This window comes from Nitrospirillum amazonense (assembly GCF_007828045.1).
GTDB lineage: Bacteria > Pseudomonadota > Alphaproteobacteria > Azospirillales > Azospirillaceae > Nitrospirillum > Nitrospirillum amazonense_C.
Map to the genome: position 1 here is coordinate 1 of NZ_VITN01000012.1, position 57,671 is coordinate 57,671.

Here is a 57,671-nt window from a genome sequence, read left to right on the forward strand (position 1 = left end):
TCGACGGAAACCAACCTCAGTCGGCACCTCAAACCCAAGTCCGTTCCTGTTCCCCTCATCGCTGAAGGGACATTTTCAGAGCATGTTCTTAAGATACGTGGACGAGGCTGATTGCCTTTGTTGCGATCCAGATCGCAATGTCGGCACCGCCGCCCGCGTATCCCTTCTCGAATTCCGTTCACTTGTCCAAGAGCCTGGCGCCGCTCGCGGCGCCGGACGACCGAGCCGGCATCAGCCGGCGCTTCGTCGTCGCTTCATCGTGCGGCGTTCACCGCGTCGATGGCCAAACATCTAATCGCTCATCGCGTCGCCGTCAAGTATCTTTTTTCGTCATCGTTCGTTTTTTCAAATCAACGTCGGCGCTTCGGATATGACATGGGCCATTCTATGGCTATTTGCGGTGAAACCACGAGCTATATGTGATCTATTCAGATCGCCGTTAACCCACGATACCCGCAACAAAGCCCACATTACTGGCCGATGCAGCGTTAGATGTTTTCACTTTTCAGAGAGCCATGTCGCCTTTACTTGCGACACCCAACCCGCTGTTCGATTGCTGGGCAACCGTCCCTGGGGTCAGGGCGGCGGGTTATAGGGGAAGGCCCGGGGGCTGTAAAGCGCTTTCTTCACCCTTTTCGCTTCCCCGCCGCTGAAGGCTGCCCTGAGCGAATTCGGCATGTCGCCGGCTTGAATTAGCTGGGCGACCGCCAGGGGCGGATGCTGATCCCGCGTCGGCGCGCGACTATGGCCCGCCTCACGCGCTCTGCTTCTTGGCGCCGAAGGTCGGGTTTTCCGACAGGTCGCCTTCATGCGGCACCACGTCCAGGATTTCATAGCCCTGGGCGGCGGGGAAACGCAGCTGTGCCTTGCGCCGGGCGCGCGTGAGGTCGCTGGCGAAGAAGAAGTAGTAGCGCCCCTCCTCCCACAGCTTCACCACCCGGGTGGGCTCCATGGGCAGGCCCTCGGTGCGGCGGATCAGGACGATCCAGCCGGTTTCCTGCAGGCCGCGCCGCTCATCCGTCACCAGGATGCGGCGGTCCACCGATTCCAGGCTGTTGACCTGGTCGGTCAGCCCTTTCACATGACTGGTCAGTTCGGCCGATTCCACACCGTCAGCGGCGCTGGTCAGGCGTTGGGACAGGCTTTCCCGTGCCAGGGTACGCACCTGCTGACTCAGCACGAAGCGCCGGCGCTGCAGATCCTTGATGTTGCGGCGGGTGCGCTTGATCTGGCGCTGCGCCTTCTGGAAGGCGGGCTTCACGCCGATCAGGACGATCATCACGCCCAGAACGATGCCGAACCAGTTCACGGCGCCGCCTCCAGCGTCATGGTGGCCGGGTCGGTCAGCGCCACGTCGGTGGGCAAGGATTGGGCATGGGTGATCTTGAAGCCCAAGGTCCGGGGAAAGGCACGCTCAAACTCCGCCCGCGCCTCCTCCATATTGGTGGCCCAGACATGAACCGGCACCGGCCGCGCCCAGCTGCTGTCGAAAAAGGCGTGCCGTTCCCCCCGTTTGACCTGGTGGGAAACGGAGCTGTTCATGACCAGGAATTCGAAGGGGCGGTTGGGCAGCAGCTCATGCCCCAGGATGCGCACGAAACGGTGGGGCGACGCCTCCAGCTCCCGCACCTTTTTCTTGAGCTGGGCTTCCTGGCGCTGGGTGGAAAACAGGACGGTGGCGGCCCCGGCCGCCGTGGACTTGCGCGCCTCCACCCGGTCCGACAGCCCGCTGGCGATCCGGGCGTAGCGGGCCAGGCGCTGGCGCAGGCCGCTGACATCGGCCGTATGCTCCAGCACCATGCTATAGACATGGGCGACCAGGGACACGACCACGCTTATTCCGGCGGTGGCCAGAAAAACGAAAAGCCCGAACTCCAATATGGCGATAACGCCCTCGCCCACCCCAACGCCCCCTGGCGATGTTCTCAACGCCCAATACTGTAAATTATCCGGTGGCGGCGGCAAGCGATTATTTGAACCGGCCACTATAGTTAACGGCCGGTTCACGCGACTACATGAACAACGCTTCCTTTTCCAATCCCTTGTATAGTCCGGCGACCTGGGCACCATAGCCGTTGAATATCTGCGTAGGCACCGACTCGTTGCTGCCCAGCAAACGCTCATGCGCCTGGGACCAGCGGGGGTGGGGCACGGCCGGATTGACGTTGGCCCAGAAGCCGTATTCGTCGGCGTTCAGCAGGGCCCAGAAGGTCTTGGGTTTCTTGTCGGTGAAGCTGATTCGCACGATGGACTTCACCGACTTGAAGCCATACTTCCACGGCAGGGTGAGGCGCAGCGGCGCGCCATTCTGGCCCTGCAAGGGCTTGCCGTAGAGGCCGGTGGAGATGAAGGCCAGGTCGTTCGTCGCCTCGGCCATCGTCAGGCCCTCGACATAGGGCCAGGGATAGAAGGGCTGGCGCAAGCCGGGGGCGGCGTAGGTGTCGCGACCGAAGGTCTGCAGTTCCACATAGGTCGCCGAGGACAGCGGCTTGGCGAAAGCCACCAGCTTGGCCAGCGGGAAGCCCATCCACGGCACGGCCATGGCCCAGGCCTCGACGCAACGGTGCCGGTAAAGGCGCTCCTCCACCGGCATGGCCTTCAGCAGGTCGTCGATGCCCAGGGTCAGGGGCTTTTCCACCATGCCGTCGATCCGCAGGGTCCAGGGACGCAGCGGCATCTTCTGCGCCGCCGTCACCACATCCTTCGACGTGCCGAACTCATAGAAATTGTTGTAGCTGGTGGCGGCGGCCTCCGGCGTCACCGGCCGGTCCAGCGTATAGGCGGGATTGCGTACCGGGGCGTCGGCCGCCCGCGCGACCCCACCGCCCCCCAGGGCCAGGCCGCCGGCAATGGCGCCGGCACCGGCCATGAGCGCACGGCGGTTGATGTAGACCGATTCCGGCGTCGCCGCCGACTCCGGCAATTCCCAGTCACGCTTGGTCCTGATCAGCATGATGCCGTTTCCTCGTTTCCGTCGCGCTGGGCGATGTCCGCCCGTTCCGGCGCACCTTATAAAGAGGGGACGGCCGTGGCCATATCAAGGACCCAGCCGGCTATGGATTCGATAGCCGGGCGCGGCATCGGCCCGGCCCGCCGCCGAATCGGCCCTGGGACTCGCTTTTCACTCGACAGCCGGGCGGGGCGGGTGTGTCATCATGCCTCGGGAGGAAGCGGGTGCCCGGACTGGATCCGGCCGCCGTTCCCCGGGCGCCTACAACGTTCCTGTCAGCAACGTTTCCATCGCCAGCATCTCGTCACCGCCTTCGCGTACCATGGCGCCCCCGGCTCGGCATGACCGCCCAGCACCAGGCCCCGGACAACGAGATCCGGAGGCTAAGGATGAGCAACGGCACAAGAACGGCGCCGCGGTGCGCGGCCTTGGTAGGACCCTACCTCAGCGGCAAGACCACCCTGTTGGAAAGCCTGTTGATGGCCACGGGCCAGATCGCCCGCAAGGGCAGCGTGCAGGACGGCACCTGCGCCGGCGACGCCAGCGCCGAGGCCCGCGCACGCCGCATGAGCACGGAAGTCAGCGTCCACACCTGCGCGTATCTGGGTGACCCCTGGCACATCCTGGACTGTCCGGGTTCCATCGAGCTGGCGGGCGATACCGCCCGCGCCCTGATGGTGGCCGACGTGGCCGTGGTGGTGTGCGAGCCGGTGCCGGACAAGGCCGCCATGCTGGCCCCCCTGCTGCGCTTCCTCGATGAGAACGCCATCCCCCACCTGCTGTTCGTGAACAAAGTGGACCAGTTGGGCAGCGGCGACGTGCGCGTGGCCGATTTGATGACGGCGCTGGAGGGCGTGTCGCAGCGGCCCCTGGTGCTGCGTCAGGTGCCCATCCGCCAGGGGCGGGCCGTCACCGGCTATATCGACCTGGTGAGCGAGCGCGCCTACCGCTATTGCGCCGGCGCCAAGTCCGAAACGGTGCCCATGCCGGACGCCGTACTGTCGCGGGAGCGGGCCGCGCGCCAGGATTTGCTGGAGGCCCTGGCCGATTTCGACGACGCCCTGCTGGAGCAGTTGCTGGACGACGTGTCGCCGCCCCGGGCCGATGTCTACCGCCAGCTCAGCCGCAACCTGGCCGACGATCTGATTGTCCCTGTTTTCCTGGGCTCCGCCCAGAACGACCACGGCGTGCGCCGCTTGCTGAAGGCCCTGCGGCATGAGGCGCCACCGGTGGGCATGACCGCACGGCGGCTGGGATTGGAAGGGCCAGGGGGGACGGGATCCGTGCTGGTGCAGCCCTTCCGCATCCACCATGCCCCGCACAGCGGCCGCCTGGCCTATTGCCGCGTCTGGCAGGGAGAGGTGACGGACGGCCAAGCCCTGGGCCCCGACCGGGTGGGCGGCATCTTCGCCCTGGGCGGCGCCACCCCCACCAAGATCACCGGCGCCGGACCAGGGGCAGTGGTGGCGTTGGCCAAGCTGGAGCATGCCCAGCCCGGCGCGCTGCTGTCCGCCAGGGGTGAGGCGGGCACGCCCCCGTCCTGGCCGGCAGTGGCGGAACCAGTGCACGCCCTGGCTGTGCGGGCCGAACAGCGGGCCGATGAGGTCAAGCTGACCGGTGCCCTGGCCAAGCTGCTGGATGAGGATCCGGATTTGCACCTGGCGATGGAGGACGGGGAGATGGTGTTGTCCGGCCAGGGCACGGTGCATCTGGGCATCGCGCTGGACCGGCTGCGCGGCCGCTTCGGCCTGGCCGTCACCGGGCGGCCGCCGGCCGTGCCCTATCGCGAGAGCATCCGGCGCACGGTGGCAGAGCATGCCCGCTTCAAACGCCAGTCCGGCGGCCATGGGCAGTTCGCCGACGTGCACCTGACCGTGACGCCCCTGGCCCGCGGCGAGGGCTTCCGCTTCGAGGACAAGGTGGTGGGCGGCGCCATCCCCCGCTCCTTCATCCCGGCGGTGGAGGATGGGGCGCGGGAGGCCTTGAGCAGTGGCCCCCTGGGCTTCCCCGTCGTGGACGTGTCCGTCACCCTGACCGGCGGCCAATTCCACGCCGTGGACAGCAGCGAGCAGGCCTTCCGCACCGCCGGCCGCATGGCGGTGCAGGAGGCCTTGGCCAAGGCGGAACCCGTGCTGCTGGAACCCGTGCTGCTGGTCACGGTCCGCACGCCCACCGAGTTCACGGCCAAGGCGCAACGGCTGCTGAGCGGCCGGCGGGGGCAGATCCTAGGCTTCGACGTGCGGCCGGGCTGGACCGGCTGGGATCAGGTGACGGCCTACGTGCCCCAGGCGGACATGGACGACTTCATCGTCGAGCTGCGGTCCCTGACCCTGGGCCTGGGCGGCTATACCGCCCGCTTCCACCACCTGGCGGACCTGATGGGCCGCCTGGCCGACCGCGTGGTGGAAGGGCATCAGGCCGGATATGCCGCGCAATGAGGAAAGAAAGGCGCTATGGTTAGCGATCGATAACTTGAACACAGGGAGGGGCCGATGGCGGACACGGTGTTCGAGCGCCAGATGGCCATGTATACGACCTACCATCGCGACAGCCGCAACAAGGCCACCCACGCCGTAGGCATACCGGTGATCGTCTTCTCCGTGGTGCTGGCCTGTAGCCTGGTGCGCCTGGGTGAGGTGGCAGGCCTGGGGACGGTGACCTTGGGCCTCGCCCTGTCGGCTGTGGTCTGGGCGCTGTGGATCGCCCTGAACCGCCCCGTGGGCTTGGCGCTGGGCCTTCTGGTGGTGCCATCGGTGCTGCTGTCGGCCTGGCTGGTGGCGCGGCTGTCCGTCGGCGCCGTACAGGGGCTGGCCGGCGGCCTGTTCGTTGGCGGCTGGGTGCTGCAGCTGCTGGGCCACGTCTATGAGGGCCGCAAGCCGGCCCTGGTGGACAATCTGTTCCAGGCCCTCATCGGCCCCATGTTCGTCGCGACGGAGGCCCTGGTCGCCCTGAGCCTGGCCCCCGCCGGCCTGCATGAGCGCATCGAACGCCAGGCGGCGCTGAAGTCCTGATCCCTCAACGCAAAAGGCGGCCCCGCGAGGCCGCCTTTCCCATGTATACCGATGAGGGGCCGGTCAGCCTTCCAGCATGGCGCGCAGCATCCAGGCGGTCTTCTCATGCACCTGCAGCCGCTGGGTCAGCAGGTCGCAGGTCGGCTCGTCACTGGCGCTCTCCGCCACGGGGAAGATGGAGCGGGCGGTGCGGGCCACCGCCTCCTGCCCCTCGACCAGTTGCTGGATCATCTCTTCCGCCTTGGGCACGCCCCGCTCTTCCCGGATGACGGTCAGCTCGGCGAACTGGGCATAGGAACCCGGGGCCGGAAAGCCCAGGGCGCGGATGCGTTCCGCGATGTCATCCACCGCCACCGACAGCTCGGTGTACTGGGTCATGAACATGGTGTGCAGGGTGTTGAACATCGGCCCGGTAACGTTCCAATGGAAGTTATGGGTCTTCAGATACAGCGTGTAGGTATCGGCCAGCAGGCGGCTGAGCCCCTCGGCGATGGCCTTGCGGTCCTGTTCGGAGATGCCGATGTCGATAGCCATTCTTGTTTCCTTCCGTTCTCTGGTCTGCCGGTCAAGGTAACCCCTAGGACAGTGGCCGGCAAGAGAATTTAGAATCGTTCTAAATCTGTCGCCACACTGTTCCCTCCCCGCTTCCCCTCCCGGAGGGCCGGGATGCCGAGGCGGTTTGTCACCCCCGATGGACTTTTCCGGCACCTGTGCTTAGGGAAAATGTCCGCGGATCGGCGCGCGGATTGTGGCACACTTGCGCGTCGAAAAAACAACATGCCTTCGAGGGGCGCTTTATGGGTTTCGCCGGCGGCATCGATCACGGTCGCGCGATGATGAAGACCGGCCAGCGGGTCGGCACCGCTCTGGGTTCCTGTCTGGCGGCCTATCTGGCGCTGGCCCCCGTGGTGCGCGCGGACGCCGCCGACCTGACGGTCACAGTGGTCGACGGTGCCGGCCATCCCGTCGCCGACGCAGTGGTCACCGCCACGCCGGACGGCCCCGCCCTGCCACCCGCCACCCCGCCGTCGCCACTGATTGTGGACCAGATCGACGAGGCTTTCGTGCCCTATGTCATGGTGGTGCCCAAGGGCGGCACGGTCACCTTCCGCAACAGCGACCTGACCCGCCACCACGTCTATTCCTATTCCGAGGCCGCGAAGTTCGAGTTCGTGCTGTCGCCCGGGCAGACCGGCCAGCGCAAGTTCGACCAGGCCGGCATCGTGGCGCTGGGCTGCAACATCCATGACCATATGATCGCCCACCTGTATGTGACGGCCGCCCCCTTCGCCGCCGTCACGGGCAAGGACGGCAAGGCCGTGCTGGGCGGGCTGCCCGCCGCGGGCGTCACCGTGGCCGCCTGGCAGCCGCGCCTGAAGCCCGGCGGCACGCCGCCGCAGCAGACCATGGCCGCCGCGGCGCTGGGCACCCCCGTCACCCTGACACTGCCCGCCCTGTTGCCCGACACCCGGCAGGGCATCGACCCTGAACGCGGCGGCTACTAAAAAACGACAGGACGCGCCCCCGTGGCTCTCGGCTTTAGAAATCGACTGGTGTTGTTCCTGGTCGCCAGCCTGGCCGTCGTGCAGCTGGGCACCATGGTTATCCTGTACGGCGTGGCGCGCTCGGCCCTGATCGACACCGGCAAGCAGCAGCTGGTGACCAGCGCCCAGTCCTTCTCGCGCCATCTGGACACCCTGGCCGGCCATCTAGCGGAAGACGCCAAGATCATGTCGCTGGACTACGCACTGCGCCAGTCCATCGCCGCGCATGACAGCGGGACGGCCATCAGCGCCTTGCGCAACTTCGGCCGGCGCGTGGGCGCCAGCCGGATGCTGCTGATCGACCTGGACGGCACCATCGCCGCCGACACCGCCCGCCCGCGCGAACTGACCGGCCTGGGCCGCTTCGCCTTCCCCGACCTGCTGCCGCTGGCGGGCGAGTCCGGCCGGGCGGCGGCGTCCGGCGTGGTGGATGGCGTGCCCTACCGCCTGGTGGTGGTGCCGGTGCTGCTGCCCGATCCCATCGCCTGGATCTGCATCCTGGTGCGGGTGGACGACCGCTTCGCGGAGGAGCTGCGCGCCCTGTCCCCCCTGCGCAAGGACATCGCCCTGGCCGGCCAGACGGCGCCGGACGCGCCCTGGTCCGTGGTGGCCTCAGCCGGCGACCCCATGGACCCGCTGGCCGGCATCGCCGCCCCGGGGCAGCTGGCGGCGGCCGAGCCGCAGCTGCTGACCAAGCACGGCGCCGAATACCTGGTGCTGACCACGCCCATTCCCACCGCGCCGGGCAGCCTGCCCATGATGGCCGTGTTGCAATACCCGCTGGACGAGGCGCTGGCCCCCTATCGCAAGATCATGCTGTACATGGGCGCGCTGATGGCCGGCGGCTTGGTGGCGGCGCTGATCGGCATCGGCCTGATCGCGCGCGGCGTCACCCGCCCGGTGACGGCCCTGGCCGCCGTGGCCCGGCGCATCGCCGACGGCGACTACACCCCCCTGCCGCCCGTGCGCACCAGCGATGAGATCGGGCAGCTGACCACGGCCCTGGACGACATGGCCCAGGCCATCGCCGACCGTGAGGAGCACATTCGCCACCAGTCGCTGCATGACGCCGTCACCGGCCTGCCCAACCGCCTGAATTTGGAGGAACAGGTGGACCAGGCCATCGACCAGGGCCACGGCGTGGCCCTGCTGCTGCTGGGACTGGACCGCCTGCGCGAGGTAACCAACACCCTGGGCCACGACCTGGCGGACCGCGTCGCCCGCGATGCCGGCGACCGCCTGGCCCGCGCCCTGGCCGCCAACGGCGCCGGCGACGCGGTGATCGCCCGGGTATCGGAACACGGCTTCGCCATCCTGCTGGTGGATCGCGCCGCCGCCGCCGCCCAGGCGCTGGCCCCCGCCCTGGTGGCCGCCTTCGACGCGCCCTACACCGAAGCGCCCTATGGCGAAGCGCCCTATGGCGAAGCGGAGGTGACCGTGGACCTGGCGGCCGGCGTGGGCATCGCCGTCTACCCCGACCCCACCCCGGGCGCGCCGCCGTCCGACACCGCCAGCATCCTGCTGCGCCACGCCGACGTGGCGATGCTGAACGCCCGCGCGGCCGAGCCTTACGTCCGCCTCTACGACCATGCCGCTGATCCGCATCGGCCGGAACGGCTGTCGCTGATGGGCGATTTGAAGATCGCCATCGAGCAGGACGCCCTGGAACTGGCCTACCAACCCAAGCTGGAACCGCAGACCGGCCGCGTGGTGGGGGCGGAGGCGCTGGTGCGCTGGACCCATCCCCGCCGCGGCTTCGTCCCGCCAGACAGCTTCATCCCCCTGGCGGAGGAGACGGGCGCCATCCGCCACCTGACTCGCTGGGGCCTGCGCCGCGCCCTGCGCCAATCCGCTACCTGGGCGGCGGCGGGCCATGATTTGCGCATGTCGGTCAACCTGTCGGTCCGCGACCTGGGCGACGCCAGCCTGCCGGACCGCATCGACGCCCTGCTGGCGGAGACCGGCCTGAAGCCGGACCGGCTGATGCTGGAGATCACCGAAAGCGCCATCATGGGCGAGCCGGAGGCGGCCATCGCGATGCTGCGCCGCCTGGCCGACCGGGGGGTGGAACTGTCCATCGATGATTTCGGCGTGGGCCAGTCGTCCTTCGCCTATCTGCGCCGCCTGCCGGTGCGGGAGATCAAGATCGACCGCTCCTTCGTCAAGGCCTTGGATGAGACGGTAGAGGACCAGGCTATCGTCCGCTCCATCATCGAACTGGGTCACAACCTGGGCTACAAGGTCACGGCGGAGGGGGTGGAGAATGCCGGCAGCCTGGCCCTGCTGGCGGAGATGGGGTGCGACTTGGCCCAGGGCTATTACATCGCCCGCCCCCTCATGCCCGGCGCCTTTAACGATTTCCTGGCCAGCCACGCCGCAGGGGAGATTCCCTGGCAGGCCACCCTGCGGGAGGCGCACGCATGAGACACCGCGTCCGCGTGTGGCCTTTCCTTTCGGCCGCCGGCGCGATGCTGCTGGCCGGCGGTTCCGCCTTGGTGCCTTCCGCTCAAGCAGCGGACGGCTTTCCGGATATCGAGTTCCACGGCCTGCTGGACGCGCGGGTGGTGCGGACCCCTGACGACCGCAGCACCTTCGACGGCGGCCTGGGCAAGCTGCGCACCGGCGGGGACCCGGGATCGCGCACCACCACGCTGGAAGAGGCGTCGCTGACGGCGACCGCCCACCTGATCCCTGGCCTGGACATCTACACCCATGTGCGGGCGGAGGGGGAACAGCGCACGGCGGTGGACATCATCGAGGCCTATGTCCGCTGGCGCCCGGCCCCCACCGGACCCCTGTCCTGGCAGGTGAAGGCCGGCGCCTTCTTCCCGCCCATCTCCCTGGAAAACGACGGCATCGCCTGGACCAGCCGCTACACCCTGACGCCCAGCGCCATCAACAGCTGGGTTGGGGAGGAACTGCGCACCGAAGGGTCGGAGGTCACGCTCACCTGGCGGCCGGACGGACCGGGCGGCAGCCGTTTCGACCTGATCGGCGCCGTCTTCGCCGGCAATGACGGCACGGGCGAGATGCTGGACTATCGCGGCTGGGCCTTGATCGAGCGGCCGGCCGGCCTGCTGGACAAGCTGCGCCTGCCGGACGAGGTGCCCAAGCACCAGCACCGCAGCGCGCCCGCCAGCTTCCAGCCCTTCGCGGAGATCGACCACCAGCCGGGCTTCTATGTCGGCGGGCGCTGGACGGACCCGCTGGGGGGCGAGCTGTCCTACCTGCATTGGGACAACCGGGGCGATCCCAGCGTCACCAACGGCAAGGGCTACGCCTGGGACACCGACTTCGACAGCGTCGGCTACAAGATCATGCCGGCACGGGGTCTGACCCTGCTGGCCCAGGCCATGCGCGGGGGCACCAGCATCTACCCCACCGCCGCCAGCGAGAGCGACGGCCGTTTCCAGGCGCTGTACCTGCTGGCCAGCCAGGAATGGGGCCGCTTCCGCCTCAGCGGGCGCTTCGACGCCTTCGGCACGCATGAGGATACGCCCGTCACCACCCGCCCCCATTTCGATGAGCACGGCAAGGCCTATACCGCCGCCCTCTCCTACCGGCCGCTGGCCTGGATGCGCTGGACCCTGGAGGGCGTGCACGTCGACAGCCGGCGGCAGCAGCGCCTGAACGTCGGCCTGCCCATCGAGGCGCACGAGAACCAGGCGCAGTTGGGCGTCCGCCTGTTCTTCTGACGCCCCACCCCCGGCATCAGGCGGTGAAGGCGGGTTCGGCCAGGCGCAACGCGTGGGTACGCACGTCGGAGGGCCAGCCCTGGCTGTGCGTCTCCAGCCCGGCACGGTCGCCGGCGAACAGGGCCCGCGCCGCTTCCTCGAAGCCAGCCAGGTCGCCGGCCATGGTGGACATGAAACGGTAGGCCGCCTCCCGCGCTTGGCGCACGCGGTCCGCCCCCTCATTGGCGTGACGGGCGGCGTCCACCAGCTTGCGTAGGGCGACGGAGGCCCCGCCCGGCTGGTCGTTCAGCCACTCCCAATGGCGGGGCAGCAGCGTGACCTCGCGCGCCACCACGCCCAGCTTGGGCCGGCCGGGACGCGGCGGGGCCGGCGGCGGGGGCACCAGATCGGCCGGGAACGCCGGCGCCAGGCGGCCGCGCACGGCCTTCACAGGCCCGCGCAGGTCCACGTCCACCGCGCGCCCCGTCGCCTCATTGAAGATGAAGATCAAACCCTCGTCGCCCGCGTCCTGCGCCGCCTTGGCCGCCAGCGCCGCCTCCACCAGCGCGCCGGTGGCAAGAAAGCGGGTGCCGGCGAAGGCGGTGCAGCGCATATCCGGGTCCAGGCCCATCGCATCCTCCATAATCAGGAACGACGCGATACCTAGGCCCGAAACCGCCCCAAGTCAATATTACCCGGGTAAATTTAATTACGGCCCCTTGCGCCGCCGTCCCCCGGGCTTGCTGCCAGCCGGGCGGCCGGCGGGGATGGGCGCCTTGATGTTGGACTTCTCGCCCACCGCACCGGCGCGACTTTTTTCTCCCATCGCGCTGGCCCGGAGAGGCGTGGCGCCAGGGTCCAGGCCCAGATCGATGCTCTCCAGCCGGCGGATCTCGTCGCGGATGCGGGCGGCCTCCTCGAACTCCAGGTCGGCGGCGGCGGTGCGCATCTTCTTTTCCAGATCGGCGATGGCGGCCTTGAGGTTGTGGCCCACCAGGCTGCCCTCTTCGGCGAAGCCGGTGTTCACGTTCACCCGGTCGCCCCGCTCATAGACCGAGTTCAGCACGTCGGCGATCTGCTTCTTCACCGATTCAGGGGTGATGCCGTGGGCCTCGTTATAGACCCGCTGCTTCTCCCGGCGGCGGCTGGTTTCCTCCAGCGCCGCCGCCATGCTGTTGGTGATCTTGTCAGCATACAGGATGGCGCGGCCCTCGACGTTGCGCGCCGCGCGGCCGATGGTCTGGATCAGCGAGGTGCGGGAGCGCAGATAGCCTTCCTTGTCCGCGTCCAGGATGGCGACCAGGCCGCACTCCGGAATATCCAGGCCCTCGCGCAGCAGGTTGATGCCGATCAGCACGTCGAAGGCGCCCAGGCGCAGGTCGCGGATGATCTCGATGCGCTCCAACGTTTCGACGTCGGAATGAATGTAGCGGACCTTGATCCCGGCCTCGTGCATGTAGTCGGTCAGGGCCTCCGCCATCTTCTTGGTCAAGGTGGTGACCAGGACGCGCTGGCCCTTGGCGATGCACTCGCGGCACTCCGCCATCACGTCGTCCACCTGGGTCTCGGTGGGGCGGATGATGACCTGGGGATCGATCAGGCCGGTGGGGCGCACCACCTGTTCCACGAAGACGCCGCCGGTCCGTTCCATCTCCCACGGGCCGGGGGTGGCGGAGACGAAGACGGACTGGGGCCGCATGGCGTCCCATTCCTCGAACTTCAGGGGGCGGTTGTCGATACAGGCCGGCAGGCGGAAGCCGTAGTCCGACAGGGTCGATTTGCGCATGTAGTCGCCCTTATACATGCCGCCCACCTGGGGCACCATGACGTGGCTTTCGTCCACGATCAGCAGGGCGTCCTGCGGCAGGTATTCGAACAGGGTGGGCGGCGGCTCGCCCGGGGCGCGGCCCGACAGGTAGCGGGAATAGTTCTCGATACCGGCGCAGGAGCCGGTGGCCACCATCATCTCGATATCGAAGGTCGTGCGCTGCTCCAGCCGCTGGGCCTCCAGCAGCTTGCCCTGGGCGCTGAACTCCTCCAGCCGCAGCTTCAGGTCGCGCTTCATCTGCTCCACCGCCTGCAGCAGGGTGGGCTTGGGCGTGACGTAGTGGCTGTTGGCGTAGATGCGCACCTCTTTCAGGCTGGCGATCTTCTCGCCCGTCAGGGGGTCGATCTCCTGGATCGCCTCCAGTTCATCCCCGAACAGGGAGAAGCGCCAGGCGCGATCCTCCATGTGGGCGGGGAACAGCTCGATGGTGTCGCCGCGCACGCGGAAGGAACCGCGGGCGAAGCCGACGTCGTTGCGCCGGTATTGCAGTTCCACCAGCCGCTGCAGGAAATGGGTGCGGTTCAGCACGTGCCCCACCTTCACCGGCAGGGTCATTTCCGAATAGGTCTCGACCGAGCCGATACCGTAGATGCACGACACCGAGGCGACGATGATGCAGTCGCGCCGTTCCAGCAGCGACCGCGTGGCCGAGTGGCGCATGCGGTCGATCTGCTCGTTGATCGAGCTTTCCTTCTCGATATAGGTGTCGGTGCGCGGGACGTAGGCCTCGGGCTGGTAATAATCGTAATAGCTGACGAAGTACTCCACCGCGTTATCGGGGAAGAAGCTCTTCATCTCGCCATACAGCTGGGCCGCCAGCGTCTTGTTGGGCGCCAGGATCAGGGTGGGGCGCTGCAGCCGTTCGATGACGTGTGCCATGGTGAAGGTCTTGCCGGAGCCGGTCACGCCCAGCAGCACCTGGTCGCGCTCCCCCGCGTGGATCCCCTCCAGCAATTCCTTGATGGCCTGCGGCTGGTCGCCGGCCGGCTGGAATTCAGACTGGATGCGCAGGGGGACGCCGTCCATGGCCGGCGGCAGGGCGCTTCCCCGCGGCATGGTCATGGGCAACGGCAGGTTGGGTTCAATCGTATGGGCATCGTGCGGCATGGCCTCAAGGTAGGCTGCGCCGCGCCACTTTTCCAGGCCGCTTGGCGGCTTTTGCGGGGGGCCGCCCTTTCGCGCCGCCTTCCTCGTCGCGCCCGGCGTTGCTGGCGCTGGCCCCGCTGCGGGCCAGTGCCTTGGACAGGGGCTCCCACGCCGACGCCATGGCCTCGCTCTCCGTCCCGTCCTCGCGCGCCATGGACTTCAGCGTGGCCAGGAAGTCACTGGCCAGGCAGGCGGTGCTGGGCACGCCGCTGGTGAACTCCGTCCCGTCGGGGAACACCACCAGCACGCGCAGGCGCACCATGGGGAAGCGCGCCTTCATGATGTGAATCAGCGGCTGGACCTGGACCACGGGGTTCACGAAGAAGCCGACCCGGCCGCTGGCCGCCAGGTAGCGCCACTGCCCCGCCTTGGTCTGGGCGCTGATGCGCCCGCCCATGTCGGCCGGCGCGCTCATCACCATCAGCACGCTGGCCGGCAGGCGGATCAGGTGATCGACGCGCAGCGCCTTGCCCTTCTTGTCCTGGATATAAATGCCGTGCACCACGGAATAGCCGGCGTCGTCCAGCGCCAGCTTGCGGCGGTAGGCCTCGGCGTTGTAGCGGCGGCGCGACAGGGCCCGGGTCTTGGGCCGCAGGGCCCACATCACCACCAGCATCAGCACGATGATGACGAGCGCCACCGTGCCGATGGTGACCATCTGGCTGACGCCCATGAGCTGGGGAGCCTGATCGCTGATATCTTGCGCCATGCCGGTTGATTACCCCATCCGCGCCCGGGCTGTCACCATGGCCACGCGCGCCGGCGCGCATCTTAATGTCGCGGGGCCCGCGTCGCGGCAGGCGCGGCATGCGCGGGCTGCGGTTGTGCCCATTTTTTGCCGGGCGTAAGGTCCGCCGCGGATTTTCCTTTCCCAACAAGGGTAGCCGTCATGTCGATCGTTGCCGAGCGTCTCGCCCGGATTAAACCGTCCCAGACCATCGCCGTTACCGCCAAGGCCCGCGCACTGAAGGCCGCCGGCCGCGATATCATCGGCCTGGGCGCCGGCGAGCCGGATTTCGACACGCCCGACAATATCAAGCAGGCCGCCATCCGCGCCATCCAGCAGGGGCAGACCAAGTACACCGATGTCGATGGCACGCCGGAACTGAAGCGCGCCGTCTGCCTGAAGTTCAAGCGCGAGAACGAGCTGGAGTACAAGCCGGAGCAGGTCAGCGTCGGCACCGGCGGCAAGCAGGTGATCTTCAACGCCATGATGGCCACCCTGTCGCCCGGCGATGAGGTCATCATCCCCGCCCCCTACTGGGTCAGCTATCCCGACATCGTGCTGATGGCCGAGGGCACCCCGGTGTTCGTGGAGTGCGGGGCCGAGAGCGGCTTCAAGATGCGGGCCGACCAGTTGGAGCGCGCCATCACCCCGCGCACCAAGTGGGTCATGCTGAACAGCCCGTCCAACCCGTCGGGTGCCGCCTACACCTATGAAGAGATGAAGGCCCTGACGGACGTGCTGGTGCGCCACCCGCACGTGTGGGTGTTCACCGACGACATGTATGAGCACCTGGTCTACGACGGCTTCACCTTCGTGACCCCGGCCCAGGTGGAGCCGGCCCTGTATGATCGCACCCTGACCGTCAACGGCGTGTCCAAGGCCTATGCCATGACCGGCTGGCGCATCGGCTACGGCGCCGGGCCTACGCAACTGATCAAGGCCATGGCCAACGTGCAGAGCCAATCCACCAGCAACCCCTCCTCCATCAGCCAGGCGGCGGCGGTGGAGGCCCTGGTGGGTCCGCAGGACTTCATCAAGGAACGCGCCGAGGTCTTCCGCCAGCGCCGCGACCTGGTGGTGTCGATGCTGAACCAGGCCACCGGCATTCATTGCCCGCGGCCCGAGGGCGCCTTCTACGTCTATCCGTCCTGCGCCGGCACCCTGGGCAAGACCACGCCCGCCGGCGCCGTGCTGAAGACGGACGAGGACTTCGTCACCTATCTGCTGGAATCGGAAGGGGTGGCCGTGGTCCAGGGCAGCGCCTTCGGCCTGGCCCCGCACTTCCGCATCAGCTACGCGACCTCGACCGAGGCGCTGGAGGAAGCCTGCCGCCGCATCCAGCGCGCGACCGCCGCGCTGCGCTGAGCTTCGGCTTTACAGTGTCCATGGCAACGGCCGCCCCATCCCCGGGGCGGCCGTTTTCGTTCGGGGCTTACTTGGGACTCCACCGCGGGCTGTCCGGTGATTCCGCCGGGGTGCGCAGGGGCTGGGCCAGGACGACGACCCAGATGTAGGCGTCGTTGGGGCCATTGGGCGCGGGGTTGGCCACGCGGGCCACGCCCACGTCGGTCATGCCCGGGGTGGCCAGGGCGCCGACGGTGGAGCCGGTGTCCTGCCAGATGGCCAGCGGTTGGCCGGGGTCACCCGACGCCCGCGCCTCCAGCGCGATGTCCTGCATGGGCACATAGAGCGAGTGGATCAGGCCCTGGCGCAGGTCCGGCGTCTCCGTCCCGCTGGCCAGCGCCATGGCCCGGGCGGCGGCGGCATCGTCCAGCACCGGCTGGCGGCTGAGCGCCGGCAGCCCGGCCTGGATGCGCGTCTTTTGCAGGAAGTCGACCAGTGTCTCCGCCGCCTGGCGGTCGGCGGCGTTCATCGTGACGGGCGTGCCGGCGGGCACGGCCGCCACCGCCTGGTTGAACAGCCCATCCACCGCACCACCCGACGCCAGTAGGGCGGTCGTGAGCATCAGGGTCTTCAGCACGCGCATGGGGTACTCCATTCTTATTTGTCGTGTTGGGCGAACCGCCGTCGGCGGGAATGGCAGCCATCGCCAATCGCAATCCAAACCCAGCTTAGGATGTGAGTGTGGCAGAAAATCGACCATGGGTGGCAAGGCATACTTGCGTATGAGCTTGGTTCGCCTTGGTGATTCTTTCTCGGCGTTCAAGCCCGCCCCAAGCCCGCCCCAGGAAATCCGTGGAAATAGGCGTACGGGGCGAGTTTTACACAACGGCCGAACGCGGTTGGCGGCCAACCCTGTCAATCCCTTTTTTGCCTATAATGAACTATTTGTTAGATATTGACAGATCCTGTTTCCATAAAAATCAATATGTTAGCGTTTTGTGCCTATTCTGTAGGCAAAATCCGGAAAGCCTTGCGGCGCCTGCGTCGGCGCACGCTATCAAAGGCTTTTCCGCAAACTTATCCACAGCTTCCGTGGACTACGGCGGCGTTTTCCCCACCCCCTCGAACAGGGGATGATTCGTTGCCGTTTACCCCGGAAGCGATAGGGGGTGACCGGACGTTTTCCAGGCAGGCCACCGCACAACCGGGGGAGCGCGAACGCGACGCGATGGCCATTGACCCGGGACCGCCAATGGGCAGAGTGTCCGCCCCATGGCCATGACCGACACCACCCCCGACACACCCGTTGAAACGCCCGAGGCCGCCCCCATAGAGACGGCGCCGGCCGAGGCGATGCCCGCCGAGGCGATGCCCAAGGTGCGCCGCCGCACCGTGGCCGATCTGAACCGGGGGGTGGAAACCATCAAGGCCTACCTGCGCACCCTGCCGGTGACGCCGGGCGTCTACCGCATGATGAACGAGGGCGGCGACGTCCTGTACGTGGGCAAGGCCCGCAACCTGAAGCGCCGGGTGGCCAACTACACCGTGCCGGCCAAGCTGCCCGTGCGGCTGCAGCGCATGGTGGCCGAGACGGTGACCATGGAGTTCGTCACGACCCATACCGAGGTCGAGGCGCTGCTGCTGGAATCCAACCTGATCAAGCGTCTGATGCCGCGGTACAACGTGCTGCTGCGCGACGACAAGACCTTCCCCCACATCATGATCACCCGGGACCATGACTACCCGGCCCTGATCAAGCACCGGGGCGCGCGCGACCGGGCCGGCGACTATTTCGGGCCCTTCGCCTCGGCCGGGGCGGTCAACCGCACCATCACCGCCCTGCAGCGCGCCTTCCTGCTGCGCAACTGCACCGACAGCGTGTTTTCCACCCGTACCCGCCCCTGCCTGCAGTTCCAGATCAAGCGCTGCACCGCCCCCTGCGTCGGCCGCGTCAACCGCGCCCAGTATGGCGAGCAGGTGGACGAGGCCGCCGCCTTCCTGGCGGGCAAGAGCCGCGACATCCAGACCCGCATGGCGAGCGCCATGATGGAGGCGGCGGAGGCGCTGGACTTCGAGACCGCCGCCAAGATGCGCGACCGTATCCGCGCGCTGACCGCCATCCAGGCCCACCAGGACATCAATGTCGAGGGCATGGAGGACGCGGACATCATCGCCGCCTACCAGGACGGCGGCAGCACCTGCATCCAGGTGTTCTTCTTCCGTGGCGGGCGCAACAACGGCAACCGCGCCTATTTCCCCAGCCACGACAAGAACCAGGGCACGGCGGAGGTGCTGTCCGCCTTCATCGCCCAGTTCTACGACAACCGCACCGCCCCCGGCCTGGTGCTGATCAGCGAGGACGCGGAGGAGCAGGAGCTGCTGGCCGAGGCCCTGACCCTGCGGGCGGGCCGCAAGGTGGAGCTGGCCGTGCCCAAGCGCGGCGACAAGAAGCGCCTGATGGACCATGCGCTGACCAACGCGCGCGAGGCCCACGGCCGCCGCCTGTCCGAGACGGGCAGCCAGGCCAAGCTGCTGGCCGGCGTGGCCGAGCTGTTCGGGCTGGAGGCGCCGCCCACCCGCATCGAGATTTACGACAACAGCCACATCCAGGGCGCCCACCCCATCGGCGGCATGGTGGTGGCGGGGCCGGACGGCTTCATCAAGAACGCCTACCGCAAGTTCAACATCCGCGACCCCAAAGCCGCCGGCGACGACTTCGCCATGATGCGCGAGGTGCTGACCCGTCGTTTCGAGCGCGCGCTGAAGGAGGATCCGGAGCGCACGGGCGACACCTGGCCCGACCTGCTGCTGATCGACGGCGGCGAGGGCCAGTTGGGCGTGGTGGTGGAGGTGCTGGCCGAACTGGGCCTGTCCGACATCGCCCTGGTGGGCATCGCCAAGGGCCCCGACCGCGACGCGGGGCGCGAGCGTTTCTTCATGCCGGGCCAGGCGCCCTTCGGCATGGACCCGCGCGACCCCGTGCTGTATTTCCTGCAGCGCCTGCGCGACGAGGCCCACCGCTGGGCCATCGGCAGCCATCGCCAGCGCCGGGAAAAGGCCATCAGCGCCAGCCCGCTGGACGAAGTAACGGGCATTGGACCCAAGCGCAAGAAGGCGCTGCTGCTGCATTTCGGCTCCGCCCAGGCCGTTTCGCGCGCAGGACTGGCTGACTTGCGCGCGGTGGACGGGATATCGGACGCCGTCGCCAAAATCATCTATGACCACTTCCATCCGGACGGCTAAACTCCACCGTCAAGACACCGCGCCAAACCGTGCCGCCTGTGATCGCCCCCGCCTGAAATCGCCGGACCGCTTCATGCTGACCAGCCTGCCCAACCTGTTGACCCTGTCGCGGATCGTGCTGATCCCCGTCATCCTGGCCCTGCTGTGGTTCCCGGCGACCTGGACGGCCTGGACGGCCGCCGGGCTGTTCGCCCTGGCCGCCATCACCGACTATTTCGACGGTTATCTGGCCCGGGCCTGGCACGAGGAATCCATCATCGGCCGCTTCCTGGACCCCATCGCCGACAAGCTTCTGGTGGCGGCGGTGCTGTTCCTGCTGGTGGCCGATCACAAGATCGTGGGCCATGCCGTGCTGCCCGCCGTGATCATCCTGCTGCGCGAGGTGGCGGTGTCAGGCCTGCGGGAGTTCCTGGCCGGCCTGCGCGTCGGCGTCCCCGTCTCGCGCCTGGCCAAGTGGAAGACGGCCATCCAGCTGATGGCCATCGGCTGGCTGATCGTGGGCGACCACGGGCCCGACTGGCTGTATGTTCGCCCCATCGGGGAGATCGGCCTGTGGGCCGCCGCCGTGCTGACCCTGATTACCGGCTGGGATTACCTGCGCGCCGGCCTGCGCCACATGCTGGCCCCGGCGGGCGCCCCCGCCCAGGTGGAGCCGGCGGCCAAGGCGCCGGCGGCCGCCCCCGTGCGCACGGGGGCCTGACCGCCATGCGCATCCTCTATTTCGCCTGGCTGCGCGCCAAGATCGGCACCGCGGAGGAAGAGGTGGCGCCGCCCGCCGGCGTGGCCACCACCGGCGACCTGATCACCTGGCTGCAAACCCGCGGGCCCCATTACGCCGACGCGCTGGCCAACCGCGCGGTGGTCAAGGTGGCGGTGAACCAGGACTACGTCGGCCTGGACCATCCCGTGGCGCCGGGGGACGAGGTCGCGCTGTTCCCACCGGTGACCGGGGGCTGACATGGCCATACGCGTCCAGGCGGAGGATTTCGACGTGGGCGCCGAACTGGCGGCCCTGACCGACGGCAACCCGTCCATCGGCGGCGTGGCCAGCTTCGTCGGGCTGGTGCGCGACATGTCCAAGGGCGATGGGGCGGGCGGCGACTCCGTCAGCGCCATGACCCTGGAGCACTATCCCGGCATGACGGAGCGGCAGTTGGCCGCCATCGAGGCGGAGGCGCGGGCCCGCTGGCCCCTGGACGGCGTGCTGATCATCCACCGCCACGGCCGCCTGCTACCCGGCGACCGCATCGTGCTGGCCGCCTGCGCCAGCGCCCACCGCGCCGCCGCGTTCGAGGCCTGCTGGTTCCTGATGGATTGGCTGAAGACCAAGGCGCCCTTCTGGAAACAGGAGGAGACGCCGGCCGGCGCCCGCTGGGTGGCCGCCAAGGAGGAGGACGACCAGGCGGCGGAGCGTTGGTACAAACGCGCGCCGTGATACCGGTCTCACCACCCCAAGCGCTTATAAAACCCCAAAAAATACCGGGAAATTTTTAGGCAACGAGTCGACCGAATCGTTTATGCCTGGTTCATATGCCGAATCTAATACCTCTTGGCTAGTCTCTGACTCGTTAACTAAACCTTTGGCCAAGACTTTGCTTTTAGTGCCACCGACGCTCACGGACCGGGACAAAGGTACGGGAATCCTGTAAAGTAGGGGATCAGCTCTAGAGACCCCATGCCCGAACTATTCAAGACCCCGGCCAACCTCCTGGCTCAAGACCAACGTAACGCCACCGTCCTGCTGGTCGATGGCAACCAGGGATTGCTGATTTCTCTGGTGGATTTGTTGCGCCAGGGTGGATTCCGTTTCGTGCATTGCCGGCAGGATCTCCAGGATTTGCCGCAGTACTGCCGTGACCTGTCCCCCGACGTTCTGGTGCTGAACCAGCCGGGCGACAGCCCTGCCGCCGTAGCCACGCTGATGGCCGCCCTCGGCACGCTGGCCCAGCTGGCGGCAGGGGAGCGTCCCACCCTGCTGCTGCGCACCGGCGTGCTGGACGCCGCCGCCCGCGAGGAGGCGCGCCGGCGGGGCGTCAGCGATTTCATCGCCCACAATTGCGACCCGATGGAGGTGGTGACCCGCGTGGCCGGCGCCGCCCATCGGCAGTTCCTAAGCCGCCAGGTGGCGCAGCAGCAGCGGCAGGTGGACATCCAGGTCAAGGACCGCACCGCCCGCCTGCTGGAGTCGCTGGAAACGATGCAGGAGAGGGAGCGGACCCTGCTGGCGGCACTGGAGCAGACCCGCACGGAAATCCGCCAGAAAACAGAGTTCCTGGCCCATGCCACGCACGAACTGCGCACGCCCCTGAACGCCATCCTGGGCTTCGCCGACCTGCTGCGGCGGGAGTTCCATGGGCCGCTGGGCGACGCCCGTTATCTGGAATACGTGGAGGATGTGCACGCCGCCGCCAGCCACATGGCCGCCGTCGTCGACGACACGCTGGATCTCAGCCGCGCCGAGTCGGGCCAGGTGACCCTGGACATCCGCGACATCGACATCGGCCGCGCGGTGCAGGACAGCACCCGCATGCTGCGCACCCTGGCCGCCGACTGCGGCGTGGACCTGACGGTAAAGGTGCCGGAGCAGCCGCTGCGCCTGCGCACCGATCCAGAAAAGGTGCGGCAGATCATCCTGAACCTGGGTTCCAACGCCTTGAAGTTCACGCCGCGCGGTGGCCGGGTGACGGTGGAAGTGCAGGCCGACGACAAGGGCGGCGCGCTGATTCTGATCGTGCGCGACACCGGCGTGGGCATGGCCCCGCATGAGCTGCCCATCGCGCTCAAGCCCTTCGGCCAGGTGCGGGGCGCGCAACAACCGGGCGTGCGCGGCACCGGCCTGGGCCTGCCCCTGACCAAGCGCTTCGTGGAGATGCTGGGCGGCAGCCTGGACATCGCCAGCGTTCCCGGCCGGGGCACCATCGTCACCGTGCGCCTGCCCGCGCCGGAGAATGAGGCCGGCAACGCGCGCGCTACCGCCTGACATCACGCGGTCGCGGGGGGCACCTGGGTCATGAGCGCCAGGGGGCGGCCCTCGTTGTCCTTGAAAAAAGCCATCCATTCCTCCGTCCCGTCCCCATGTCGGTGGATGACGTGCGGGGCGTTGATGAATTCCACACCCCGCGCCGTCAGGGTGGCGTGCATGGCCTGGATGTCGCCGACCCGGAAATAGAGGATGGACTCGGCCGGCCCCTCCCCTTCGGACAGGAACAGGCGCAGGCCGCCGCAATCGAAGAAGGCCAGGCCGCCGAAGGAATAGAGGTGCGGTAGCCCCAGCACCTCGCCATACCAGCGGCGGGCCGCCGCGATGTCCGCCACATGGCGGGCGATCTGGCCCACCGGTCCCAGGCTGGCTTGCGGTTCCATGGATGACGCCTCCTTGCGGGCGAGGTTGCTGTCGCGGCGAATACCCTGCCAGCGCCGCAGTTCGGCGCGGCTGGCGAAGCCCAGCTTCTGCAGGACATTGGTGACGTGGTATTTCACCGCGTCGATGCTGACACCCTGCCGCCGGGCGATCTGGGGATTGGTCAGGCCGTGGCGGACGGCCTCGACCACCCGCCATTCCGCCGGCGTCAGCACGTCGGCATGGGGCGGACGACCGCGTTCCCGGTGGCCGCGCCGATGGGACGGGACGGCCCGTGCCGAGAAACGGTCGGTTCTGACGCCGTGGCGGGGAGGATGTGTCATGAGGCGGAGCTTACCGCGCGACGGGGCTATTTTCCCTACCCGACGGCTTTCCCTACCCGACGGCCGGTCAAGATCAAGCCCCGCCTGCCCCTTTACGTTTAGGGAAACTTGACCGGCGCCATTTCCAGCGGTGAAAAAGGAAAAGCCCGCGGGAGGTGCGTCCTTCCTCCCGCGGGCTTTACGCCTCCGGCGGACCTGAACCCGGCCGGATGCGATCCCAGTGGTAGCCAGCCCGTCAGGGCCGGGTATCGGCGGCGGGGGCGCGTCCCCCGCCGCCTGTTCCTTCCAATCCCAGCTTCAAGCCTCAGCGCACGCCGGACCGGCGCAGGCTGTCCGGCGAGAAGTCGGCCGCCGTCAGGTTGACGTTGAAGTTGTAGGGCTTCTCCTGGTTGGTGAAGCCGCTGGCGGTGTAACGGCCCGACTGCAGGTCGTACACGGCGAACAGGCCCGCCCAGAAGGTCTGGACATCATAGAAGTTGATGCCGTGGGCCTCGGTCACGCGCCACAGCTGGTCGCGGCTGTCGTACTGGTCGGCGACCAGGATGCCCCAGCTGTCCTCATCCACATAGAAGGTGCGGCGGGGATAGATGTGGCTGGTGCCAGACTTAAGCTTGCCCTCGACCACCCACACCCGGTGCAGCTCATAGCGGGCGTAGTCCTGGTTGATGTGCTTGGCCTTGACCAACTGGTCGTAGGTCAGTTTGTCGCTCTGCAGCTGATAGGCGTTGTAGGGGACGTACATCTCCTTCTTGCCCACCAGCTTCCACTCGTACCGGTCGGGGGAGCCGTTGAAGACATCCAGCTGGTCGGAGGTGCGCAGGCCGTCCGAGGCCGTGCCCGGGTTGTCGTAGGCGACGTTGGGCGCGCGGCGCACGCGGCGCTGGCCGGGGTTGTAGGTCCAGGCGTTACGCGGCTCCTTGACCTGGTCCATGGTCTCATGCACCAGCAGGATTTCGCCCGCCAGGCGGGCCGGCGCCGTCACTTCCTGCTGGAAGTACAGCGAGGTTTGGCCTTCAGGACCGGTATCGGAGTACAGGAACTTTGACTTCTCGTTGATGTTGATCATCGTGTACGAGCCGTCGGCCTGCGGGTTGGCGGCGCCGTAGCTGCGCTCCAGCTGCTTGCCCTTCCAGCGCAGGATGTGGTTCCACACCACCTCCACGCCCGTCTTGGGAATCGGGAAGGGCACGCCCACCTTGGCGCCCTCGACGCCGTTGCCGTCGTCCACCAGCTTGGCGCGGGTGGCATTGGCCAGCGTCTCGTCATAGACGCTCTTGGGCAGCGAGGCGCTGCGGTGCGTCGGATAGACGTTCATCTTGTAGTCGGGATACTGCTTCAGCAGGGCCTTCAGGCCTTCCGGCAGCTTGTCCGCGTACTGGGCCATGTTCTGGCCGGTGATGGTGAATAACGGCTTGTCGCTGGCATAGGGATCGACGTAGACGCCGCCAGCCTTGTACCCCGCCGGCGGGGCGGTGATGCCGCCCGTCCATTCCGGGATGGTGCCATCCTTGTTGCCTGCCTTTTCGGCGCCGTTCGGCGTCAGGGTCTTGCCCAGATCAGCCGCGGACTGCGCCATGGCGACGCCCGCCATGCCCCCGAGAAAGACGGCGAAGGCGCCGCCAACCAACGCGGTGTTGGTCCACTTCATCCTTTTTCCTCCCTTATGCGGCCGGCCGTCCGCCGACGCGCGCGTCTCATTAGCCGAGTGGGTCTTGGTTCAAACGCACATTCCCAAACGCCCAATTCAAGGATCCCCCCACCTCATGGACAACTGTCCCGGGATTGGCGTTTGATCCTCTCATTTCAATAGTTTGGTCGATGCCGGGACGGCGCGCAATGGCTGTCGAACCGGCATCGACGGAGAAAAAGCACGTGTGGGCCTCAGAACAGGTCGGCTTCCAGGTCCATGACGGTCTTGGCCCCCGACATCAGGGCCTTGAAGCGGAAATCCACCTCCGGCAGCAGGCGCTGGACGAAGAAGCGGGCGGTCTTGATCTTGGCCTCGTAGAAGCCGCTCTTGCCGTTGCTGCCCTCGGCCAGCTTGGCGTTCGCCACCTTGACCATGCGCAGCCACATCCAGCCCAGGGCCACCAGGCCGAAGATGCGCAGGTAGTCGGTAGAGGCGGCACCGGCCTCGTCCGGGTTCTTCATCCCCCTCTGGGCGACGATGGCCGTGGCCTGCTGCAGCTTGCCGAAGGCCTTGGCCAGCGGGCCGGCGAATTCCAGCAGGTCCGTGTCTTCCATCGCCGACTCCAGCTCACCCGCCAGCGGGTGGAAGAAGCGGCGCAGCAGGCGGCCCATGTCCTGGCCCAGCTTGCGGCCCACCAGATCCAGCGCCTGGATGCCGTTGGCACCCTCATAGATCATGGCAATGCGGGCATCGCGCACGAACTGCTCCATGCCCCATTCACGGATGTAGCCGTGGCCGCCGTACATCTGCTGGGCCATGGTGGCGCACTCATAGCCCATGTCGGTGAAGTAAGCCTTCACCACCGGCGTCAGCAGGGCCACGAACTCGTCCGCCTCGGCCCGGGCCTTGGGGTCCGGGTTATGGTCGGCCTGGTCCAGCTGGATGCCCACCCAGTAGCCCAACGCGCGGGCGCCCTCGGTGAAGGCCTTGATGGTCATCAGGTTCTTGCGCACGTCCGGATGGACGATCAGCGGGTCGGCGGCCTTCTCCGGCTCCTTGGCGCCGGTCAGCGACCGGCCCTGCAGGCGTTCCTTGGTGTAGGTCAGCGCGTTCTGGTAGGCGACCGTGGCGATGCCCAGGCCCTGCATGCCCACGCCCAGGCGGGCGGCGTTCATCATGGTGAACATGGCGCGCATGCCCTTGTGCGGCTCACCCACCAGCCAGCCCTTGGCGTCGTCGAAGTTCATGACGCAGGTGGCGTTGGCCATGATGCCCATCTTGTGCTCGATGGAGCCGCACATGACGCCGTTGCGCGGACCGGGCTGATTGTCCGCGGTCGGCAGGAACTTGGGCACCAGGAACAGGCTGATGCCCTTCACGCCCGGGGGGGCGTCCGGCAGCTTGGCCAGCACCAGGTGGATGATGTTGCTGGTCAGGTTATGCTCACCGGCGGAAATGAAGATCTTGGTGCCGGTGATGCTGTAGCTGCCGTCGTCGTTGGGGACGGCCTTGGTCTTGATCAGACCCAGGTCGGTGCCGCAGTGCGGCTCCGTCAGGCACATGGTGCCGGACCACTCGCCCGTGGTCATCTTGGGCAGGTAGGTGTCCTTCAGCTGATCATTACCGTGGGTGTGGATGGCGTTCCACGCCCCCTGGGTCAGGCCCGGGTACATGGCGAAGGCCATGTTGGCGGAGATCAGCAGCTCTTCCAGCACGAAGGTGATGGCGTGGGGCAAGCCCTGGCCACCGTACTTCGGGTCCATGGACAGGCCCTGCCAACCGCCATCGACGTAAGCCTGGTAGGCTTCCTTGAAGCCCTTGGGCGTCCGCACCACGCCGTTCTCGTAGTGGCAGCCTTCCTCATGGCCGGGGCGGTTCAGGGGCTGCAGCTCGTTTTCGCAGAGCTTGGCCGCCTCTTCCAGGATGCTGGAGACGAGGTCGCGGGTGGCGTCCTCGAAGCCCGGCAGCTTGGTCAGGTTCTCTGCATGCAGCAGATCGTTCAGGACGAAATCGATGTCTTCGAGCGGCGCCTTGTAGGTCGGCATCGGAGAATTCCTTGAATTCCAAGGGTTCTGGGGGAAAACGCCGGGGCGGTCGCCCGCCCCGGCCCCCCATGAGAACGTCAGTTGCGCAGCGGCTTGCCGGTGGACAGCATGTGGTCGATGCGGTCGATGGTGCCAGGCGTGCGCACCAGGCGCATAAAGGCCTCGCGCTCCAGATCCAGCAGATCGTCCTCGGTCAGCACCGTGGTGATGTCGGTGTCGCCACCGCTCAGCACCCAGGCCAGTTCACCGGACACCACCACGTCGTGGTCGGTGGCCTTGCCCTGGCCGTGGAAGCCTTCCACCGCCATGTCCAGCGCCGTGCGGGCGCCGGGACCGGGCAAGCGGATTTCCAGCGGCTCCGGCGCCGTGTAGTCCTTGGCCAGTTCCAGGGCCTTGGCCTTGGCGTCGGCCAGCAGCCGGTCGCGGTTCATGGTGATGCCATCGGTCGGACGCAGGATCAGCATCTCCTTCGCCTCGAATGCCGACTTCGCCACCTTGGCCGTGCTGATATACTCGAAGGCCTTGGCGATGGGGGGCATGGGGCCGCCCGGGCGCTTCTTGTTGTAGGTGTGGCGGAACAGCATTTCCTTGCAGCCGCCCCAGCCGGGGACCAAGCCCACACCGACCTCGACCAGGCCGATGTAGCTTTCGGCATGCGCCTGCACCGCGTCGCAGTGCAGCAGGATCTCGCAGCCGCCGCCCAGCGCCATGCCCGACGGCGCGCCCACCACCGGGAAGGGCGCGTACTTCAGCGCCTTGTAGGTCTGCTGGCCCTCGGCGGTCGCCTGCTCGATCTGCGGCCACAGGGCGATGTTCAGCGCGAACAGGGCCAGGCCCAGGTTGGCACCGACGGAGAAGTTGTCGCCCTCGTTGTGGATGACAAGTGCCTTGTAGGCCCCGGACTTGCCGTCGCCGATGATGTCGATGGCCTTGCGGTAGAGCGCCATCACCTGGTCGTCCAGGGCGTTCATCTTGCCGGTGAACTCCAGGCACAGCACGCCGTCGCCGATATCCCACAGGGCCGCCGACGCCGTCTTGGCCACCGGCTTCGACGCCCGCTTGACGTCGGACAGCAGCAGCACGCCCTCGGGCCGTTCCACCACGGCGTACTCGCCCTGGGTGGTCAGGTAGTGCAGGCGGCCGCCCTCGACCTTGTAGAAGGGGCGCCCGGCGGCCAGCGTCACCAGGGCCGGCACCGGCAGGCCGGCCTCGGTCAGCTTCTCGGCGAACCAGGCCGTGCCCAGGGCGTCGATCATCTCGAACGGGCCCTGCTTCCAGTTGTAGCCGAGGCGCATGGCGGCATCGACGTCCAGGATGGTGTCGGCGATCTCCGGCACCAGGCTGGCGGCGTAGGCCAGCGCCTGGCTCAGCACCTTCCAGGCGTACTGGCCGCCCTTGTCGCTGTGGGTCACCAGGCCCTTCAGGCTGCGCTCCTTGGCCGACGCCAGCTCGGCCTTCACGGTCGGGCGGTAGGCGCCGGTCTTCAGGTCGATGGTCTCGCGGATGCGCTTGCCGTCCGGCGTCTTGGTCTGGCGGTAGAAGCCGCCCTTGCCCTTACGGCCGGTGTAGCCCTCGGCGATCATCTTCGCCTGCAGCGGATTCTCGCGGTAGACGCGGCGGTAATCGTCCTGCGCCGGTAGGGTGGACAGCAGGCTTTTGGCGATGTGCGGCCCCAGGTCGATGCCGACCAGGTCCAGCAGGCCGAAGGTGCCGGTCTTGGGCAGGCCCATGGGCTTGCCGGTGATCAGGTCGGTCTCCTCCACCGTCAGGCCCAGATCCTCGGCCGCGTTCACCGCCGCCTGGAACCAGTAGGTGCCGATGCGGTTGGCGATGAAGCCGGGGGTGTCCTTGCAGTGCACGACGCCCTTGCCCAGGCGCACGTCACACACCTGGCGAATGATGTCGACGGCGTCCTTGCGGGTCTTGGGGCCGGCCACGATCTCCAGCAGCCGCATGTAGCGCGGCGGGTTGAAGAAGTGGGTGATCATGAAATCGGCCGCGAACTGCTCGCCAGCGCCTTCCAGCAGGATCTCCAGCGGGATGGTGGAGGTGTTGGAGCTGACGACCGAGCCCGGCTTGCGCACCGCGTCCAGGCGGCGGTACAGCGCGTGCTTGATGTCCTTGTTCTCGATCACCGCCTCGATGATCCAGTCGACGTCCTTCAGCTTCTCCAGATCGTCTTCCGTGTTGCCCGGGGTCACCAGGCGGGCGGCGTCCTTGTGCATGAAGGCGGCGGGCTCGCCCTTCAGCAGCTTTTCCACCGCCGTCTTGGCGACGACGCTGCGGTCACCGCCGTTGTCCTTCACGGCCTGGGGAACGATGTCCAGCAGGAAGACGGGAATGCCCGCGTTGGCGATGTGGGCCGCGATGCCGCTGCCCATCACCCCGGCGCCGATGACGGCGGCGCTTTTGATTTCCATGGGGTCTCTCCTCAACCGGGGGCCGATCAGACCGCTTCCAGGACGGTGGCGATGCCCTGGCCGCCGCCGATGCACTGGGTGGCCAGCGCGAACTGCTTGCCTTCGCGCTTCAGCAGGCTGGCGGCCTTGCCGGTGATGCGGGCGCCGGTGGCGCCCAGCGGGTGGCCCAGGGCGATGGCGCCGCCGTCCAGGTTCACCTTGGCGGGGTCGAAGCCCAGTTCGCGCGCCACGGTCATGGACTGCACGGCGAAGGCCTCGTTGCTCTCCACGATGTCGATGTCCTTGATTGTCAGGCCGGCGCGCTCCAGCGCCTTGCGCGAGGCCGGCACCGGGCCGTAGCCCATGATGGTGGCGTCGCAGCCGGACACGGCGACGGAGCGGATGCGGGCCAGGATGGGCAGGCCGTGGGCCTTGGCGTATTCCTCGCTGGTCACCAGCGTGGCGGAGGCGCCGTCGGTCAGCGGGCTGGAAGTGCCGGCGGTGACGGTGCCCTCCTGGTCGAAGGCCAGCTTCAGGCCGGCCAGGCCCTCGGCGGTGGTCTCCGGACGGATGCAGCCGTCCTTGTCCACCAGCTTGCCCTTCACGTCGATGCCGACGATCTCATCGGCCAGACGGCCGGCGGCCTGCGCGGCGGCGGCCTTCTGGTGCGAAGTGACGGCGTAGGCCTCCTGGTCGGCGCGGCTGAAGCCGAACTTCTTGGCCAGGTTCTCGGCCGTGATGCCCATGGCCATGTAGGCGCCGGGGTTGGCGGCGTGCAGGGCCGCATTGGGCATGGGGTTGAAGCCGCCCATGGGGATGCGGGTCATACTCTCGACACCGGCGGCGATGAAGGCCTTGCCAGCGCCCAGGGCGATGGCGCCCGCCGCCATGTGGATGGCCTGCATGGAGGAGCCGCAGAAGCGGTTGACCGTGGTGCCCGCCACACCCTGGGGCAGGCCGGCGATCATGCCGATCAGCTTGGCGACGTTGAAGCCCTGCTCCCCTTCCGGGAAGGCGCAGCCGACGATCAGGTCTTCCAGATCGGCGGTGTTCACGCCCGTGCGCTCGACCAGCGCCTTGATCACCGTTGCGGCCAGATCGTCGGGACGGACCTTCACCAGGTCGCCCTTGTTGGCCAGCGTGAACGGGGACCGGGCGTAACCGGCGATAACGGCTTTAGTCATTGGTGTGTTCCTCGCCTTGGCAAACGGGGCGGCGCCTCATTTGGCGGGCGCCGGATGGGGGATGACGCGGGAAAGGCCGGACCGGGATGCGTCCCCGGCACGGCGGGAAAGGGGATGCAGGCTGGGCGCTGTCAGGCGTCCAGGGCGCCCTTGCGGGCCAGGTGATCGACCACCAGCCCCTCGATCTCCTTGAGGTCGACCAGGGTCTGCTGCACGTCGCGCAGCTGTTGTTCCAGGGTGGCGATACGGTCGCGGGCGCTGCTCAGCAGGAAGCGCATCTGCGGCACCTGGGCGTCGCCCACCTCATAGAGGTCAAGGAAGTCCTTGATGCCGGCAATGGTGAAGCCCAGACGCTTTCCGCGCATGATCAGCTTCAGCCGCGCCCAGTCGCGATGGGTATAGACCCGCTGCTGCCCCTCGCGGCGCGGGGTCAACAGGCCTTCGTCTTCGTAATAGCGAATGGTGCGGGGCGTCAGCTCGAACGCCTCGGCCAGTTGACTGATGGTGTAGGTCTCTTCCACCGCCGTCACGGGCGCTCCGTCGGGCATGGGTCCTCTCCCTGGGCTGGCCGAACCCCTCTCTTTCAGCGGAGGGTCGGCGCCTTACGTTTACGTAAACGTAAAGTGAGAGGCGGCCGATGTCAATCGCCTGAATCAACTTTCAACTTCACCCGTTCGGGGTACCGTTGGCTTGATAAATCATGCCCTCAAACGCCGGGCGCCAGCATCCGCTGGCTTGGCTTTCCTCTCTTTCCAATCCGCTGACGCTGCTCAGAAAGCTCCGGCGGACGCAGTCGCGTCCTACGGCATGAGCGAGGCTCATGCCGCTGGTACCCCCCCCTCAATGAAAGCGCCCCTAGGCCGCGACCGCGGCCGCCGGAGCGAGCACCGCAGGGCGCAGCGAGGATAGTCGAGGGGCGGATGCCCCGCTGGCGCCTGAGGCTCAGATAAAGAAATGTATCTGCGTCCGGTCGTAGCCGGTGCCCAGCAGCATGGGCTGGCCCTGGGCCACCGGGAAGTCATGGCCGAAGAAGTAGACCGCCTGCTTCCAGTGGTTGGTGCGGGCGGCGGAGCGGGAGCTGTAGACCACCTCCTCATCCATGTGCAGATCGAACCAGAAGGCCACACCCTGGACCAGGCCGGGCTTGGTCGCCTGGATGGTCAGGCTTTTCAGATCGCTGTCCGGCATGCTGACACGGAAGTCGAAGAACCAGGCCGGGAATGGGTCGGACAGCATCTGGTGGGTGTCGGCGGCCAGATCGATCTGCTGGTAGCCTGGGGCCCGGAACTGGTCGAACCGGCTCATGTCGAAGCCGCTAACGCTGCGAATCGGGCTGACGTTGCGCAGGTCGTCGGCCTGGATCAGCTGGGCCCAGACGGTGGCGGCGGCGGGGATGACGCGGGCGCCGGGGCGGGCCAGGTTGCGGCGGGCGTGGTCCAGGATGGCCAGCATGTCCGGCGCCAGCATACCGACGTTGACGATGTCGGACACCAGCACATCGGCCGGACGCGGCAGGTCCACGCCCAGCTTCAGGTCCTGGGGCTTCTTCGACACGATGGTGATGCGGTCGGCGTAGCCGTTCAGCGCCACCGTCTCGCGCGCCACGGTGGCCAGTGCCGCCAGGGGTTCGGAGGCGATGACGCGCGCGGCACCGGCGCGGGCGGCCATCATGCTGACCAGGGCTGAACCGGCCCCCAGTTCCAGCACCAGATCGCCCGGGCGGATGGCGCGCAGCAGCGCCGCCTCATAGGCGTCGTTACGCTCGTGATCGTTCAGCCGGGGGATGTGCCAGGCCGGCACCTGGGTGCTGCGCAGCAGCTGCAGGGCGTACTGCACCGCCTGGTTTTCCGGCAGGCGGGTCTGCACGCCGGTCAGCAGGGCGACGGCGTCCTCCGTGCGGTCCTGGCCCTGGAACACCTGGGCCAGGCAGATCGCGGCCTCGTACCGGCTGCTGTCAGCGGCCAGCACCTGGGCGAACAGGCCGCCGGCCTCGTCCAGCCGGCCGGTGTAGAGCAGCAAGGTGCCGAGGTTGTACAGGGCGTCGAGGTTGTCGGGCAGCAGGCCCAGGGAGTGGCGCAGGCAGAACTCCGCCTCCTCCAGGTTGCCCAGTTCCCGCAGGGTGTTGCCCAGATTGTTGTGCGCCTCGGCATAGCGGGGGTTGATCTCCACCGCCTCGCGGAAGCGGGCCTCCGCCTCGGCCAGGCGGCCCAGGGCGCGCAAGGCGTTGCCCAGGTTGTTCTGGCTGATGGCGTCATCCGGGTTGAGGGTGACGGCCGTGCGGAAGCAGGCCTCCGCCATCTCGAACTGGCGGCAGCCGTACAGCAGGACGCCCCGGCTGTTGTGGTACTGGAAGTTCTCGCCATCCAGCTCGATGGCCCGCTCAAACAGGTCGTTGGCCTCGATCGGCCGGTTGGCCTTCAGCGCAATGACGCCCAGGAGGTGGGTGGCCTCGGCATGGACGGGGTTGGTCGCCAGCGCGGTGCGGCAGCTCATCTCCGCTTCCGCCAGGAAGCCGGCCATCAGGTGCTGGCGGGACAGGTCCACACAATCCTGGACGAAGGACATCCACTCCTCCTCGGGGGGCTAGGTCGCGTCTTTGCGCGAAGGGGAGAGCAAGGGGTATGCCACTTGGGGCTGCCCCTGAAAGGCTTGGATTCCCTACACGATTGCAAGAAATTGGCGGCCCGGCGGCGGCACGGAACCGCCGCCGGGCAAAGCTTGCCGGGTAAAGTTTATACGTGCCCCCTCCAAGGTCCGGTGGTCGCGGTCGCGTCCTACAGCAGCGCCAGCACTTCGTCAGCGCTGGGCATGGCGTCGCCCGCGCCCACCCGCGTCACGGCGATGCTGGCCGCGACGTTGGCGTGGCGCATGGCCTGGGGCAGCGTGTCACCCAGGGCCAGGCGGGCGGCCAGGGAACCCACGAAGCAATCGCCGGCGCCGGTCGTGTCCACCGCCTTGACTTTGCGGCCGGGGACGATGACCTGGTCATCCGCCGTGACCGCCAGGGCGCCGCGCACGCCCAAGGTGGCCACCACGGTCTGGCCCGGGCGCCGCATCAGCCGGCGGGCGGCCGCGGCGACGGCGTCCTCCGCCGCGTCGCCTGGCACATCGACACCGGCGAAGTGGCCAAGTTCCGTCTCGTTCACCACCAGGACATCGACGTCGGCCCACAGGCTGTCGGGCGCGTCATCCAGGGCCGGGGCGGCGTTCAACACGGTGAGGCCGCCTGCGGCGCGGCCGCGGCGGAAGAAGTCGGCGATGGTGGCGCGGGGGATTTCAAACTGGCTGACCAGGATGTCGCCCGCCGCGATGGTGACGGCCTCCAGGTCGGCCGGCGACACCTCGCCATTGGCGGCGGGGATGACGACGATGCTGTTCTCGGCACTGGCGTCCACCATGACGATGGCAGTGCCGGTCGCGGTGTCCGTCCGGGCGATGCCCTGGGTTTCCACGCCGTTGGCCTGCAGGAAGGCCAGCGCCTGGTCGCCAAAGGCGTCACGCCCCACGCGGCCGATGAATTCCACCGCCACGCCCTGGCGGGCGGCGGCGGCGGCCTGGTTCAGGCCCTTGCCGCCCCGGCCGAAGGCCACGGTTTCACCGCTGACCGTCTCCCCCGGGCGTGGCGCGCGCTGCATGGTGGTGAGCACATCGGTGTTGATGCTGCCGGCGACGACGACTTTGGGCATAAGTGAACCTGATCGCGGGGGGTGGAAAAAGAACGGCGGCGATGCAGGGCACCGCCGCCGATCCAATCTACAAAATCAAACGCGGCGGTGTCAGGAGGCCTTGGCCTTCTGCGCCGCCAACTCGTCCAGCAGGGCCTTGCGCGACAGCTTGCCGATCATGGTCTTCGGCAGCTCGGTGCGGAATTCCACCTGCTTGGGCAGCTCGATGGCCGACAGCTTGTCGCGCAGGAAGTCGCACAGCTCCGCCTGCGTCAGGGTGTGGCCCTCGGTCAGCTTGATATAGGCCTTCACCGTCTGGCCGCGATAGGGATCGGGCACACCCAGCACGATGCACTCGTTCACCGCCGGGTGCAGGTAGATCGCCTCTTCCACGTTGCGGGGATAGACGTTGTAGCCGCCGGCCAGGATCAGGTCCTTGATGCGGTCGACGATGTAGATGTAGCCATCCTCATCCATGTAGCCGACATCGCCGGTGTGCAGGCGGCCGTTGCGCAGGGTCAGCGCCGTCTCATCCGGGCGCTTCCAGTAGCCCTTCATGACCTGCGGGCCGCTGATGCAGACCTCGCCCCGCTGGCCCTGGGCCACGGGGGTCTTGCCGTCCTCCACATCGATGATCTCGATGACGGTGCCGGGCACAGGCAGGCCGATGGAGCCCACCTTGACCTTGCCGCCCACCGGGCCGTCGATGGGGTTGACGGTGGCCACAGGCGACGACTCGGACAGGCCGTAGCCTTCCACCAGCTTGCAGCCGGTGTGGCCCTCGAAGGTCTGGCAGACATCCAACGGCAGCGGCGCGCCGCCGGAGATGCTGAAGGCCAGCGAGGACAGGTCGTACTTGGCCCGGTCCTTGTAGTTGTTGATGGCGGTGTAGATGGTGGGCACCGCCGGGAACTGCGTCGGCTTCTTCTTGTCGATGGTGTCCAGCACCTGCTCGATCTCGAACCGGGGCAGCAGGATCATCTCCGCGCCCAGGTAGATCGACAGGTTCATGACGCCCGTCATGGCGAAGACATGGAACAGGGGCAGCACGCCCAGCATGCGTTCCTGCCCCGGCCGGCCCTGGTAGAACCACAGCGCCGACTGCACCGTGTTGGCGGTCAGGTTGGCGTGGGTCAGCATGGCGCCCTTGGGCACGCCGGTGGTGCCGCCGGTATATTGCAGCACGGCCACATCCTCGACCGGGTTGATGGTCACGGGGGCATAGCGCCCATCGTTGGCCGTCAGGGCGCGGAAGCTGAGGTTATGGCCATCGGCCGGCGGGTGGGCGATGTCCTTCCGCTTCACCAGCGGGTACAGCAGGCTCTTCGGGAACGGCAGGATGTCGGCCATGCGGCCGGTGACGATGGTCTTCAGGCAGGTCTGGCCCAGCATCAGGACCAGCTTGTCATAGCACTGCGGCACGTCGACCGTGATCATGATCTCCACCTCGGAGTCATTGATCTGCTTGACGAGCTCGCGCTCCGCGTACAGCGGATTGAAGTTCACCACCGTGGCGCCGGTCTTCAGGATGCCGTAGTAGCAGAAGACGGAATAGGGGGTGTTGGGCAGGAACAGGCCCACATTGCTGCCCCGGCCCACGCCCAGCGCCTGCAGCCCCTTCGCCACCCGGTCCACCATGTCGGCGCCCTGGCGATAGGTGTAACGCTTTCCCAGGAAATCGATGAAGGGCCGGTCGGCGAAGCGCGCGGCGGAGCTGTCGAACAGGTCCGTCAGGGGCTTCACCGGTATGGGCGCGTTCCAGTCCACGCCCGTCGGATAGCTATGTTCCCAAATGTGCGCCGCACTCACGGCCGGGTCGGCCATCATACGTTTTCTCCCCAAGGGCGGCCCCCCACTCAGGTATGGGGGTGCCACCGCTCCAATTCGTGATTTGAAGCTCAGGGTGCCGACCTGGCGACGAGGGACGCATACCCGGCGGTCGTGTCGGCAACCGATATGCCGGGGCATCCATCCCCGGTCTAGGGCGGTAACGTGCCTGCATCGCGGACGCTACTCAAGCGTTTCGTGCAGCGGATGGGTATCGGGCCTCGCCGGCAAGGCCTGGGGGCGGCAACCCCAAGTTGCCGCGGCGATTTGGGCGCCGCCGTGAAACCGGCCCCGGCCGGGTGCCCAAGTCCTGTGGATGAAAGGAACGAAGCCCCTGCCGCAGCGCAACATTTCCCCACACATTACAGTAGCGGTCCCCAGGAGTTTATGTTTACCATTAAGACGGGTTAAGCTGCCGCATCGAAGAAAACCAGGGACAGTTCCGGACGCACCGGACGCACCCGGAACGGCGGTTGTTGGGAGGTGAGATCATCGGGCCGGCGCCCGTTTGGGCGAACCCGGCGCAATCGGGAAGGTACTGCCTCGTGCCACGCTTCGGATCGTATGACGCCTTCAGCCAGGAGGAGGGTCTCCCGGCCAAGGCCCAGGTTAAATGGTTCAATACCTCGAAGGGATTCGGCTTCGTCGCCCTGGAGGATGGAACGCCTGACGCCTTCCTGCACATCTCGGTGATCAGCCGCGCCGGCCTGGCCGACATCACCGAGGGGACGGAACTTCTGTGCACCATCGGCGCCGGTCCCAAGGGGCCCCAGGTGCTGCGCATCGTGGAGGTGACGGGCACCGCGGCACCGCCGGAGCGCAGCGGCGGCCCCGCCCCCCGTACCCGCGACCGGGTTCCCACCGGGTCGGAGATCGAGATCGACGGCACCGTCAAATGGTTCAAGGCCGACAAGGGCTTCGGCTTCGTCCTGGCCGATGATGGCGGCAAGGACGTCTTCGTGCACAAGAGCGTCCTGCGCCGCTGCGGCATGGATCACCTGGACGAAGGCCAGCGGGTGCAGATGCGCATCGCCGACGCGCCCAAGGGCCGTGAAGCGGTCTGGGTGGCCCTGGCCTGAGGCCCGCCCCTCCCCCGCCCCAAAAGATCACAGCCCCGGAAGCGATCGCCTCCGGGGCTGTTTCTTTACACGCAATCGCGACACCAACCCTCTGACAGTGGCACGAGATGGCGACTCGCGCCGCTGTAGGCCCCGACCGGGGCCGCCGGAGCGAGCACCGGAGGGCGCAGCGAGGACGAGCCTAGGCGGACGAATGTCCGCCGCCCGGCGCATGAGGGGGCATTTGAACGGTCACGTTCAAATGCCGCGCGTATGATATCGCCCAAGCCGGAAGGTCACCGGCTAGGGCAGGATGCTAATGCTACCGGCGGTGCCGATGGCCTGGTGGTTGGGGGACGTCCATTCCTCCACCTGCGAGGGCGCCAGGGAGTAAGTGCCGGGCAAGACAGCCCGCACCAGGTAGACCAGGCGGAATTCGCGGCGGTCGCCGGCCAAGTCGACGGCGGCCACGTAACGGTCCTCGCGCGCCTCCACATGGGTGGCGTCGCTGAGGTCGCCCACGGCGCCGGCCAGCTCGGGCGGCAGGCCGCCCCGGGCGATGCGCACCGTCTCGATGGCGAGGCCGGCGGCCACCGGGTCGCTGACCAGCACCTGGGTGGGCGCCGTGCCGTCCACCTTGCCGGACAATACCACGGCCAGCAGGTCGTTCTGGTGGATGCGCGCCGGGTCCACCGGGTGTCCCTTCAGGTCCAGCAGGCGTCGTTCAATGGTATAGCCCTGGCCGTTCCCGGCGGGGGCCGCCGTGGCTGGGGCTTCCGCCAAGGGAATGCCGGCGACGGCAACCGTGCGTTGTATCGGCACCTGGCCGCCGTTGTGGACGGCCAAGGGGCGGCCGCCGATCTCCAGCCGGCGGACCAGCGGCCGGGTCTCTGCCGGCGCCTGGCCGGCCAAGCCGAGCGTCATGGAACCGGAGCGCTGCATCAGTCCACGGCTGGCCACCAGCAGCCAGGCGCGTTCCTGGCTGCTGATCAGCGCTGGCTCACGCAGCAGGCCCTGCACTTCCTTGGCCTGGGCGGTCACGCGATCCAGCGGGGCGTTACCCTCCGCCAGCAGTGCCAGGCTGGCCGCCCGGTCCCGCAGGTCGGAACCGAAGTCGCGCATGCCCGGCAGGGTGATGCGCAGGCCATCCACGCGATTGTAAGCGTCCTGGGCCTGGGGCAGGCCCACGGCGGCCAGGGCGGCCGCGGCATGGGCGCGGGCCAGGCGGGTGGGCAGCTTATCCCAGAACGTTTCGTAGAAATAACGGACCGGCGTCGCATCCACCGCCTTGGCCTTGGCCGCCACGGCCAGGCCATAGGCGCGGGCTGGCAGGTCCGCCGGTTCCACCCAGCTGTTGCCGATGCTGCGCACAAGCCAGTCCAGACCCTTGCGGTAGGGCGCATCCGGCACGGCATGGCCGGCGTCGCGCGCCCGGGTCAGGAAGTCCATGACATAAGCGGACAGCCAGGGTTCGGCCGGGCCGTCGGCCGACCACAGGGCGAAGCCGCCATCGGCCCGCTCCAGGGTCAACAGCTTGTCGATCGCGCGGTCGATGCGGTCCCGCAAGGTGGCGTCGGTGTAGAGGCCCAAGGCCTTGCCGGCGTCGCCCAGGTAGAGCAACGGCAGGGCACGGCTGGCGATCTGTTCCGACGAACCGTAGGGGTTGCGGTCCAGGGTCATCAGCAAGCCCGGCACATCCAGCTCCGGCAGGGGGCTGAGCGCCAGGCCCGACACCGCGGTTTCCGGGCGCAGGCCCTGGGCCGACTCGGCGGGAACCTGCACGGTCGTGGCGGGGCGGATGTCCACCGTCTGGTGCCGGGTGACCACGGGCAGGTTGCCCCGCACCGGCACGGCGAACTCGCGGGTCAGCACCACGCCCTCCGGCCCCTTGACCGTCATCAGCAGACGCCCGGAGCCCACGGCCACCCCCTTCACCACGCGGTTCAGGGTGACCTTGCCGCCCTTGGCCAGACCGTGGAAGACGACGACGATCTCACGGGGCTCCGGCCGCGCCACGTCCTTGCCCTTGCGCTTCTTGGCGCCCACGCCACGGTTCGCGGTATCGACGGGGAAGGACAGCGGGCCCTCGGCCTGCAGGGTGACGGTGTAGCTGCCGCGCGTGCCGCTGACATTGTTCAGGGTCAGGGCGAGGCGGGCGGTGTCGTCCGGCGCCAGGAAGCGGGGCAACGCCATGTCGGCCTGCACCGGGTCGCGCACCGACAGCACCCGGTCGGCATGGCCCACCGCGCCAGCGGACCAGATGGTGGCCATCAGGCGCAGCCGGCCCTGGAAGTCCGGCAGGGCCAGCGGCACCTGCACCTTGCCGTCATTGCCCACGGGCAGGATGCCGGAATAGAGCGCCACCACCGGGGCGCCGCGCGGCGGCACGGCGTCGGAGGAGGTGGGGGCCGGCGCCGGGGACGCGGCCCCGGCGGCACCATGGGGCGCCGTCAGGCGGCCGTAGACGTCATGGATATCCACGCCCAGCTGGCGCTGGCCGAAGAACCAAGCCTCGGGGTCGGGCGTCTTGTAACCCGTGAGGTCCAGCACGCCCTGGTCGACGGCGGCCAGCACCAGGTGCACGCCCTGGCCCGCCGCCACGCCCGGCACCTGGATGGGAATGTGCACGGTCTGGCGTGGCTTGGCCTCCGCGGGGCCATCCACCTTGAGCGTCAGCGTATGGCCGGCCATGGCCACCGGCAGATAGTCCACACCCACGGCGCGGCGCGGTAGCGAGCGGCGGCCGGCCTCCACCGGGGCGAAGGCATTGGCGATGACATAGGCGCCGCCACCGATGTCGGCATCGACCGGGATTTCCACCAGGGCACCCTCTGCCCCGATCTCACGGGTCAGGGTCTGGCGCACGGCGCGGTCGGCCAGGGTGATCAGCACGGTGCTGCGGTAGGGTGGGCGCACGAAGACGGCAGCCTTGCCTCCCGGCGCCAGCGGACCCCCGCCCACCGCGCCCTTCACCGTCACCTCCACCGCGTCCGGCGTCTCACCCAATCGGGCGCTGACCCAGGAACCGGCGGCGAAGCGCACGCTGCCCGCCACGCCGGTGGCCGGGTCGTACACCTCCAGCCGGTAGCGGCCGGAGGACACGGGCACCTCGACACCCGCCGGCGCCTTGGCGCTGGCCGCCAACGTGCCGCCCGTCACCTTCTGGTCATGCACCTGGGGCTTGTAGTCCCAGCTGCCGTTGGCCTCGAACCAGACATAGTCCAGGCGTTCTTCATAAAGGTCGTAGGACAGCTGGCCTTTGTCCAAGAGCTTGCCGTCCGGCGATACGGCGATGACGTCGAAGGCGGCGGTCGCCCCTTCCGGCACGGCATCGTCGTTGAAGCGGGGGCGGATGCCGATGGTGTAGGGGTGACGTTCCACCGGCACCACCAGGTCGTGGCCCGTGGTGCCGCCGCCCACGTCGAACAGGGCGGCGTGCACCACCGCCTCCAGCGGGCGGGAGCCGTCCAGCTTGCCCTTCAGCGACACGGCCACGCTGGCCACGCCGTTGGCATCGGTGGCGAAGCCGGGCAGCGTCTCCTGCCGCGGAACCGCGTCCTCCTGCGCCAGGCCATAGCGATAGCCCTGGAACTGGGGGCCCTTCAGATCGGGGAAGGGATCCGCCGCCGGGCGCAGGGTTACCGACAGGGTGCCGGCCAGGTTGGCGGCCGGGGCGCCGCTGGGCGTACGGCCGGTGATGTCCAGCGTCAGCGCGCCGTCCGGCCCGACGCGGGACTGGTCGGCGGTCAGGTCCAGGTTCACGCGCGGCGGCACGAAGTCGGCCACATGGAAGCGCAAGGTGCCCACGGCCGGGCCGTCGGGGTCGGCGTGGGCGGTCACGGTCCAGGTGCCGGTGGCGGCGTTGCCCGGCAGGTCCACGGTGGCGGCGTAACCACCCATGCCCCGGTCGGCCAAGGTAAAGCGCTCGATCTCCAACCCGTCGGGCCGCTGCACCTTCAGGGTCAGCGGACGGCCCGCCACCGCCAGGCCGGCGGCATCCCGCAGCAGGGTGGTGACGTGCACCACCTCGCCCGGGCGGTAGATGCCGCGCTCGGCGAAGACGTAGGCGTCCAGCGCCCCGGGGGAGGGCCGGCCGGCGGCGCCGCGCGCGGCCAGGTCCAGGCCGGGGGCCGACAGGTCCAGGAAGCTGAAGTCGCCGTCCTTGGTGCTGGCGAACAGGGCCTGGCCCTTGGCCGCACCGGAGGCCGGGTCGAAGCGGGCGGCGCCATCGGCGCCGGTCAGCACCTTGCCCAGTTCCTTGTTGTCGCGGGCGGCCACGCGCACCTCCACCCCCGCCAGCGGTGTCGCCGTGCGCAGGGAATGGACGTAGACCAGCAGGCCGTTGCTGCCCGACAGGGTGGTCAGACCCAGGTCGGAGACGATGAACCACTGGGTGGCGCGGCCTTCCCAGCCCGCGGTCTTGGCACCGGCATCCTCCGCCACCGCCACGTAGACGCCCGGCTTCAACTGGCCCAGGACGGCATCGATGGGGAAAGGCGTCACCTGCGCCTGGTTGCGCTTGGCGCCCACGGCCATCTCACCGCGCCACACCAGCTCCCCGTTCTTTTCCACCAGGGAGCCGACATCCAGGTCGTTCAGCGTCTGGTTCAGCCGGCCGTAATAAATCTGCTCCACCAAGGAACGGTCCTTGATGTGCAACACCTGCAGGCGGGCGCGGTCCACGTTGATGGTGCGCAGCGGCAGGCCGTCGCGGCCGATGCGCGGCAGGATGTAGCCGCCGCTGCGGAAGGACAGCACCGGCCGGCGGTTCAGCACCTCGATCTCGCGCGATTGCGGGCCCGACAGGGTCTCGGTCCCGCCGGCGGCGGGCAGGCCGGCCTTCAGGGTCACGGTGTAGTGGTGGCCGTGCTCCAGCTTCTGGACGCACAGCGTGCGGTCGCGCACCACCACCGGCTTCTGCGTGGGTGTGCCGGGATCGGTCCCGGCGGCGGGGCCGGCGTTCTTGGCCAGCACCTCGACCTTGCCGGCATAGGGGTCCTGCAGGCCGGCGCGCGCCTTGGCCAAGGGGCGGTTGAAGGTGAAGCAGGCCTCGGGATCGTCCCGCTCGGCATTCACCTCCAGCCCGGTCAGGCCGAAGGGGCCGGTATCGGCCGGCGCCTGAGTCGCCCCGGTGGGGGGCGTGGCGGGGGGCGTGCCCGGGGGGGTGCCGACGCCCGGCTTCGCCGGCTGGGCCGGGGCGGTCGGCGGCAACGCCGGCGCGCGCTCTTGGGGGGAAGCTGTGGCGGCGGCGGGCAGGAAGACAGCCAAAGCGAGGGCCGCGGCGAAGCTACGCACCATGGGCAGCGGGGCCTCCACCCCGATAGATAATAACGGCAAGAAACCAGGAGGGCCGGCGCCCGTATAGATGGGCATCCGGCCAGTCAGGGCGCCAGAGGACGATGTTTTGGACGGTATTGCAACAGGCGCGTTGTCGGTACGGCCCGCCATTCGACCTTGCCCCGGTAGGCCAAAGGCCATAGCGGGCGGTGAAACGGGGTGAAACGGCGGTAGGACACCCCCGCACCGCCTTTCACCCCCGGCTTATTCCCTCGGTCGAAACGCCGGGCCGGCCTTTCCTCTTGTCCTCTTGCCCCGCGCTGGCCCGCGGCTTAACGCTGGACTTCCCCTTCCCCAGATCACCGGCGCCGCCGTCCATGGCCATCATCAACCCGCTGCAGCCCTTCCGCCACCACCCCAGCCTGTACATCGGCCTGGCCTTCAGCATCGCCATCGGCTTGGCCGCCTCGCGCGCGGTGCCGCCCGTCAGCGCCGTGCTGATCGGCTGGTGCGCCGGCATCATCCTCTATATCGCCCTGGTGCTGATCCATTTCGGCCGCGCCAACCTGGACAGCATCCGCGCCCGCGCCCGCGAACTGGAATCGGGTAAGTGGATCATCCTGCTGGTCACCAGCACGGCGGCATTGGCGTCCCTGGCCGCCATCGTCATGGAGGTGGGGGACGCCAAGGGCACGGCCCATGCGGCCGGCAGCGCCGCCCTGGGCGCCACCACCGTCTTCTGCTCGTGGAGTTTCGTCCACGTCATCTTCGCCCAGCACTATGCCCATTCCTACTGGCTGGAGGGCAAGGGCATCGACTTCCCCGGCTGCAAGCAGCCCGATTATTGGGAATTCCTGTATTTCGCCTTCACCATCGGCATGACGGCCCAGGTGTCGGACGTGACGACGCAAGGGCCCGCCATCCGCCGCGCCGTGCTGGCGCACAGCCTGCTGTCCTTCGTCTTCAACACCGCCATACTCGCCCTGGGCGTCAACCTGGGGGCGGGGTTGTTGGGAAACTGATCAAAACAAATGGGCGGGCCCCGAAGGACCCGCCCGCTTCCACTTCACGTACAGACTTGAAACTTACTCGGCGCTCTTCACCACCGGATGCAGGGGGATGGCCTGGGCCGGGCCCTCCTTCGGGGTGATGAAGCGGCCGAACTTGGGCGACAGCCACTTGTTGATGTCATCCACGATGGTGAACACCGCCGGCACGAACACCAGGGACAGCAGGGTCGAGGTGATCAGGCCGCCGATCACGGCCGTGGCCATCGGCTGCTGGAAGGAGCTGTCGTTGCCCACGCCCACGGCGATGGGAACCATGCCCGCCACCATGGCGATGGTGGTCATGATGATGGGGCGGGCGCGCTTGGCACCAGCGTCCAGCAAGGCCTCGCGCCGGCTCATGCCCCGGTCGCGCATCGAGACGATGGCGTATTCCACCAGCAGGATGGAGTTCTTCGTCACGATGCCCATCAGCATCAGGATGCCGATGAGGGCCGGCAGGGACAGCGACATGTGACCGATCAGCAGGGCCGCGAAGGCGCCGCCGAAGCTGAGCGGCAGGGCCGTCATGATGGTCAGCGGCTGGAAGAAGTTGCGGAACAGCAGGATCAGCACCGCCAGGATCAGCAGGAAGGCGGTGGCCAGGGCGATCGCGAAGCCGATCATCATGTTCTGCATCTCCTGCGTCTGCCCGTAGGCGGGCTTGGAGATGCCGGGCGGCATGTGGGCCATGGAGGGAAGCTCATTGATCTTCTTCATGGCCTCGCCCACCTCGATGCCGCGCAGGTCGGCCTCGACCGCGATCTTGCGGGCACGGTCGAAGCGCTCGATCTCCACGGCACCGGCGCCCATGCCGATGTTGGCCACGGCGCGCAGCGGCAGCAGGTCACCGGCGGAGGTGCGGACGCGCAGGTTCTCCATCACGTCCATGTCGGCGCGGTACTTGGGATCGATCTGCACCCGGATGGGCACCTGGCGGTCGCCCAGGTTGAACTTGGCCACGCTAGTGTCCAGGTCGCCCAGGGTGGCGATCTTGGCCACCTGGCCGATGGCGGCCACGGACACGCCCTGTTCCGCCGCCCGGTCGAAGAAGGGACGGATCTGGATTTCGGGGCGCAGCAGGGCCGCGGTTGAGGTGACGTTGGCCAGGAAGGGCTGCTGCCGCATCTCGTCCAGCACCTGGTTGGAGTAACGTTCCAGCGCCGGGCCGTCGTTGCTGGTCAGCAGCACGCTGATGTCCTTCGCCCCCCAGCCGATGGAGGAGTTGAAGCCGATGTGGGCGCCGGGGACCTTGTTCAGTTCCGGCGTCACCTCCGCTTCGAACTGCTGCTTGCTCAGCGACCGTTCGGACTTGGGCTTCAGGATGGCGGTGACGGCGCCGTTGCGCAGCTGGTTGTTGCGGCCGGCGCGGGTCCAGACGTGCAGTACCTCGGGACGCTTGGCCAGGATGTTGCCGACCAACTGGGTGGTGGCGTCCGTCTCGGCCAGGGTGGCGCCGGGGGGCAGGATGACCTGCACCGTGGACAGGCCGTTGTCGCTGGGCGGCACGAAGCCGGACGGCAGCATGGCGGCCATGAACAGCGACACCGCGAAGATGCCGATGCCCGCCAGCACGGTCAGCCAGCGGTGGTTCATGCTCCACCCCAGCAGCCGGCTGTACTGCCGCATCCAGCGGCCATCCTCGCTATGGTGGTCGGGCTGCGCCGGCTTCAGCATGTAGGCGGCCATCAGCGGCGTGATCAGGCGCGCCACCAGCAGCGAGAACAGCACGGCCACGGCCACGGTCACGCCGAAGGACTTGAAGTACTGGCCCACGATGCCGGACATGAAGGACACAGGCAGGAAGACCACCACGATGGTCATGGTGGTGGCGACCACCGCCAGGCCGATCTCGTCCGCCGCCTCAAGCGCCGCCTGGAAGGGGCGCTTGCCCATGCGGATGTGGCGGACGATGTTCTCGATTTCCACGATGGCGTCATCGACCAGGATGCCGACCACCAGCGACAGCGCCAGCAGCGTCACGCCGTTCAGCGAGAAGCCGAACCACTTCATGGCCAGGAAGGTCGGGATGGTCGACAGCGGCATGGCGAGGGCCGAGATGAAGGTGGCCCGGCCGTCGCGCAGGAACCACCACACCACCAGCACCGCCAGGAAGGAGCCCAGGACCAGGGCCTCGACCGAGCCGGCGAAGCTCTGCTTGGTGTACTTGACGTTGTCGAAGATCAGGTTGAAGTGGACATCGGGGTACTGCTTGCTGAGCTTCTGGATCTCCTCGTCCACGCCCTCGGCGATGGTCACTTCCGAGGAATGCGGGGCGCGGCGGATGCTGAAGCCCACCGTGGGCTGACCGTCGTAGCGGGAGATGTAGCGCATCTCCGACGTGCCGTCGGTCACGGTGCCCAGGTCGCTCAGGCGGACCTTGGCGGCGGAACCGGCGAAGGTGCCGAAATAGACCGGGATGGTGATCTCGGTGTTCGCCAGATCCTCCACCGTTCGGGCGGAGCCCAGGGTGCGGATGGATTGTTCCTTGGTGCCGACGGCGCCCCGGCCGCCCGGCAGGTCGACGTTGAGGGCGCGCAGCTGCGAGTTCACCTCATCGGCGGTGATGCCGCGCGCCATCAGGCGGTTGGGATCCAGGTTGATGCGGATCTCACGGTCCAGCCCGCCGAAGCGGTCCGTGGCGCCCACGCCGGAGACATGGGTGATGGCGCGGCTGATGTCGTTGTCGATCAGCCAAGACAGTTCCTCAACCGACCGGGTGTCGGACGAGACGGCGTAGGTCAGGATTTCATCGCCGGTGACGTCCTGGCGTTCCACCTGCGGCTCATAGATGTCGCCGGGCAGGTTGGACCGGATGCGCGAGATGGCGTTGCGCACGTCGTTCACGGCGCGATCGGTGTCGTAGCCGATCTTGAATTCCAGCACCGTGTTGGACAGGCCATCGGTGATGTCGGATGACACGTGGTCCAGGCCCACGATGTTGGACACCGCGTCCTCGACCAGCTTGGTCACCTGGACTTCCATTTCCGACGGCGCCGCACCCGGGCGGCTGACCGTCACGGTCACCACCGGGAAGTCGATGTCCGGGTTGCCGGTCACGTCCAGGCTGAAGTAGGCGACGATGCCCGCGATGAGCAGGACGATGAACAGGACGATGGGCGGGATGGGATGGCGGATGGCGACCGCGGAGATATTGCCGCTGCTCATGATAGGGCCCCCTTTTCCCGGTTCACTGCTGCACCGGCAGCGGCTTGACCGCGCCTTCCGCGGCCTTGTCGATCACGGTGACCAAGTCGCCGTCCTTGAGGTAGCCGGCGCCGGACAGCACCACCTTCTCGCCCGCCTTCACGCCGGACACGATGGCGATGTTGCCGTCCTGCCGGGCACCGGTGGTGACGCTGCGGGCGGCGACCTTGCCGTCCTGGTCCACCACGAACACGACCGGCCGCACCTCGCGATAGACGATGGCGGCTTCCGGCACCACCAGGCCGTCGGCCTGGCCCACGGCCACGCGGCCGGTGACGAACATGCCGGGGCGCAGGTCGGGGTTCCGCTCCAGGTCGATGCGCAGGCGGCCCAGGCGGGTCTTGTTGTCCACCGTCGGCTCGACCACGCGGATGGTGCCGACGTAATGGTGGGCCATGTTGTCGCCGTCGATGGTGACGTTCACCGTCTGGCCGGCCTTGGCCACCATCATGTCGTTCTCGGGCACCTCGGCCACCAGTTCCACGCGGTTCTCGCGGATCATGCGGAACAGCTCGGTCCCGCCGGCGGACAGCACGGCGCCGATGCGGGCGGTACGGGCGGTGATGGTGCCGTCGGATGGCGCGCGCACCTCCGACTGCTTCAGCTTGGCGATGGCCAGGTCGCGGTTGGCCTCGGCCACGCCGACGCGGGCCCGCATGCTGATCGCCAGGGCCCGGCGGTTGTCCAGGTCACGCGCGCTCATGGCGCCGGTGCGCACCAGGTCCTGGGCGCGGGCGTAGTTGGCGTCGGCCTCGACCACGTTACCCTTGGCCTCGGTCAGCAGGGCTTCCTTTTCGGCCAGGTCGGCGCGCAGCACGCTGTCGTTGAAGCGGGCCAGCAGCTGACCCTTCTTCACCGCGTCACCGATGTCGACCAGCACCTCGGACAGGGCCAGGCCCGACGTTTCCGTGCCGATGGGCAGATCGTCGAAGGCGGCCAGCGAACCGGTGACCAGCAGGGTGCGGGTAACGGGAGCCACGACGACCGGCGCCACCGTCACCGGCAGGGTGGACACCTTGGCTGGCGCGGCGGCCGGGGCCGCCGGCTTGGCGCCCGAACGCATGAGGACGGCGGCGGCAATGGCGCCCAGGACGACGACACCCCCGGCCAGCAACCACCAGCGGTAGCGCTTGAGCCCCGACCGGCCCCGCAGGCGGCCAGGAGCCCCCGCCGGTGCATAAGCGCCCAGGTCGGTCCGGTCGGCCGGAAGTTCAGCGGAATGGATGGTCATCGTCTTTAGCCTTCTGTCCAGCCGGCACCCAAGCTGCTGCCGCGTTGGGATGTCGGGATTGGCGGTGGCACGGACGATGGAAGCAAGGGCTCGTGCGGGCACGGTCCAGCGCTTTTGGGGAAACCCAAAAGGGGCGTGCCTGCCAGCGAACCCACGGCCCCCGCGACCGTGGTGGCGGACAACGCCTGATTTACAGCGGAAGATCTGACCAAAAGCCTAATCTCCGCAGGTCCGCCTGTTTCGAGGCTGAACCTACAGAGGGTTGTGTTACGGGAAAAGCCGCTCTTTGTATCGTTTTGTAACGGAGCTTTACGTGGTGTTCCGGGGGGCCCCGGCCGCTACCTCCAGGGAAGTAGGCTTTCCCCCTCGCCCCCCTTTATTTTGTATGCGACCCTGGGTCTATAGGCCAACCGCTTGACATGGGGGGTCGATCGGCCATCTACAACGGGGGTGTGCCGGATAGGTCCGGACCGGTACCGTGGCCCCCCGCGTTCGCACGAATTCGGGGTGCCCATCCCTACGTAGGGGATGAAAACGGTCATGGGAATGTGGACCTTTACCGGCGTATACCGGGTTCCCCCAGGCGGGCGGCTTTTCGCCCCCGGGGCTCAAGGGTGGGACGTTGATGCTCAGCGGTTCGTTGATCGCCGAACGGATGGAGGCGGAGGGGCCCGGCCAGCAGCCGGGCGGCCCGCATCACGGCCTGGCCGGCGCCCAGACGCTGGCGGCGCTGTTCCTGGCGCGCGTCGCCGCCACGCCGGCCCTGCCGGCGGTGGAAACCGGCGACGGCTTCATGCTGACCTGGGGCGACATGGGCGAACGGGCCCGCCGTGTCGCCGCCACCCTGGCCGCCCGGGGCGTGGGCCCCGGTGCGCGAATCATGCTGCGCGGCCGTGGCACCGCCGAATTATACGCCTGCCTGTTCGGCATCCTGTTGCGCCGCGCCGCCTATATTCCCATCGACGCCAGCTGGCCCGCCGCCCGCGTGGCCAGCATCGCGGAGCAGTCCGACAGCCTGCTGATGGTCGATGCCGCCGGCGACTTCGCCGTACCCGGCGTCGCCTCGGTCGCGCCGGAGGACCTGATCGGCACCGCCCTGCTGGACGACCCCATCGTCTCGGCCCATGGCTTGCCGGACGCGGTGTTGCCGGCCACGCCGGCCGACACCTGCTATCTCATCTTCACCTCGGGCACGACCGGCCTGCCCAAGGGCGTCGTGCTGTCGCACGGCGCCGTCATGACCTATGTGCGCGGCGCCTCGCAGGTCTATCAGCTGGCCGAGACGGACCGGGTATGGCAGGGCTTTTCGCTGGCCTTCGACGCCTCGGTGGAGGAGGTGTGGCTGGCCGTGGCCGCCGGCGCCTGCCTGCTGCCGGCCTCCGGCCTGGTGATGCGCGACCCGCAACTGCTGGCCAGCGAGTTGCGCTGCCGCCGCGCCACCTTCTTTTCCACCGTTCCCACCCTGCTGGGCCTGATCGACGAGGATCTGCCCGATGTCCGCCTGCTGGTGGTGGGGGGCGAGACCTGCTCCGCCGCCCTGGTCGACCGCTGGGCGCCGGGCCGGCGCATGCTGAACACCTATGGGCCCACCGAGGCCTCGGTGGTGGCGACGGCCGACGAAGCCCGGGCCGGCCAGCCGGTGACCATCGGCCGGGGACTGCCGGGCTACCGCGTGCTGGTGCTGGGCCCCGACGACCTGCCGGTGCCGGTGGGCGAGACGGGGGAGATCCATATCGGCGGCCCGGCCCTGGCCGACGGTTACCTGAACCGGCCGGAGGAAACGGCCAAGCGCTTCAAGGTGGACGCCGCCGGGCAGCGGCTCTACGCCACCGGCGACCTCGGCCGCCCCCTGATCGACGGCCGCGTCGACTTCCTGGGCCGGGTGGACCACCAGGTGAAGCTGCGCGGCTTCCGCATCGAGCTGGGTGAGATCGAGGCCATCGCCGCCGGCTGCCCCGGCGTGCAGCTGGCCGCCGCCGCCGTGCGCCCGGTGGCCGGCGTGGACGCCATCGTCATCTGGTATGTCGGCACGGCCGACCGCAACGCCATCGCCGCCCACGTCGCCGCCTCCGTCCCCGCCTACATGCGCCCCAGCTTCCTGGTGAAGGTGCCGGCCATGACCCGCACCGTGGGCGGCAAGATCGACCGGCGCGAGCTGCCGGAGCCCACCCCCCGCGACGTGCCGGAGGACATCGGCGACCCGCCCCAGGGCGAGGCGGAGGAGGAGGTGGCCGACGCCTTCGCCCAGGCGCTGGGCCGGCCCATCCGCGCCCGCGACGCCGACTTCTTCATGGATTTGGGCGGCCATTCGCTGGCCGCGGCCTCGGCCATCTCCCGCCTGCGCCTGCGCCACCCCGGCGCCACCGTGCGCGCCCTGTACCTGAACCCCACCGTGCGGAGCCTGGCCCAGGTCCTGGCGGCACCGCCGACGCCCAAGGTCACCAGCGAGACGCGGCGCGCCAGCACCCGCCGCCACCTGGCCTTCGGCCTGGCCCAGGCGGTGACCCTGCCCCTGGTGACGGCGCTGGGTGGCCTGCCCATGCTGGTCATGCTGGGCGTGCTGGTCCACCACGGCATGACCGGGCGGCTGAGCCCCCTGTCCTTCGTCATCATGGCCGGGCTGTCCATGGCCGCCCTGCCCGTATCCTTCGCCCTGGCCATTGCCGCCAAATGGCTGTTGCTGGGCCGCGTGCGCCCGGGACGCCACCGCCTGTGGGGCCTGTGGCACTGGCGTTGGTGGACGGTCAGCCATATCGAGGCCGCCCTGCCCATGTCCTGGATCGCCGGCACGCCACTGATGCGGCTGTATGCCCGCGCCATGGGCGGCCGCATCGGCCACGGCAGCTTCCTGGGCTGTCATGGCGGCATGCTGTGGGACCTGATCACCATTGGCGACCACGCCACGGTGGGCGAGGACACGCTGCTGCTGACCCACCACGTGCGTGCCGGCCATATCGAGATCGGCACCGTGGCCATCGGCTCGAACGCCACGGTGGGCGCCGCCTCCATCGTCGGCCTGGGCAGCGCGCTGGAGGCCGGGGCCGGCCTGGACGCGCGCAGCTGCCTGATCGACGGGGCCGTGGTGCCAGCGGACGCGGTGTGGGCGGGCTCCCCCGCCGGACCGTCGTCGCGGCCGGACTGGATGGTGGGCCGGGCGGACGGGCCCCTGCGTCCCCGCGCCGGCCGCTACCTGCTGGGCCTGGCCGCGCTTAGCCTGGTGCGCTTCCTGACCCTATTGCCCCTGGCCGTCGCCTTCGCCCTGGTGCTGGGCACCGAGCTGCCCATCGCCCGGATGGGCCCGCTGCTGGTGCTGGCCGGCTTGGTGGGCGGGGCGGTGTGCATGCCCTGGACCGCCCTGGTGCTGCTGGGCGCCCGCCGCCTGGTGCCGCCGGTGGTGGGGCGCGCCAGCGTACGCCTGGACAGCATGGTGGAATGCCACCGCTGGTTCGCCGACCGCGTGCACCGCATGGCGGTGGAGCAACTGTACACCGTCTACGGCAGCCTGTTCTCCGCCACCTGGCTGCGGCTGTTGGGCGCCAAGATCGGTCATGCCTGCGAGGTATCGACCGTGGCCCACGTGGTGCCGGAACAGCTGGAGGTGGGCGACCGCGCCTTCCTGGCCGACGCCTCGCTGGTGGGCAGCCCCGCCATCCATGGCGGCCTGGTGCGCTTCGCGCCCACCCGGGTGGGCCACGACACCTTCGTCGGCAACTCCGCCTTCCTGCCGGCCGGCGCCGACCTGCCGGACAATTGCCTGGTGGGCGTGCTGTCCACCGCCCCCTCGGACGCCAGCCGCCAGACGGACTGGCTGGGCCTGCCGCCGGTGCGCCTGCCCCGGCGGCAGAAGGTGGAAGGCATTTCCGAGGCCTACACCGTCGCCCCCACGTCGCGCCTGATCGCCACCCGCGCCGTCATCGAGGCGTTGCGCATCCTGGTGCAGGGCGCCATCACCGGCACCGCCACCGTGGGCGCCCTGTGGCTGGCGGCCCATGCCCTGGCCGTCTCCAGCCTGTGGCTGGCCCTGCTGTGGCTGGGCCTGGGCCCGCTGGTCATCTGCATCAGCGCCGCCCTGCTGCTGGCCTGCGTGAAGTGGGGGGTGATCGGCCGCTTCCGCCCCGGCATCCACCCGCTGTGGAGCACGGCCGTCTGGCGCATCGAGTTCGTGACCTCGCTGTACGACGCCCTCGCGGGCTGGGTCCTGGGCCCCTTCCTGGGCACGCCCTTCCTGCCGCTGTACATGCGCCTGCTGGGCGCCAAGGTGGGCCGCCGCGTCTATCTGGAAACGGCCTACCTGTGCGAACTGGACATGATCCACATCGGTGACGATGCCGCCATGGGCCCCGGCGTCACCCTGCAAACCCACCTGTTCGAGGATAGGGTCATGAAGCTGGGCCCCGTCACCATCGAGGCCGGCGCCCATGTCGGCGCCGGTTCCGTGGTGCTGTACGATTCGGTGCTGGGGCGGGGTTCCGAACTGGGGCCCCTATCCCTGGCCATGAAGGGTGAACACCTGCCGGCCGGCAGCCGCTTCATCGGCTGCCCGGCGCAGCCGGTTTGATTGCCTCAGGCGCCGGCGGGCCATCCGGCCCTTGGCTATCCTCGCTCCGCCCTTCGGTACTCGCTCCAGCGGACGCGGGTCGCGTCCCTAGGGGAAAACCGTCGAGAAGGAATTGAGGAAAAAGGGCGCCCAACATGGAGCGCCCTTTATCATTTCGACATCAGAACAAATTAGAGGGGAATACCCTCGATGCCCTCCTGCACCGACTTGAACTGGCCCGTGGCCTGGTTCAGCAGCAGCAGGTCGGCGTCGGCCACGTCGAACAGGCAGCCGTGCAGGCGCAGGCCGCCGGCCTCCACCGCTGCCTTGATCCAGGGGAAGGTCAGCAGGTTGGCGATGGTCAGGCGGATGACCTCGCGTTCGGCATCGGCCACGTCGTTCGCCCTGCCGCGCACGCTCTTGGCGATGGACATCCAGTGGCCGATGAAGTCGCCGTCATCCTCCCCCGCCGCCATCAGGGCTTTCACGCCGCCGCAATGGGTATGGCCCATGACGATGATGTCGCCCACGCGCAGCTGGCGCACGGCGAATTCCAACGCGGCGCTGGTGCCGTGGAAGTCGCTGTTGGGTTGGTAGGGCGGGATCAGGTTGGCGACGTTGCGGATGATGAACAGGTCGCCAGGCCCCGCCGAGAAGATCATCTGCGGGTCCACCCGGCTATCACAGCAGGCGACCACGGCCGCGCGCGGGTTCTGCCCGACCTCGGCCAGCCACTGGAAGCGGCGGGCATATTCGGGAAGGGCGCTGGCGCGGAAATTCAGAAATCCCTCGATGAGCTTCCGCATAAAAGGTGTCTCCCGAAGTCATGCTGGCCCGAAGTCACTGCTGGAACGTCAGAGTCGCCCCGATCGGTGGCCATCGGCCATTGGTCTACTGGCTGGTGACGGCAAAATCCAGTCCCGTCGGCGGGACGGGCCCTCGCGCCAGCGGCGACCGGCCCGCTCCACGGCCTGGTTAACCCGGTCGGCGGGCCCCACATAAAGAGATGGCCCGGCTGAAGGAAAGCCCGCAAGCTGGTCGGCCAGCAAAAGTTGCAGCCCTGAACCCGACCGCATGAACCATCGCCAAATCCTCGACGCGGCCCTGCGCAGCCAGCCCGCCCCCCGCAGCCGCTACCTGAACCTGGTCGCCGACCGGGTGGAGCGCGACGGCCGCTTCGCCGACCGCACCCACCTGCTGTACCCCGTGCTGGCGCGCGCCGCCGGGACGGTGGAACCCATGCTGGAGCCCGTGGAATTCGTCGATCTGCTGGCGGAGTTCCTGGCCCACCACGGGGCGGCCATCGGCGCCGCGCTTTACGACCGCGCCTATCTCAAGGATCCGGACCGGGCGCTGGCCGGCCCCGCCAGCCTGCTGTCGGGCTGGATATCCGCCCGCATCCTGGACGGCCTGCAATCCGGCCGCTATCGACCGCCGACCGACCGCGCCTATCGCTTCCATTCCCACAGCGGCGACATGGACGGCGCGCTGCGCGGCTTCCCCTTCCATCAAGAGGATGCCACCGCCGACTGAGGGGTTGGCGGCCAATTGCCGCAACCCGCGGCTTGCGGGGAACCGGCTGGCCGGCGCCGCGGTTTCGATGTCACGGGTGGTTCCGTCCCATTGGGGCCATATGGTCCGGGACAGCGCCGCCGGGCGCCGTCATCATGAGGCCCGCCACACCCCTCGGGATGCCCATGCCTGACCATTCCCTGCCCTTGCCCTTCGACCCTGCCACCGCCGGCGACCGCGCCGCCGCCCTGCGCCGCTGGCGGCGCATCGCCGGCCTTTACCTCGCCACCGTCGCCTGCCTGTGGCTGGCGGCCCGGTTGGTGCCGCGCCTGCTGCCCGACTATATCGGCTGGCCCTGGCCCGGGTTCTGGAGCCTGCTGCGCGCCGTGGGGGAGGCGGGACTGGTGGGCGGGCTGGCCGACTGGTTCGCCGTCACGGCCTTGTTCCGTCACCCGCTGGGCGTCCCGGTCCCGCACACCGCCCTGGTGCCGCAGAACCGTTACCGCATCGCCGATGGCATCGCGACCTACATCGACAGCGAATTCCTGGCCCCCGACCGGCTGCGCGGCCAGGTGCAGCGCCTGAACGCCGCCGACCAGTTGGCCCGCGCCCTGGCCGATCCTGCCAACCGCGCCCAACTGGCGGACCTGGCGTTGGCCTCCCTGCCCCGGCTGCTGTCGCGGGGGCGGGCCCGGGGACAGGAAGCGGCCTTGCGCGAGGCGCTGGCGCGGGCGGCGATGGAGGGCCTGCGCGCCATGGACATGCGGCCCATGGTCGCCCGCCTGCTGCGCGACGCCATCAATAGCCCCCTGTTCGAGGCCCTGATCCAAGAGGTGTCGGATTACGGCGTGGTGCTGATCCACGGCAGCCGGCCGCACATCCGCGACGCGGTCGCCACCCGGTCGAAATGGTGGATGCCGCGTACCCTGGACCGCAGCCTGGCCGACCAGGTGACGGATGCCCTGGCCGGCCACCTGTTCGACCTGCGCAGCCCCCACAGCGAGGCTGGCCACGCCCTGCGGCAATGGCTGGCGGAAATCCCCGACCGCATCCTGGATGGCGATCCGCTGGGCGACCGGCTGGCGTCGGTGCTGCGCAACGCGGTGGACATCAAGACCCTGCGACTGCTGCTGCACCACCTCATCGGCCGTTTGAAGTCGGCGGCGCTGGAGGACGCGGCCAAGCCGGACGGCGTGCTGCGCGACGCGCTGGACGCCATGTTATTGTCGCTGGCGCAGGAGTTGGAGCAACCAGCCACCCGCGCCCGGCTGGACGCGGCGGTCGAGGGCGCCTTCCTGGCCGCCATCCCGGGCTGGCGCATGTCCATCCGCAGCTTCATCACCGACACGCTGAAGGCGCAGGACGCCGCCGATTTCGCCCGCCGGCTGGAAGAGGGCGTGGGCAAGGATCTGCAGTTCATCCGCATCAACGGCACGGTGCTGGGCGCCCTGATCGGCGCCGCCCTATACCTGCTGGACCTAACTTTCGGCTAAGCCGCCCCCGGTCGCCCCTGGCCCTTTTGCGCCGCCCCGCTTTTGACAGAAGACGGGTGTAGGGGTTGACGAGCACCCGTCCCATCCCGCAGGGTCGCCCCGCCAGGGATTAACCCTATCCTTCCGTGGCAGCGGTGTCCCCGTCGGGGAGGATCGCGGCGGCGGGGAGAAGGTTGCCCGAAGTCGACCTTGGCCCCTTCGACGCGACGCCGGACCGGGCCATCACATGATTGCCATCGACGAGGACCGAATGCGCGCCAAATTCTATCCCCTCATGCTGGGTGCCCTGGTGGCCGCCGGTATCGGGACCGCCCAAGCCAAGGACAAGGACAAGGACGCCACGCCGCCGGAAAAGCAGATCAGCAAGGAGCTGACCCCGTCGCTGCAGGCCGCCCAGAAGGCGCTGGACGAGAAGAACTACCAGGCCATCATCGACGCCACCGCGCAGGCCGAGGCCGCCAAGGCCGACCGTACGCCGTACGAGAACTTCTTCATCGCCGAGATGCGCGTGCAGGCCTACCTGGGCCTGAACGACACGCCGCACCTGATCGACGCGCTGGAGGCCGAGCTGGCCACCAACCAGCTGCCGGAAGCGGATGCCGCCAAGCGCGAGCGGACCCTGTCGCAGCTGTATTACCAGAACAAGGATTACGCCAAGTTCCTGGCGAAGTCGGACGCCGTGATCCAGAAGGGCGGCGCCACGCCGGAAATGTACACCCTGCGCTGCCAGGCCTCCTGGTCGCTGAAGGACTGGGCCGCGACCGACACGAACTGCAAGCAGGCCATCGACGCGGATGAGAAGGCCGGCAAGCCGGCGCAGGAGCAGGTCTACCAGATGCTGGTGGACAGCGCCGCGCAGCGTAAGGACTACAGCAACTACGTCGACTACATCGCGATGCTGCTGCAGCACTACCAGAAGCCGGACTATTGGGCCGACTACATCGCCTTCCTGCCGCGCAAGCAGGGCTTCTCCGACCGCCTGGCCCTGGACCTGTACCGCCTGAGCGCGCGCGTCGGCGCCATCAAGGGCGCCAACGAGTACCTGGAGTACGCCGACCTCGCCACCCGCGCCACCCTGCCGGGCGAAGCCAAGGCCGCCCTGGAGAAGGGCCAGAGCCAGCTGGCCGGCAACCCGACCGCCAAGCAGATGCTGGCCGAGGCGACGAAGGCCGCCGCCGAGGACCAGAAGGGCATCGACAAGCAGGTCGCCGAAGTCTCCAAGGCCCCCACGGGCCTGCCGATGGAGAAGCTGGGCGAGGCCTATGCCAGCTACGGCAACCAGGCCAAGGCCATCGAGCTGATCCAGAAGGGCATCGACAAGGGCGGCCTGAAGAACCCCAACGACGCCAAGCTGCACCTGGCCGTCGCCTACCTGAACGCCGGTCAGAAGGATCAGGCCCAGAAGGCCTTCCAGGAACTGACCAGCGCGCCGGAAGGTGTCGGCGAACTGGCCAAGGCCTGGCTGCTGTACCTGAACCAGCCGGCTTGATGCCGTCTCCAAGGCGCCCCTAACCACGCTTCTCGTGCCGACAAGGCCAGCGACCGCTGGCCCCGCGGCGAGCACCGAAGGACGGAGCGAGGATAGCCAAGCCGCCGGATGGCGGCGCCCCGGCGCCTGAGGGAACCGCGTCAACGACGCAATAAAGTGAGGAACGGGGTCGGCCCAGCGCCGGCCCCGTTTCTTTTTGGTGGGAAAGCCCTGGATTCTGGCCTGGTCCGTCTGGCCGGCCTCGACGGGGCGGGGGGCGCCCGCTAAACTCCCGGCCCATCCAGTCCGGCGCCCGCTTGAAGGGGCTCACAAAAGCGGCCGGCGCCTACACGACGACGTCGATACGACGCAGATGGGGATTCCTCACATATGACGGATTTCATCCGATGACCCGGTTCGCGCGCAGCTCGATTAGGGAACTGACCCTGCGCGGCATCATCCTGGGTGCCCTGATCACCGTGGTGTTCACCGCCGCTAACGTCTACCTGGGCCTGAAAGTGGGCCTGACCTTTGCCTCCTCCATCCCGGCGGCGGTCATCTCCATGGCGGTGCTGCGCCTGGCCAAGGACAGCACCATCCAGGAAAACAACTTCGTGCAGACGCTGGCCTCCAGCGCCGGCACCCTGTCGTCCGTCATCTTCGTGCTGCCCGGCCTGGTCATCGTCGGCTACTGGACCGGCTTCCCCTTCTGGCAGTCCGCCGGCATCTGCGCCGTGGGCGGCATCCTGGGCGTCATGTACACCGTGCCCCTGCGCCGGGCCATGGTGGTGCAGGGCAACCTGCCCTACCCCGAGGGTGTGGCCGCCGCCGAGGTGCTGAAGGTCGGTTCCCCCGATACGGCGGGCGAGGCCGGCGCGGATGAGGCCGCCAAGGGTGCCGGCCTGCGCGACGTGATCGCCGGCACCCTCGTTTCCATCGGG

The 57,671-nt window shown here is 68.3% G+C and carries 39 protein-coding genes (1 of these 39 running past the window's edge); 18 read left to right on the forward strand and 21 right to left on the reverse strand.

Annotated features, from left to right (window positions below; translation table 11 throughout):
• Window positions 1-754: 754 nt before the first annotated feature.
• The 3 genes from FBZ89_RS18195 to msrP all read right to left on the reverse strand — a co-directional run bounded on the left by FBZ89_RS18195 (window position 755) and on the right by msrP (window position 2,953).
• A complete protein-coding gene (locus FBZ89_RS18195; RefSeq protein WP_145751305.1) occupies window positions 755-1,309 on the reverse strand; it encodes a hypothetical protein in 555 nt (184 codons plus the stop codon).
• Window positions 1,306-1,833, reverse strand: a complete 528-nt coding sequence (locus FBZ89_RS18200; protein WP_246138813.1) for a hypothetical protein — start codon at window positions 1,831-1,833, stop codon at window positions 1,306-1,308. Before FBZ89_RS18200 ends, FBZ89_RS18195 begins: the two co-directional genes overlap by 4 nt.
• 178 nt (window positions 1,834-2,011) lie before the next feature.
• The gene (gene msrP, locus FBZ89_RS18205; RefSeq protein ID WP_145751307.1) at window positions 2,012-2,953 is read right to left on the reverse strand and encodes a protein-methionine-sulfoxide reductase catalytic subunit MsrP; all 942 of its coding nucleotides are present in this window, start codon (window positions 2,951-2,953) and stop codon (window positions 2,012-2,014) included.
• Window positions 2,954-3,339: 386 nt separating this feature from the next.
• On the opposite strand from msrP, the gene FBZ89_RS18210 reads away from it, so the two are divergent.
• Complete coding sequence (locus FBZ89_RS18210) at window positions 3,340-5,388, forward strand: elongation factor G (RefSeq protein ID WP_145751308.1); 2,049 nt, start codon at window positions 3,340-3,342, stop codon at window positions 5,386-5,388.
• Window positions 5,389-5,442: 54 nt separating this feature from the next.
• Complete coding sequence (locus FBZ89_RS18215) at window positions 5,443-5,961, forward strand: Mpo1 family 2-hydroxy fatty acid dioxygenase (RefSeq protein WP_145751309.1); 519 nt, start codon at window positions 5,443-5,445, stop codon at window positions 5,959-5,961.
• Window positions 5,962-6,024: 63 nt separating this feature from the next.
• Here the strand turns inward: FBZ89_RS18215 and FBZ89_RS18220 are convergent, their stop codons facing one another.
• The gene (locus FBZ89_RS18220; RefSeq protein WP_145613550.1) at window positions 6,025-6,495 is read right to left on the reverse strand and encodes a Dps family protein; all 471 of its coding nucleotides are present in this window, start codon (window positions 6,493-6,495) and stop codon (window positions 6,025-6,027) included.
• Between the two features lie 263 nt (window positions 6,496-6,758).
• On the opposite strand from FBZ89_RS18220, the gene FBZ89_RS18225 reads away from it, so the two are divergent.
• The 3 genes from FBZ89_RS18225 to FBZ89_RS18235 are packed head-to-tail and all read left to right on the forward strand — an operon-like array spanning window position 6,759 to window position 11,200.
• Entirely contained in the window at window positions 6,759-7,466 is a 708-nt protein-coding gene (locus FBZ89_RS18225; RefSeq protein ID WP_145751310.1) for a hypothetical protein, read from the forward strand.
• 48 nt (window positions 7,467-7,514) lie between these two features.
• The gene (locus FBZ89_RS18230; RefSeq protein ID WP_145751311.1) at window positions 7,515-9,929 is read left to right on the forward strand and encodes a putative bifunctional diguanylate cyclase/phosphodiesterase; all 2,415 of its coding nucleotides are present in this window, start codon (window positions 7,515-7,517) and stop codon (window positions 9,927-9,929) included.
• Entirely contained in the window at window positions 9,926-11,200 is a 1,275-nt protein-coding gene (locus FBZ89_RS18235) for a hypothetical protein (protein ID WP_145751312.1), read from the forward strand. The genes FBZ89_RS18230 and FBZ89_RS18235 overlap by 4 nt, the downstream gene beginning before the upstream one ends.
• Window positions 11,201-11,216: 16 nt before the next feature.
• Here FBZ89_RS18235 and FBZ89_RS18240 read toward each other — a convergent pair whose 3' ends face one another.
• From FBZ89_RS18240 to FBZ89_RS18250, 3 genes are all read right to left on the reverse strand, one after another.
• Entirely contained in the window at window positions 11,217-11,810 is a 594-nt protein-coding gene (locus tag FBZ89_RS18240) for a DUF2239 family protein (protein ID WP_145751313.1), read from the reverse strand.
• 78 nt (window positions 11,811-11,888) lie between these two features.
• The gene (gene uvrB / locus FBZ89_RS18245; protein WP_425465966.1) at window positions 11,889-14,069 is read right to left on the reverse strand and encodes an excinuclease ABC subunit UvrB; all 2,181 of its coding nucleotides are present in this window, start codon (window positions 14,067-14,069) and stop codon (window positions 11,889-11,891) included.
• A 49-nt stretch (window positions 14,070-14,118) separates the two neighbouring features.
• On the reverse strand, window positions 14,119-14,862 hold the full coding sequence (locus FBZ89_RS18250) for an NERD domain-containing protein (RefSeq protein WP_145751315.1): 744 nt from the start codon (window positions 14,860-14,862) through the stop codon (window positions 14,119-14,121).
• Between the two features lie 180 nt (window positions 14,863-15,042).
• Between FBZ89_RS18250 and FBZ89_RS18255 the strand changes: the two genes are divergently transcribed.
• The gene (locus FBZ89_RS18255) at window positions 15,043-16,245 is read left to right on the forward strand and encodes a pyridoxal phosphate-dependent aminotransferase (RefSeq protein ID WP_145751316.1); all 1,203 of its coding nucleotides are present in this window, start codon (window positions 15,043-15,045) and stop codon (window positions 16,243-16,245) included.
• 67 nt (window positions 16,246-16,312) lie between these two features.
• Here FBZ89_RS18255 and FBZ89_RS18260 read toward each other — a convergent pair whose 3' ends face one another.
• Window positions 16,313-16,867, reverse strand: a complete 555-nt coding sequence (locus FBZ89_RS18260) for a hypothetical protein (protein ID WP_145751317.1) — start codon at window positions 16,865-16,867, stop codon at window positions 16,313-16,315.
• Between the two features lie 725 nt (window positions 16,868-17,592).
• Here FBZ89_RS18260 and uvrC point away from each other — a divergent pair.
• The 5 genes from uvrC (at window position 17,593) to FBZ89_RS18285 (ending at window position 22,447) form a co-directional block, all read left to right on the forward strand.
• Window positions 17,593-19,467, forward strand: a complete 1,875-nt coding sequence (uvrC, locus tag FBZ89_RS18265) for an excinuclease ABC subunit UvrC (protein ID WP_145751448.1) — start codon at window positions 17,593-17,595, stop codon at window positions 19,465-19,467.
• A 73-nt stretch (window positions 19,468-19,540) separates the two neighbouring features.
• Window positions 19,541-20,167: a CDP-diacylglycerol--glycerol-3-phosphate 3-phosphatidyltransferase gene (gene pgsA / locus FBZ89_RS18270; protein WP_145751318.1), complete on the forward strand. Its 627-nt coding sequence runs from the start codon at window positions 19,541-19,543 to the stop codon at window positions 20,165-20,167.
• Window positions 20,168-20,172: 5 nt separating this feature from the next.
• Window positions 20,173-20,424 (forward strand): molybdopterin converting factor subunit 1, encoded by a 252-nt coding sequence (gene moaD, locus FBZ89_RS18275; RefSeq protein WP_145751319.1) that lies wholly within the window; start codon window positions 20,173-20,175, stop codon window positions 20,422-20,424.
• Window position 20,425: 1 nt separating this feature from the next.
• Window positions 20,426-20,902 carry a molybdenum cofactor biosynthesis protein MoaE gene (locus tag FBZ89_RS18280; RefSeq protein ID WP_145751320.1) on the forward strand — a complete coding sequence of 159 codons (477 nt, stop codon included), beginning with the start codon at window positions 20,426-20,428 and terminating at the stop codon, window positions 20,900-20,902.
• 240 nt (window positions 20,903-21,142) lie between these two features.
• Complete coding sequence (locus FBZ89_RS18285; RefSeq protein ID WP_145751321.1) at window positions 21,143-22,447, forward strand: ATP-binding protein; 1,305 nt, start codon at window positions 21,143-21,145, stop codon at window positions 22,445-22,447.
• A 2-nt stretch (window positions 22,448-22,449) separates the two neighbouring features.
• On the opposite strand, the gene FBZ89_RS18290 is transcribed toward FBZ89_RS18285, so the two are convergent.
• From FBZ89_RS18290 to FBZ89_RS18330, 9 genes are all read right to left on the reverse strand, one after another.
• The gene (locus FBZ89_RS18290; RefSeq protein WP_145751322.1) at window positions 22,450-23,151 is read right to left on the reverse strand and encodes a LuxR C-terminal-related transcriptional regulator; all 702 of its coding nucleotides are present in this window, start codon (window positions 23,149-23,151) and stop codon (window positions 22,450-22,452) included.
• Between the two features lie 304 nt (window positions 23,152-23,455).
• A complete protein-coding gene (locus FBZ89_RS18295; protein WP_186457426.1) occupies window positions 23,456-24,799 on the reverse strand; it encodes a DUF1329 domain-containing protein in 1,344 nt (447 codons plus the stop codon).
• Between the two features lie 233 nt (window positions 24,800-25,032).
• Window positions 25,033-26,826: an acyl-CoA dehydrogenase C-terminal domain-containing protein gene (locus tag FBZ89_RS18300; protein WP_145751323.1), complete on the reverse strand. Its 1,794-nt coding sequence runs from the start codon at window positions 26,824-26,826 to the stop codon at window positions 25,033-25,035.
• Window positions 26,827-26,903: 77 nt separating this feature from the next.
• On the reverse strand, window positions 26,904-29,246 hold the full coding sequence (locus tag FBZ89_RS18305; protein ID WP_145751324.1) for a 3-hydroxyacyl-CoA dehydrogenase/enoyl-CoA hydratase family protein: 2,343 nt from the start codon (window positions 29,244-29,246) through the stop codon (window positions 26,904-26,906).
• Between the two features lie 26 nt (window positions 29,247-29,272).
• A complete protein-coding gene (locus FBZ89_RS18310) occupies window positions 29,273-30,409 on the reverse strand; it encodes a thiolase family protein (RefSeq protein ID WP_145751325.1) in 1,137 nt (378 codons plus the stop codon).
• A 131-nt stretch (window positions 30,410-30,540) separates the two neighbouring features.
• Complete coding sequence (locus tag FBZ89_RS18315; protein WP_040847021.1) at window positions 30,541-30,957, reverse strand: MerR family transcriptional regulator; 417 nt, start codon at window positions 30,955-30,957, stop codon at window positions 30,541-30,543.
• 394 nt (window positions 30,958-31,351) lie between these two features.
• Complete coding sequence (locus FBZ89_RS18320) at window positions 31,352-32,974, reverse strand: tetratricopeptide repeat protein (protein ID WP_145751326.1); 1,623 nt, start codon at window positions 32,972-32,974, stop codon at window positions 31,352-31,354.
• 209 nt (window positions 32,975-33,183) lie between these two features.
• Window positions 33,184-34,095 (reverse strand): ribokinase, encoded by a 912-nt coding sequence (locus tag FBZ89_RS18325; protein WP_145751327.1) that lies wholly within the window; start codon window positions 34,093-34,095, stop codon window positions 33,184-33,186.
• Window positions 34,096-34,185: 90 nt separating this feature from the next.
• The gene (locus tag FBZ89_RS18330) at window positions 34,186-35,901 is read right to left on the reverse strand and encodes a long-chain-fatty-acid--CoA ligase (RefSeq protein ID WP_145751328.1); all 1,716 of its coding nucleotides are present in this window, start codon (window positions 35,899-35,901) and stop codon (window positions 34,186-34,188) included.
• 545 nt (window positions 35,902-36,446) lie between these two features.
• Here FBZ89_RS18330 and FBZ89_RS31955 point away from each other — a divergent pair.
• Complete coding sequence (locus tag FBZ89_RS31955) at window positions 36,447-36,980, forward strand: cold-shock protein (protein WP_050898646.1); 534 nt, start codon at window positions 36,447-36,449, stop codon at window positions 36,978-36,980.
• A 282-nt stretch (window positions 36,981-37,262) separates the two neighbouring features.
• Here FBZ89_RS31955 and FBZ89_RS18340 read toward each other — a convergent pair whose 3' ends face one another.
• A complete protein-coding gene (locus tag FBZ89_RS18340) occupies window positions 37,263-42,257 on the reverse strand; it encodes an alpha-2-macroglobulin family protein (protein ID WP_145751329.1) in 4,995 nt (1,664 codons plus the stop codon).
• 356 nt (window positions 42,258-42,613) lie between these two features.
• On the opposite strand from FBZ89_RS18340, the gene FBZ89_RS18345 reads away from it, so the two are divergent.
• Window positions 42,614-43,258, forward strand: a complete 645-nt coding sequence (locus tag FBZ89_RS18345) for a DUF1345 domain-containing protein (RefSeq protein WP_145751330.1) — start codon at window positions 42,614-42,616, stop codon at window positions 43,256-43,258.
• Window positions 43,259-43,321: 63 nt separating this feature from the next.
• Here FBZ89_RS18345 and FBZ89_RS18350 read toward each other — a convergent pair whose 3' ends face one another.
• Window positions 43,322-46,450, reverse strand: a complete 3,129-nt coding sequence (locus FBZ89_RS18350) for an efflux RND transporter permease subunit (protein ID WP_246172315.1) — start codon at window positions 46,448-46,450, stop codon at window positions 43,322-43,324.
• A gap of 22 nt (window positions 46,451-46,472) precedes the next feature.
• A complete protein-coding gene (locus tag FBZ89_RS18355) occupies window positions 46,473-47,720 on the reverse strand; it encodes an efflux RND transporter periplasmic adaptor subunit (protein ID WP_145751331.1) in 1,248 nt (415 codons plus the stop codon).
• A 625-nt stretch (window positions 47,721-48,345) separates the two neighbouring features.
• Here FBZ89_RS18355 and FBZ89_RS18360 point away from each other — a divergent pair.
• Window positions 48,346-52,278 carry a Pls/PosA family non-ribosomal peptide synthetase gene (locus FBZ89_RS18360; RefSeq protein ID WP_145751332.1) on the forward strand — a complete coding sequence of 1,311 codons (3,933 nt, stop codon included), beginning with the start codon at window positions 48,346-48,348 and terminating at the stop codon, window positions 52,276-52,278.
• 170 nt (window positions 52,279-52,448) lie between these two features.
• On the opposite strand, the gene FBZ89_RS18365 is transcribed toward FBZ89_RS18360, so the two are convergent.
• Window positions 52,449-53,063: a carbonic anhydrase gene (locus tag FBZ89_RS18365; RefSeq protein WP_145751333.1), complete on the reverse strand. Its 615-nt coding sequence runs from the start codon at window positions 53,061-53,063 to the stop codon at window positions 52,449-52,451.
• A 268-nt stretch (window positions 53,064-53,331) separates the two neighbouring features.
• On the opposite strand from FBZ89_RS18365, the gene FBZ89_RS18370 reads away from it, so the two are divergent.
• From FBZ89_RS18370 to FBZ89_RS18385, 4 genes are all read left to right on the forward strand, one after another.
• Window positions 53,332-53,790, forward strand: a complete 459-nt coding sequence (locus FBZ89_RS18370) for a hypothetical protein (protein ID WP_145751334.1) — start codon at window positions 53,332-53,334, stop codon at window positions 53,788-53,790.
• Window positions 53,791-53,954: 164 nt separating this feature from the next.
• Entirely contained in the window at window positions 53,955-55,262 is a 1,308-nt protein-coding gene (locus tag FBZ89_RS18375) for a DUF445 domain-containing protein (RefSeq protein WP_186457427.1), read from the forward strand.
• Between the two features lie 250 nt (window positions 55,263-55,512).
• The gene (locus FBZ89_RS18380) at window positions 55,513-56,751 is read left to right on the forward strand and encodes a tetratricopeptide repeat protein (RefSeq protein ID WP_145751336.1); all 1,239 of its coding nucleotides are present in this window, start codon (window positions 55,513-55,515) and stop codon (window positions 56,749-56,751) included.
• Window positions 56,752-57,137: 386 nt separating this feature from the next.
• A protein-coding gene (locus FBZ89_RS18385; protein WP_145751337.1) for an OPT family oligopeptide transporter crosses the window boundary here: on the forward strand, window positions 57,138-57,671 show its start. The gene runs 1,494 nt beyond the window's last position; the window shows 534 of its 2,028 coding nt (coding positions 1-534); the start codon lies at window positions 57,138-57,140; the stop codon falls past the right edge of the window.

Excerpts from the sequence above, each read along its gene's own strand:
- msrP (WP_145751307.1), bottom strand. The coding sequence starts at position 2,953 with ATGCTGATCAGGACCAAGCGTGACTGGGAATTGCCGGAGTCGGCGGCG.
- FBZ89_RS18210 (WP_145751308.1), top strand. The coding sequence starts at position 3,340 with ATGAGCAACGGCACAAGAACGGCGCCGCGGTGCGCGGCCTTGGTAGGA.
- FBZ89_RS18215 (WP_145751309.1), top strand. The coding sequence starts at position 5,443 with ATGGCGGACACGGTGTTCGAGCGCCAGATGGCCATGTATACGACCTAC.
- FBZ89_RS18220 (WP_145613550.1), bottom strand. The coding sequence starts at position 6,495 with ATGGCTATCGACATCGGCATCTCCGAACAGGACCGCAAGGCCATCGCC.
- FBZ89_RS18225 (WP_145751310.1), top strand. The coding sequence starts at position 6,759 with ATGGGTTTCGCCGGCGGCATCGATCACGGTCGCGCGATGATGAAGACC.
- FBZ89_RS18235 (WP_145751312.1), top strand. The coding sequence starts at position 9,926 with ATGAGACACCGCGTCCGCGTGTGGCCTTTCCTTTCGGCCGCCGGCGCG.
- FBZ89_RS18240 (WP_145751313.1), bottom strand. The coding sequence starts at position 11,810 with ATGGGCCTGGACCCGGATATGCGCTGCACCGCCTTCGCCGGCACCCGC.
- uvrB (WP_425465966.1), bottom strand. The coding sequence starts at position 14,069 with ATGACCATGCCGCGGGGAAGCGCCCTGCCGCCGGCCATGGACGGCGTC.
- FBZ89_RS18250 (WP_145751315.1), bottom strand. The coding sequence starts at position 14,862 with ATGGCGCAAGATATCAGCGATCAGGCTCCCCAGCTCATGGGCGTCAGC.
- FBZ89_RS18255 (WP_145751316.1), top strand. The coding sequence starts at position 15,043 with ATGTCGATCGTTGCCGAGCGTCTCGCCCGGATTAAACCGTCCCAGACC.
- FBZ89_RS18260 (WP_145751317.1), bottom strand. The coding sequence starts at position 16,867 with ATGCGCGTGCTGAAGACCCTGATGCTCACGACCGCCCTACTGGCGTCG.
- uvrC (WP_145751448.1), top strand. The coding sequence starts at position 17,593 with ATGCCCAAGGTGCGCCGCCGCACCGTGGCCGATCTGAACCGGGGGGTG.
- pgsA (WP_145751318.1), top strand. The coding sequence starts at position 19,541 with ATGCTGACCAGCCTGCCCAACCTGTTGACCCTGTCGCGGATCGTGCTG.
- moaD (WP_145751319.1), top strand. The coding sequence starts at position 20,173 with ATGCGCATCCTCTATTTCGCCTGGCTGCGCGCCAAGATCGGCACCGCG.
- FBZ89_RS18280 (WP_145751320.1), top strand. The coding sequence starts at position 20,426 with ATGGCCATACGCGTCCAGGCGGAGGATTTCGACGTGGGCGCCGAACTG.
- FBZ89_RS18285 (WP_145751321.1), top strand. The coding sequence starts at position 21,143 with ATGCCCGAACTATTCAAGACCCCGGCCAACCTCCTGGCTCAAGACCAA.
- FBZ89_RS18290 (WP_145751322.1), bottom strand. The coding sequence starts at position 23,151 with ATGACACATCCTCCCCGCCACGGCGTCAGAACCGACCGTTTCTCGGCA.
- FBZ89_RS18295 (WP_186457426.1), bottom strand. The coding sequence starts at position 24,799 with ATGAAGTGGACCAACACCGCGTTGGTTGGCGGCGCCTTCGCCGTCTTT.
- FBZ89_RS18300 (WP_145751323.1), bottom strand. The coding sequence starts at position 26,826 with ATGCCGACCTACAAGGCGCCGCTCGAAGACATCGATTTCGTCCTGAAC.
- FBZ89_RS18305 (WP_145751324.1), bottom strand. The coding sequence starts at position 29,246 with ATGGAAATCAAAAGCGCCGCCGTCATCGGCGCCGGGGTGATGGGCAGC.
- FBZ89_RS18310 (WP_145751325.1), bottom strand. The coding sequence starts at position 30,409 with ATGACTAAAGCCGTTATCGCCGGTTACGCCCGGTCCCCGTTCACGCTG.
- FBZ89_RS18315 (WP_040847021.1), bottom strand. The coding sequence starts at position 30,957 with ATGCCCGACGGAGCGCCCGTGACGGCGGTGGAAGAGACCTACACCATC.
- FBZ89_RS18320 (WP_145751326.1), bottom strand. The coding sequence starts at position 32,974 with ATGTCCTTCGTCCAGGATTGTGTGGACCTGTCCCGCCAGCACCTGATG.
- FBZ89_RS18325 (WP_145751327.1), bottom strand. The coding sequence starts at position 34,095 with ATGCCCAAAGTCGTCGTCGCCGGCAGCATCAACACCGATGTGCTCACC.
- FBZ89_RS18330 (WP_145751328.1), bottom strand. The coding sequence starts at position 35,901 with ATGATGGCCGACCCGGCCGTGAGTGCGGCGCACATTTGGGAACATAGC.
- FBZ89_RS18340 (WP_145751329.1), bottom strand. The coding sequence starts at position 42,257 with ATGGTGCGTAGCTTCGCCGCGGCCCTCGCTTTGGCTGTCTTCCTGCCC.
- FBZ89_RS18345 (WP_145751330.1), top strand. The coding sequence starts at position 42,614 with ATGGCCATCATCAACCCGCTGCAGCCCTTCCGCCACCACCCCAGCCTG.
- FBZ89_RS18350 (WP_246172315.1), bottom strand. The coding sequence starts at position 46,450 with ATGAGCAGCGGCAATATCTCCGCGGTCGCCATCCGCCATCCCATCCCG.
- FBZ89_RS18355 (WP_145751331.1), bottom strand. The coding sequence starts at position 47,720 with ATGACCATCCATTCCGCTGAACTTCCGGCCGACCGGACCGACCTGGGC.
- FBZ89_RS18360 (WP_145751332.1), top strand. The coding sequence starts at position 48,346 with ATGCTCAGCGGTTCGTTGATCGCCGAACGGATGGAGGCGGAGGGGCCC.
- FBZ89_RS18365 (WP_145751333.1), bottom strand. The coding sequence starts at position 53,063 with ATGCGGAAGCTCATCGAGGGATTTCTGAATTTCCGCGCCAGCGCCCTT.
- FBZ89_RS18370 (WP_145751334.1), top strand. The coding sequence starts at position 53,332 with ATGAACCATCGCCAAATCCTCGACGCGGCCCTGCGCAGCCAGCCCGCC.
- FBZ89_RS18375 (WP_186457427.1), top strand. The coding sequence starts at position 53,955 with ATGCCTGACCATTCCCTGCCCTTGCCCTTCGACCCTGCCACCGCCGGC.
- FBZ89_RS18380 (WP_145751336.1), top strand. The coding sequence starts at position 55,513 with ATGCGCGCCAAATTCTATCCCCTCATGCTGGGTGCCCTGGTGGCCGCC.